Genomic DNA, 48193 nt, shown 5'->3' with positions numbered 1-48193 from the left:
TGTTAGCTCCAAACTTAAAAAGTGACTAACCCCTGTAAAATAAGCAAAAGAAAGTATTCTGTCAAAATCTGTGTCCTCGGATTTGATAAAAGGCAATTCTCTCTCCAAACAAAAGAAAATCTAATTTTCGTCAGCCCTAAATCAACGAAATCCATTGTCCGCGGAAATTGATAGCCTAAGTAAATAAAGCTTCGCAAAATCGGGAAAGAGAGCATTCACTTTTCGTAGAAATACATCCATCAACTTTGTGTCGGCTAACGAGCGTAAAACTTCCTTTGTGAGTCGGAGTGAGAAATATGGCAATCGAAGAAACTGGAAAATCAAATCCCTTTCACGGGGCTATTATTCATTTTGCTAAAATTAAATGACCATCCGCGGTGCTCTAGTTTATTCTCGTGCAATGTAATCTTTGTTGCGCGGCAATTAATACTTCTTTTTCTAGATAAATCCATCGTTAAAAGAAGAATCTACTCTCTCTCTTTGGATAATTTCTGGATATTTCGACACAATTTGGCATCGTGACGGAGTAGACGCTTACCCTATGAAGTTTCCCGAACAAGACAATATCTTCTTTTGTCGTCAATAAATGCATCGGACACCTTACCATCGTCAAGAGACTAACTCCAATACATTCACTAATAGCAGGACTACGGTTAAAAATTTCCAAAGGTAGAGTCCAGTCGTTGATACCCTATAGCTTGGTTTCTTGACCCCGCAATGAGAGAAAAGCATCTTTGTCTTTGCGAGCATCTTTTTTACTATTTATTTCTTCCTGAAATTCTTTGCTCTTCTGCATCGGAAGAATTTTCCAAACCAAACAAATCTCTCTGCATTTGACTTCGAATCCAACTTTGTTTGTTCTGATTATACCGGGATTGGATTTCTTGTTCTGTGAAGGCTTTATACTCACTCGAACTTAAGTAGCTGTCCCCGTTTAATTTGATAGGGCAAATCGTTTATCCAGATTTCGAACGGTAAACCGGTCTTTCCGCTATCAGCTTCTCAGTCCGCACGCGCTGATATCTGCTGAAACTTCATTAGTCGGTCTACTTCTGTTCAATGTTTTTCTCACCTGCTTGAATAGATTCTTGAAGTCGGCAGTAATATCTATGATGGCGCAGCAATTAGAAAATCAGGGACTTGTGTCTTAGATGAACCTTTTGAGGCTTTGCTTGTTTTTTTGTTTTTGCAGAGCTTTGTAGATTTCTTCCTCGTTCAAAGTCCAACTGAGAAATAGAAATCTTCCCACGATAACCATGATTCGATTGATTGACTCAGGTGCTGGTTCGAGTTTATTTGCACTCAATGGAACTGCTAGAACTACTAAGAGAGCATAAGAAGCTTGTTTTTAAAAGTTCATTTCAGTTTTATTTAGTCAAGGGTTGTTTTTTCTTAATTGTTTTTTACCGCTGCTGAGATTATCAAAGCGGCTGTATTCTGGGGTGAATGCTAGTTGAAAGCTTTTCGTTTGACCCGCGCGGTTTTTTGCGATAATGATTTCTGCCTTGTTCTTTTGGTCTTCTGGAATTTCATCTGGATCTTTGACTTTGTCTTCTCGATAAATAAACGCAACGATATCCGCATCTTGCTCAATGGCACCGGACTCTCGTAAATCAGACAATTGCGGTTTTGTTCTTGGATCTTTGCTCTACAGCTCGCGACATCTGAGAGAGTGCAATGATTGGACAGTTGACTTCTTTCGCCATTTGTTTTAAATTTCTAGAAATAGAGGCTACTTCTGTTGTCTGCCTTCTTTACTCCTGGATCATTCATGAGTTGCTAGTAATCGACTACTAGGAGAGAGGGGGTAGAGATTAACAACTGTCTAACTCTACTTTTAAATTCCCAAATCGAAAGTGCGCCTGCATCATCAATCCAAATAGGAGCCGATGTAACTTTTATAATTGAGTCGAGTAATTTCTTTGATCACTCGGATGTATGGCACCTGTTTTAATATTGAATTGATTCGCTTCTGCGCAAATCATTTTGATGGAGTAATTCCATGCGACTCATCTCAAGGAGAAAATAGCTACAATCTTTTTTCTTTGATTGCGACGTTAGACGCAATATTTAGGCAAATGTTGTTTTACCCAAACCGGGACGCTGCAATGATAATTAATTCGTGAGGCTTGAGTCCAGTGGTTACTTCATCTAAGCCGTCAAAATGAGTGCGAAGTCCACTCTCGTTGCTCCTTGGTTTCGCCATCAATTGAACATAGTCAATTAAATCAGCCTTGTCGTCTTTGACAAGCTTAAGCCCACGGGACTGGACTGCACGGGAAATCTTTGCAGCTCGCCTTCGATACGAGCAGAATAATCCTCGTTATCCTCTTGCTCTGCATTTATGTTTTCAATGGAGTCGCGAAGAACTTTGATATACTTTCCTGCGATCTGAATATTTCTTAATTCGCTTTGCATAATAGCTAAGAGGCTGAATGACAACAGCATCCTGATAGAGTGCAAAACATATTCCTGGTCTTTTGCTTCGTCGCGGAAACGAGAGTTTCTCGCAAGTGGTTGGTGAGTGAGATTGGGTCTATGGTGACTGACGCATCTACGAGTTCTCTCATAGATGCGAACATTCTTTGTGAAGATCGTTGATAAAATCTTCAGGCTCGATCTGTAGATCGTTTACGCTCGGCGACCCCTTTAAAGTATAGAAGCTAAAAGGACTTTTCAGACTCTAACTCATAAAGAGGATCGGAGTTCATACGACTACTCTGATTTTTCTACTTTGATTTTGATGCTAGATGTTACTCCATCAGCAAGTTTAACTTTTAGCCCTGGTAACTACCAAGTGCTTTGATGTGTTCAGGAATTTCAATCTTACGTTTGTCGAGTTCGATTCCTTCTTTCTTGAGCGCATTTGCAATATCGAGGGAAGTAACAGATCCAAATAGTTTGTCGTTTTCACCGACTTTTACAAGGATTACTAGTTCTTTGCTTTCGATTGCCTTTGCAATTTCTTGCATAGATTTAACGCGTTTGTCTTTTGACAGCGGCTAATTTGCGTTGGTGCTCAATAACTCTTTATAAACCTTCGTTTTATCGAATAGCAAGTCTATTTGGAAGAAGAAAATTTCTTGCATAACCATCAGCAACTTCTTTTGATCGCCAGCATCGCCTAAGTTGGAAACGTCTTTTGTAAAATAACTTTCGTGTGGTTACCTTATATTACTCTAAATGGTAAGAGAGAAATAGATCTTGCTTTTTGATTTCTCTTACTAATTGTCTTTGGTGTTTCCGCACAAGTGCCTGTGATTCTTCTTGGAAGAATTTTACCACGGTTAGTGATAAATCTTTCTAGCATATCAACTCGTTTGTAGTCAAGTGTAGCTGCAAGAGTTTTATCAGCGCAGAATTTACAAACTTTGCGTTTGTATTTTGCGTTTTTCTTTGGGTATTTTCCTTCGCCATCTTTTCCGGGGAAGTTTTTATCATCATCTTCATCATCTTCGTCGCGTTTATTATAGATCTTTTCTTTGATTGGGTAGTCTTGTTGAATGTCTTTGTTGTCTAGTTCTGACATAGTATTAGTCCTTTTATTCTTGGTATTAAGTTGTTAAAAAACGGAATCGTCTTCGTTGATATCTGAGGCATAACCGGGATCATAGGCTTCCATAGGAACTTCTTGTTGGGAGTAAGAGCTATTAGCCCCTCCACCACTACCACCGCCAGTGTTGCCACCGAGGAGTTGGAAGTTTTCGACTCTGATTCTGACTTTGCTATTTTTCTTTCCATCGGGAGCATCCCAAACAGATTGTTGCAGTCTGCCTTCTATGGCAAGTTGTTTGCCCTTAGTCGCATATTGCTTTTAGCACGTCAGCTAACTTTCCCCATACATCGCAATCGAAGAAATGAGTTTCCTCTTTTTTTCTCCGTTTGAAACATAGGTTCTGTTCGTCGCAAGACTGAAATACAAACCGATGTGCCGCCGACGGTTTTAATTTCTGGATCTCTTGTGAGTCGTCCAATGAGAGTAACCCGATTTAGGTCATTTGCCATAAGATTATGCCTTGATGACGAGTGCTTTTAGGATGTTTTGGTTGAGCAAAAATTCACGCTCAATCTTTTCGATGGACTTTGCATCTGCTTTACACTTAATATGTGTGTAAAATCCAGATTCATGGCCTGCAATTGCATACCAGAGCTTTTTGATTCCCCAGTCTTCTTCGGAAGTGATCTCAGCAGAATATTTTGTTAAAATATCCTGAATGGCTTTTTTAGTTTCGTCTATGAGTGACTGAGAGCCCTCAGCAATGATAGACGTAATTTCATACGCTCGCATAATTGTCTCCTTTGGGTTAACCCTTAGTTCTGTTAAAGTCCACTTTCGCGAGAAATAGACACAGTAAGAGTAGAAGTATTTAGATTTTATGTCAGACTAAATCGACAATGACTAGCGTCAAGAGATTTGTAGCACAATAGTTTATGCATTTCTTTTCGAATCCATGAGTCTAAAGATTAGGGGAGGCGGATATGAAACTTCCAAATAGTTTGCAACCAACTCTAATCGCAATCGGGATTTTAATCCTATTCAATTGTGCAAGTCTCGAAAGAGACTACAACGACAGAGTAGATTACTACCAGAATAGGAATTACTATAATCAATCTTATCCTATAGCCAATATCCTTACGATTCAGGTTATCGAAATTATGGATATGGAGGCTATGGGCAAACCAATGTCCGGGGCAGTAGTCAATCCTCATTTTAATGTTCCAAAATTTCATTCTTTTGGTCCTAGTCACCATCATGGAGGATTCGGTGGCTTCGGTCATGGACACCATCACGGCGGATTTGGTCATGGGCATCATGGGGGAAGAAGGTAGGCTTCTAAATGTTAGTCGCAAAGTAAATAAGTCTCCATGTTTCCTTTGCCTTTGATTTCCATGACTCCTCTTGATTCAAATTGGTATTTGTCTTTCACTAAGTTGTAAGTGCTTTCTGTTACATGGATTCTTCCTGGAACGCCGTGTGATTCCATACGACTGGCAGTGTTTACAGAGTCGCCCCAGAGATCATAAATGAATTTATGGGTTCCGATAACGCCTGCAACTACTTCGCCTGTATTTATTCCAATTCGAATCGCAAGAGTTGTCTGATACATTTTATTAAAATCGTCGATAGCGGATAACATTTGTTTTGCGACTTCGATCATGATGGAAGCATGATCCGTAGTAATTTCTGGTAAGCCAGCAACTACCATATAGCAGTCTCCAATTGTTTTGATTTTTTCTACTTTTAAATCAACTGAGATTTTATCAAAGCGACTGAATAAATCGTTTAACTTAGAGACTAACTCCCAGGGATTTACAGTCTGAGAAAGCTTTGTAAATCCAACAATGTCAGCAAATAATACAGTGACCTGTGCGAATGAGTCTGCGATATTTGATTCTCCATTTTTCAAACGCTCTGCAATGTTTTTCGGGAGGATATTTAGAAGTAGCCGCTCGGATGTTTCTTTCTCTGCAAAGAGTTCCTTGGTTCTGATTTGAACGAGTGCTTCTAGTTTTAGGTTTTCTTGTTTTATCTGATAGACTCGAAGGGTATAGACACCATACATTAAACCAAACGCAAGTAGAGTCAGGAGTCATGAAGCGCCAATCAAAATAAAAGGGTGGGGCGATTCTAATATTAATTTCGTGAAAGGCTTCGTTCTTGAGCTTATCGTTGTTTGCCCCTCTAACTTTAAAAATATGTGTCCCGTGGGGAAGGTTGTAGTAGGTTTTGGTTCCACTACTTTGTATGGAAGAAGGATTCTGTTCTATTCCATTTTGAATGTGAACAAACTCATATTCATTGTTCTCCGGTGCGACTAGACTTAACGAGGCTGCATCAAATTGAATTGTATTCTCGTGGTGCTCTAATTCATTTTTTGGGAAATCATAACTAGGAGTTTCTTTATTGATTTTTATTTTAGTAAAATAAACATTAGGTATTTTATCATTTTTAATTTCAGTATTGTGCGGACAATGGAAAGTCCTTCGCTCGTTCCTATATACGCATAATCTTCATCAGCCGCACTGGAATTAAAATTACAAAAATCTCCAGCTAGTCCATCATTCTTATTGTATAGAACGGCTTTTTTCCCTTCTATGTAGTGAACTAATCCTTTGCTAGTTCCAATCCAATAACCTTCGGGTTCTTTCTTATCTTTTGTATTCCTATAAGGAAGGATACTCACAATTTGCCCGTCCGGTAGTTCATTTTCTTTGGTTAGCACAAATGTAATAACATCGTCTTTGTCGATTACAAGTTTATCATCTCCAATGAGGAAATGCTTTTCGGAAATGGGAAGAAATACCTGAATCTTGTTTAATTTATTATTATCTTTTATGTATCTATCTTTCTTAAACACAGTAATAAATTTATTGTTATCCTTATTTAGTTTTAAGATTCGCTCTGAGCTTTGTAGATAAAGATTTTTTTGATCTAGGCTTTGAACGATTCTCCAGAATACTTCTCTCGTTTTTTCGTCATTGTAATCAATCCTGGTTTGTTCATTTATATTGAGTAAATTGATTCTTCTAATTTTTTTCCCTTCCGAAACATACAGCGCGTCTTTAAATTTATCCATTGAATATACGGCTTTAATTGGCTTTTCGAGTTCTTTCGTAAAAATTTCGTATTGATAGATTGAATTCCCCTGTAAATAAAATAAACCACTTTCCGATCCAAACCAAATTCTTCCGTAGTCATCTTCTACAATAGCTCTGATTTTAATGAGCGACTTATGGTTAGTAGCCTCCAGTATAGATGTAAATTTACCATTTTCAAATTTTGTAACATTTGTTTGAGTTCCAAGCCAAATTCTATTTTTAGAGTCCTTTATAATAAAGCGTATATTCGGATCATTTAAGCCCTGCTTTATCTCGGAAAACTTTGTGATTTTATTATGATAGTATTTTTTTAAGCCGGAGCCATAGGTTCCAACCCAAATCGTATTTTCTTTATCAATAAAACAGGAATTTACATTTTTGATATTCCCCTGAGTATAATGCTTGTCTTCTTTAAGAATGGATTTTTCTAATTGGGAAAGAAAGGATAATTCTTTTGCGCCACTATTCCTATTCTCGCAAATTAAATATCGATGTGCAGGATTGAGTTTATCATAAGGACGATAAATTTCTCCTTCTTCCTTTTCTCCAATAGGGGAATAATGGTATAATCCGCGATTTCTATACGAAACAATAATTCTATTTTCGTTTGATTCGGATTCAATTTCTTCATTGATTCCAATTATATCTTCTTTTTCAGAAATTAATTTATATTTCTCTTCTTTTAGCAAAACGATAAATAGACCTTCTTTCTTAGTTCCAACCCAGATAGATTCATTGCTTGCCTTGTATATGGATTGGATTGACTTGTTGTCTTTTTTTGTTATTTCAATTCCTCTTATTTCTTTTTCTTTGATTCGGAAGAGTCCATCTGTGGTTCCGATTAGAAAATTATTCTTATCAATTTTGGCAATAGCTCTTATGTCTTTATTTTCAAGATCTTTTAAGAATGGGAATTCATTTTGATCGGAAGAAATTTTTCCATTTCTTATAATGGTAAGTCCGAGTTCTGTTCCCACCCAGACATCATCGTTGTCTTTGTCTGCAAAAACAGTGCGGACAGCGTCAAAGGATAATCCATCTTTCATAGTATAGGTTCTGAATTCACGACCATCATAGCGACTGATTCCGCCGTAGGTTCCAATCCATAAGAATCCATTCTTGTCTTGATCTATGGAACTAACGATATTATTAGCCAGTCCGTCTGTAGACGAATAGGTTTTAGAAATATATCCTTTTTTAATTGGATCTGCGAATAAGGAAAGAGTGAATAGAAAGAATAAAAATAAATAGTGCATGAATCCAATTCACAAGAGTTCAAATTTTAGGATAGCAAAAATCGAACTTTTAAGAGAGTTCACAAAGATCACTGCGAAAAAACCCAATAAATTCAAGGTTATTTATGAAGCCTGCACCATTTAGAGTAATTTTTAATATTTAATTTTACTCCAGTCTATGTCTCCCATCTTACTATAAAGAATTTCATTCTTGGAATTTAGAATGTAAGTAGTGGGGATGGCTTGGATTTCGTATTCGTCAAACGATTTGGGAAGAGTGTAGAAATGGAACGGATACTTGTATTTATCCTTAAATGGTTTTCTTTGGCAGTTCTGCCAAATCGCAATTCGCCGCAGTTTCTTTTGATGGCGAGTTCGATATAATCGTAACGCATTCTCTGGTAGATCGCATACTCTTGATTTAACTCATAGTGAATCCCTACATAGTTGGCGTCTAGAATAGAATTAAAAATAAATGAAGAGCTAAATCCAACTGGCTCAGAACCTAGAAAAAATCCTTTAATGATAAAGTCACTGCCTAGATTTCGTTTTAAATTTACAAAGGATTCTGCATTGAGGGAGCCGAATTGGAAAGAAGAGTTATGATAATTAGACTCAACGAAAGGATTAAAATTGTTTGTATCTTTGTCTAGCTTAGTTTTCTGTCAAAAATCTTTTTGTAATTTTTTTTAAGTGCTATTTATTAATAGTTTTGCTTGACATCGATTTTTTAAAGCGTTTAACCTATAAGGAAGAAAAGATATCTTTTAATTTGGAAGTCTGATATACTATGAAAGTCTTTCTTTCTTTATTACTACTAGCGTTCGGGTTGGCATGTTTGGATAAAAGTCCAAAGTTAAAAACGATTTTTTCTTTGCCTAACAACGCCTCTACCGTTTCGCCAACACCAATCCCAACTCCTGTGCTTTCTAGTTCGAAAGATCTAAAGAGTTTTCAGTTTCTTAAAATTTCTCCACCTGTTACTGCTACGATTTCTGGATCGAGTATAACGGCTGTTTTACCTTCCAGTGTATCTCTCACTAATTTAGTAGCAACTTTAGACACGACGGCTAATTCTATTTATGCGAATGGAGTTTTACAAAGCAATGGAAATACGACTAATGATTTTACAAGTCCAGTTACCTATTCTCTTGTTGCAGAAGATGGGTCTAAGGCGGAATACACTGTGACTTTGACAAATTTGGGTTATAGTATTTTAGGAAGTGCGGGAGTTGTCAATGTAACCGGTCTAACTGCTTCTGATACTCCACTGGAGATGTATTATGATACGAGTGGAAATTCCTTTAAGACATTCGACAATAATACAAAAATCGGCGCAATATTACCGAATAATACAAATTTTGCGCTGAGCTTCAAATCTCAACCTACGGGTAAAGTCTGTGCTCTTTACGGAGGAACCCTTTCGGGAACATTAACAGCGGATGTAAGTTTTACAGTGAATTGTGTTGGCGGGTATCTAGTAGGTGGAAAAGTCCTTTCTACTCTTTCCACCTTTACGATTGCGGCTAACGCAGCCAGTGTTACAACAGTAGCTGGTTCGCTTCCGACAACTTCGAATTCCGGCTATGTAGATGGTGTTGGTGGAACTGCGCGGTTTAATATTCCTCTCGGCGTGACTTCGAATGGAAAAGATTTATTCATTGCAGACTCTGGCAATCACTGCATTCGAAAGTATGAAATTGCGACAGGAAGTGTAACCACTGTAGCAGGACTGTGCGGGACTTCGGGAACGTTAGACGGAACAGGAAGTGCGGCAAGATTTAATTTTCCGATTCAAATTTCAACTGATGGAACCAGTTTATTTGTATGCGATAGAGCAAACAATATGATTCGCAAAGTCGATATTAGCTCCACGGCGGTAACTACATTAATTGGACTAGGAGGAGCCTCAGGAGATGCAATTGGAGTTGGAAGTGTTGCTAGAATTAATTTCCCAAATGGAATTACTACAGATGGAAATTATCTTTATATTAGTGATAGAAATAATAATAAGATTAAAAGGTATCTCATTTCTTCTGGAGTTGTAACTTTAATGGCGGGAGACGGAACTACCGCTGCTGTAGATAGCACTAACGGTATAACGGCAAGTCTCAATAGACCCTGTGATTCTGTATCCGTTGGAAATTATTTATATGTTGTAGAATGTGGAAGCAATATATTGCGTAAGATTAATATGAGCGCTCCTTTGCAGTGACAACAATCGCAGGAAGTGGAGTAGCAGCCTCAACAGATGGAATTGGACTTGTGGCAGAATTCAATGAACCGCACGGAATCGAAACAGACGGAGTGAATCTATTCATAACAGAATACACAGGACAAAAAATTCGCAGAGTAAAAATTTCTAGTTTCGATGTAGTTACCATTGCAGGGGCTAATGGCTACCAGGACGGAACAGGAGCATCTGCACTTCTTGGAAATCTAGGTGGAATAACATCAGACGGAACTCGTTTGTATTTTGTTGATGCTTCAAACCATGCGCTACGAAGAATTGATAACGCTGCAGATTGAAAGTAAAAAAATGTTTACTTTTTGAAATGACCACTTATAATAGACATATGGAAGATTATACGATTACTGAATTCAAACAAAACTGTTTACGTTTACTTGATGACAAGAGAGGATTTTCTAAACCAATACTTGTTCATAAGCGAAATAAACCAATTGCTTATTTAGTTCCAGTTTCTCTTTGGAAAAAGACAAAACAATTAAGCCTTAAGGGCAGTGTCAAGATTCATAGTAATAAATTGGAAGAAATCTCTTTTTCTGATCAATGGGAAAACCTTTGAAACTAATACTTAATACTCATATTTTTATTTATTATATGAACGGTAGTAAAATGCCTACGCGTATTAAAGTCGCTATCGAAAATGCAAAAGAAGTTTTGTTATCCACCATCACCTCTTGGGAAATATTTATGCTTGCTAAACACGGGCATATTACTCTTAGCCTCCCGCCGATTCAATGGTATGATAGCGCAATTGCTGAATCAGGATTTAAGGAAATTCCTATCTCTTCTAAGATTTCGAATATCGCAGTAAACCTAAAATGGGATCACAAAGACCCTGCTGATAGATGGATTGTAGCCACTGCAATTTCCGAAGGGGCAACGCTTGTTACCCTCGATAGGAAAATTCTGGCGTTTAAGAAAGTAAAGGCTCTTAGTTTAAAAAAAGATAAGTGAAATTATGGAAAAGATCAGTGATATTTCAGAAATGATCAGTGATGTTTTAAAAAAGATCAATGATGTTTTTGCAATGCAAAGGGGATTCTTGAAAGTTTAGTTAGATATTATTTATTCGTAGACTTTAGATTTTATTGAACAAATCGAGTGATGAATAAGGATTGTTTTGGTTTGGTTGATTGGTTGTTCCACCTAAGTCTCCGGTGGTTGTTCCGGCTCCATACATTGTATTGTTAGAATCAAATGTGACTCCTTGACCAACCGTTGCAGCACCAGCAGCACCAATTAGCTTTGTCCATTTTACTGTATCAGAAAGTAAATCGTATTTCATAATAAACATATCTTGTGTGCCATTCAAGGTTTCTCCATTTAAATTGCCACTTGTTTCACCCGTAATATAAATATTGGATCCTGAAAGTGTGATTGCATACGCTTTAGTATTCGTTGCACCAGCTACTCCATAGACTTTAGTCCATTGCCTGATTCCAGAAGAATTGAATTTAATTAAGTAGGCATCATTGTTTGAACCAGAGGAATTTTTGGAGATTCCGTCAAATGTAGTCGAAGTAAAATAACCAGCTACATAAATATTGTTAGATGAATCAATTGCTATTCCAAACCCAAAGCTTCCTGTACCGTTTACACTTCCACAAGTTGAATAAGACATGCTTGAATTAAAAATAAAAATGGCTGAACTTGCTATAGCATTTGTTGTTCCACATCTAGTTGTAGTCTTAGTCATTCCTGCTACGATAATATTACCGTTAGGCGAGATAGCTATTCCATAACCTTCTATACCATCACCTCCGGGGCTTGTTGCTAATCCATCTGTTCCCTGCCAGATTCCATTTGTATTATGCTTGACAATGAATAAAGAATTACCGCCGTTCGGATGGCTAAATGAATCTAGACTAGATCCATTCTTATAACCCGTTACATAAGAGTTTGCTGATCCATCAACAGCTATTGCATTGCCAAACGTAGATGCATTTCCTCTTAGCTTAGTCCATTGCTTTGTGCCATTTGTATTGTATTTACTCACAAATAAATTTGCAGAGCCTACGAGAGTATTTCCATCTAGATTACCCTGTGTATAGCCTGATAAATAAACATTGCCACTAGCATCCATTCTAGTTCCTTGCGGAATCGTGTCCGCACCTGCAACTCCTAACATTTGAGTCCATGATCGAGTTCCATCCAAACTATACTTACTAATAAACAAAGCCTGATTTGCAGGAGCAGGACTTGTAACTCCGTCCATATTACCCATTACATTTCCGGATAGGAAAAGACTTGTGCTAATGGAAGTATTATCTACTACTAAGCTTCCTGCATTTACGCCCACATCTTGTCCACTTACCCCACTAATCACCGTCCAAACATTTTCCCCCGTCCCCAAAACTTGCAGAGGAACGGTAAACGTAGTGTTGCCGCCAGGATTAATGGCAGTCACTGTAAAGTTCGTAAGTGGAAAGGGAGCACTTCCGACTGGCGGTGAACAGGTAATTACCCCCGTTGTTGCATCGAAGGTTACTCCCGGTGGTAGAGTAGAAGGAGAAATAGTCCAAGAGGAAACGGTGCCTGTGATAGTGGGGCTAATGACTGTTGTGTTTCCGGGAATGAGCTTTGATTGAAGGGCTGTTACTGTGTAGGCAAGATTACTCGGGGGAGCAGGAATTGTGGCCGTTGTGGGAGTGTTTGTTGTGGGCGTTGTGGTTGAAGTGGAATTAGTTCCACTTGCAACGGTTGAAATTCTTACTCCACTGACTAATGCGGTTGTTGCACTGCCGCTTTGTGAGCTTACGTCAAAAGGAGACTTTTTTGCTTTTAAACAGAAAGAGAAAATAAGTAAGATTAGAACTGTAATTCTATTTGAGCCCATGTAGGGTATAACAATTCGGAAATAACTTTTTGCAATTAATTTTCTGTTTTATTCTAAATCTCACAACTAAAAATAGCGAGTCCCTATTTATCTTATATTTTCTTGTATTCTAACTTGAGTTCTTTCAAAGAATACACGCGCTTAGCCGGAGGTAGAGCGTCTAAGACTTGTTTCCCGTAATTTTTTGTTTGCAGTCGTGGGTCTAGAATCGATACAATTCCCGTATCTGTCTTAGACCGAATCAATCTACCAAAGCCCTGTTTAAGTGTGAGGATTGCTTGAGGTAGTTGCATTTCCCCAAAAGGATTTCCGTTTTTCTTTTTGATTTCTTCCATGCGTGCCTCAAGGACAGGCTCGTTCGGGGGTTGGAAGGGAAGCTTGGTTATGATGACTGATTTGAGTTTTTCACCTTTGATATCAATGCCCTGCCAGAAAGTAGAAACTCCGAATAATACCGAGTTGTCGGTGGCTAGAAATTCTGCCTTTGCTTTTTCGGCTCCCATTTCTTTTTGAGAGAAGATGGGATAATCAGAAGTATCCACAATTGCATCGTAGACAGTCTGTAAAGATTTAAAAGAAGTAAATAATACAAATGCATTTCCCTCGGTTAAAGCAAGTAGCATAGGGATAAGCTTTGAAATATCATCGTGGTATTCGTCGGGCTCAGTTGCAGGGTCACGGACATTTTTAGGAAGATAGATTAGACAATTCTTTGCATAATCAAAGGGAGAGGCTAATATCAATTCGTTTGCTTCTAAGTTGCCAATTTTACTTTTGAAAAACTTAAAGTCTTTTTTCCCACTCGATAGAGTAGCCGAAGTCAAGATCATATTTTCTAATTTAGGACGTAGTTTTTCTTCGATGATTTTTTCTGGATACATCGGTTGCATGAAGATTTTTAAGAACTGCTCTTTTTTTCTTTCTTCGGGCGGCTCTACCCAGACAACCATTTCCTTGTCTTTGTTGTTTCTAAACTGCTCTAGAACTTCGCCTGTCTCATTTAATTTTTTTACAGACATTTCCAAATCAAGAATCATTTCTTTGTCGGTCATATCATCTGATTCTTTGTTGTAGGACTTCTTCACAATATCAAGCTTATCCGCTAGAATATAAAGTAGACCTTCTAAGACCCCATCATCTAAAGTGAATTTCTTTTGAATTCTTTGAGCGTTAAACGACATAGGAACTTCAGAGTAGAGCTTGTTAAAAAACACAATGATCGACTTATTGATATTACCCACTATTTCTAGGCATTTTTCTCGTAAAGCTGTGTCCTGGATTTTATGAATTAATCCCTGTCTTCTTTCGGTTCCACCTACAAAACTAATTAGCTTAGAAATATCTTCGTAGCTTGCTTTAAGCCCAAAGGATTTTCCCAATACATCGGGAAAGCTATGAGCCTCATCTATGATTAGATTGGAAAAATCAGGTAGTAATTTAAAGTCTCCCGCAATGTGAGCGGCTAATAGATAATGATTGACGATGAGTATATTTGCCTTATTCCATTTTTCTTTTTCTAAAAAATAAAAGGATTCGTTAAAATTAGGACATCTTCTACCGAGACAATTATCCGAGTCCCGCGTAACCTGTGACCAGAATTCATTTGAGGCAAATCCGCCGTATTCGGACTTGATGCCTGATATAGTTTCGCTTTCCCATTCGTAAAATGGCTTTAAGTGGTCTGTCATTTCGATAGGAAACGTTCCACTCGATATTACATTGCCCAATTTGCGTTTGCAAACATAATTGTTTGCGCCTAACGCTACTTCTGCAATGACTTTCTTTCCTAATATTTTAGAGACCAAAGGAACATCTTTAGCGATGAGCTGATTTTGTAGTGCGATTGTCTCTGTGGAGATAACAACGGGTATCCCGTTCTCCAAAGAAAACACAGCAGCGGGTAATAGATAGGCAAGACTCTTTCCAACTCCTGTTCCTGCTTCTACAAGCAAATTCTCAGTGGTCTGAAATGCCATCTCGACTGCTTCTGACATTGCAATCTGTTCTTTTCTGAATTCGAACTCATTCCATTTCTTTCCAATCTTATTTGCGAAAATGGATTTTATATCATGGTCTTCTTGCAATTTTTTATCCTTCGAGTCATTTCATTATATCAGCATTGGCATTCAATTAAAATATTTCAATATCCATTGATGCCTGTCTGGACTTGCATCATAACTTAATAAGAAACTGATTACCACCGATTACACCGATAAAAGAACGATATGGATGATTTATAAAAAGTTGTGAATATTTCAGAACTATTGTATCTTTCATCGGTGATCAAGGAAGTAATTTTTGCGAGAAGGTGGTATTCCAGAATGCACTTGACATTTACATACAAATGATTACATTTGCATACATGACACATACAGTATCTATACGAATGGATAAGAGTCTTTACCAATCTCTAAGCAAGGTTGCCAAAGCAAACAAAAGAAGTATTTCTAATTACATAGAATATGCAATGGAGCGTTTTCTTTTGGAAGAATCTTTTGTAAGCGATGAAGAAATAACAGAAATTCTAAGTCATAAGGAATTCGCTTCGAATGCCAAGGCTACGAGAAAGCAAATTAAATCCAAGGAAGTTCGATTTGTCTGAATTTTGCATCGGCAAATTTCGATTATTCTTTACTGTTGATTGAAATGAGAAAATTATCTATATCACAGATTTACAACTTCATAAAGATGCTTATTAGTAAAACTATGAATTAGATTTATGGGTATTCTCCCTAATGGCGGATAATACCTATTGACTTCCCAAAATTTTTTAGCGATATTGGAAGGATGAAATTAATCACTCTACCGCTGACATTTTTATTATTCGTAATTTTAAATTGTCGTTCGATGCCGCCTACTTCCAATCTAAGAATTCCAGAAAAACAAAAGAAGAAAATTGCAAAAACAATTATTATTGACCGAACTACTATTCCTGTATTAGAAGGCGAGGAACGAAAAGATATAGAAGATGAATTAACAATGAATATTAGAGATTTTTTAGAAGAGGGAAATTTCTTCGACCGAGTTTTGTTGTTTACTGAAAAGGATTCGAGTTTGAAAAAATATGAAAGTTTCCAATTTCATTTCTTAAAGTATTCGCATGAGCATAGGTTTCCAGAAGCAGGAAGTAAGAAAGCAAAAGAGTATTTCCATTATGATTGTATTCTTACAGTGACAAATGAAAAGAATAAAATACTCTACCGAATTCAGAAAAACTTGGAGCAAGAAAAAACAGTTCGATACTCAAATGGTATGCCCATTCCACATTTGGGGGACACTCGAACAGATTTAGTTACTGAAATTCTCAATGAATACAAAATAGAGCGTGTAAGTAAATGAAACAAAAATACTTCTTACTCCTATTTGTGAATTTACTTTTTGTGAAATGTGTAGTGTTTCATAATTATAATCCGAAGCCTACTGACGTAGAATTTACTGATAATGTAGGATCATCTAAGTCCATTCTTGTCAATATAAAGCAAAAACTTTTTTATAATGGGGATGCTCGAGATTTGTATCCTGGATCTGAGAAAAAACTAAGAAAGAAATTTGCCAAAACTTTGAAAGAAAGTTTTTTATTTAGCGAAGTGAAAACAGGTCTCGATGTCGCAGAAATAAATCTACGTATCGAAATCGAAGATAAGGTAGAAATAGACGATTTTTCTTCGCTATCCTATGTAACTTTTTATTTTTTCCCGGCATATACTACGGATAATATTACTCTTACTTTTCAATTTAGGAATAATAAGACAATGCTTGTTCATGAGTATAAAAGGCAGATTGTGCAAAAAATATTTATTCATCTATTTTTAATTCCAGTCACACCATTTTATTTTTTGAGTAGAGATACTTACGAACTGGTTACTAAATCCGTTTTATTCGAAGCTGATCGAGATGGAGTTTTTAGATGAATATTTTTCGTCTGCGGATAATTTCAATTATCTTCCTGATTTTAAATTTCTTCTTTCTTTCAAACTGTGCCAGTCTTCAAAACTATTTTATCAATCGGGGCAATGATTTAAAGGATATAGTTCATATTGGAGTAGAATGGGGCCCATTGATCAATTGCTGACAACTGCGCAATGGGGGGGTGGATTAAAAGCTAAAAACATCAATTCGATTATAGTAAAGAAAATCATCCCTGTGAAATAAAAATTTGTTTGGCAATGGAATGCTTGGGAGAAAGGAAATTTCCATATATGGCAATTCATTTTTAATAATAAACACTAATTTTCATGAACCTATTACAATTACTAATAGAACTAAATTTAAATCAGTATATATGAAAATGTATATAAATCCGGGAGTCGGTAAGCAATACACATTAATTTATGAATTTAACCCTAAAGAAGACAATCGAGGGGATTATATCATTTTGCCGGTAGAAATTTCTATTGGAATGTATCTTGGTATTCGACTTGGTTTTAATTTTTCAGAACTTGCTGATTTTATAGTCGGGTGCCCTTAGGTGATGTATAGCTGAATACCTCAACCCGCCAGCTAGATAAGATTGAGAACAACGACACACCAGCAGATAAATGAAATAAAACGCCAATCTGAAAAATTTTTTAAGACGTGATAAGAATCACACGAACAATTAAGAAAAGAAACAGTAGCTTGAGAAGCAAAAAAGGACGGAAAATGGAAATTCCAAAAAGCCAACCGATTGAAAAATCTACCTTTGAAGAGGACGTAGAGTGAGGAGGCTTAAAGGTGAGTTAAGACCCCCGTAGGGAACGGTTTGAAACCGTTCCGTAAATCTTTGCACAAACCAAAAATAATAAAAAGACATTTCTTACATTTTCAAATAAAAATCGTTAAAGAGAATAATTCCAATTACTCGTTATTTGTAATCCATTGTCGTTAAACGGAACGGTTTCAAACCGTTCCCTACGTTGTGGGAAGGATTAATTGATCGTTCCAGTTTCGGGGATTGTTTAGTATGTATGTTCGAATGAGAGAATATTCTCTTTCGTTTCTTATGATTCGGTCGTAATAGGATTTTTGCCATTGGAATTTTTCTTTAGGATTTGTTTCATTGATTCTTCGAGAGGAAAATGTTTTAAACCCACGAATAACTTCTGATAATGGTTTAGCAGGTGTTATTTTGTTTTCTATAATATGAATAATTCCATGCACATGATTTGGCATAATAACAAATTCACTTAGCTCGATATTCTTATAATGATTTGGTAAATCTACCCAGGTATGATTTACAATTTTTCCAAGTTCATTGAGTTCCATTGAATCCTTAATAATTTCTCCAAATGTGCAGACCATATTCTTTACACATATTGTGATAAAATAAGCTCCAGCGGCAGAATAATCGTAACCGGAAAGACGATTTAGTTTTCTCTCTTGCATAGGTTCTGGGTATTTCCTGTTACGTTATTTCCAATCCATTAACGCCGTAGGGAACGGTTTGAAACCGTTCCGTAAATCTTTGCACAAATCAAAAGAACAAAAAGACTCTTTTAGCATTTTGAAAAAGTCCCCCGTAAAAAAAGCATCATTGAAGAGGATAAATTCTATTACCTGTTATTTGTAATCCATTGTCGTTAAACGGAACGGTTTGAAACCGTTCCCTACGTTTTGGGTGTGGTTATTCTTCCTTAGCCGTCTGCATTGGAAATGTATACTCCAAATTAGAAAGTGCAGCAAGCTCTTTCATTTTTTCGTGGAGGTAGGCTTCTGGCGAATCGTCTTTTGTGAAGTAGGCGACTTTACCGATGCGAATCGTTACGCTTGTTCTCCATTTCTCGTGACCGTATTCGAAACCGACACAGATGATTTGCAGAGGCTTCTCAGGCTTACCCGCTAAAACTCTAAAGCCTGGCACTTTTCCTTTTCCCATTTTCCATGGGAAGAAAGTTTGTTCTGGAAAAATACACATGACTTGGTCGTGGTGTAATACGTGTTTGGCAAAGGTGAAGCTTTCTTTTGTCTTCTCTGGATTTTTTCTATCAATTGGAATTCCACCGCACTTCAATAGATAACCAAATAAATAAGGAATATTGAGCGTATCTTTCATGATACACCAAGCCCTTCTTCTTGACTTGGCGTAGATGGCAGCGCACCCGAGGGGAATATCATTTAGCCGCTGGTGCTTGGCTAATACAATTAAAGATCCTGTCTTTGGGATATTCTCTCCGCCTTCTACTTTTATCTTGTAGAATAAACGCAGCAGGATACTGCCGAAGAAATAAATGCTGAGTGTTGCAAACCAGGTTTGTCCGGGGTGTTTTTTTGATCTAAGTTTCAATTGGGTATACTCATCCTATAAATTTGGTCTTTGTAGATTAGGTTTAAATCAGGGGTAAATTTGCTATTACCTTTTGTGAATAATTCTGTGAAGGCTTTTTTCTTTTTGCGGTGAAAGAATGTATCGCAAGTAGCTGTCTTTTTCATTTCTTTTTCTTCGATTAATAGAGAAAAGAATTCTGTGCTCTTGGGAGTAATTTTTTTAATCGGCAATTCGTATTTCTTTTGTAGACATTCTTCTTTTTCTTCTGTTGTAAGAGTCAATACAACTCGCATATCTGCTTTCGGAAATGCGTTATCCGCCGTGGTAGTGTTTTTTACAAATAGAAAATAGCTAGTTGATTCAGGGCTTGATTCGTTGGAACGAGTAAAGTAGGCTTCTAGTTCTTCAACCTGGATTTTATTGGACGGTTTAAAAGTAGAGCTCAAATTTTGATCTTGAAAGATTACAAACAATACAAACATTATTCCGATGATGTTCGCCAGGATGATATATTGCATCAAAGGCTTTTTTTTAGATTTTAGATTGAAGCTATCTAAGTATTGTCTTAGCTCTTCCGGTGATCTTGAGTGGTATCCGCTTCCCATTTTATCTATCCTTTAATTCCAAGAGTATAATTCCAAATACCCGGCACTTGTCTTAACAGAGTATACATTGTCGTTTTCATCCATATAAGTCTCTCGCCAATTGAGCCGCGGAGAAGGAAATTGCAGGCGTTTATTGTTGATATGATTTCCATCTTTATCGTGGACTTGTAGTTTAACGCTTTCTCCCTTGTTCTCTGTTTCCCAGATAAAAAATTCTTTGCTCGTATTGACAGAAAAAAGAATTTCGGAAGGGTATTGCAATTCTTTTAAGAGAGCTTCAGGCTCGATTGCGTTTAGTGCATATTTATAAATTCTTCTAAACTTAAAACGAGAGTCTTTTTTCCCAATGAAGCTAAAAGAGACTAACGCGTATTCGCCGTCTTTATGAGGAATGATAGTGTCTAGTTTTATTTTGTAGTCTACGGAATCAGGTCCTGTAAAGATGGAAAGATTTCCTTCTTTGATCGTTCCTACAAGTTCATCGTTTACATAGTAATTAAGTTGCATCTGCTCTGCAAATTTGTGATATACGGCTAATCGGTTTTTGTCGAAGGCGTAGAGACTTTCAATATAGCGAAACGGCTCTGAGTTTTTTCCAGAGACTCCGATGATAGAAACCATTTTTCCTTTGCTATCCATATGGAGTAGGTAAGAGGCGATGCTTTCTTTTTCTTTTGTGTCGAAATAACCTGAATTTTTTGCAAAGCTATTTTCTTTTGCAATCTCTCCCGCGGACACGTTAGACGAAATGCGATTTTGAATGAATAGATCATCTTCACTGCTAACAGCGAGTAGCCCGATATTGCCCAGTTTTTGATTTAGAACTTTTATTTTTAAATTATTCTTAGAAGGCACATTTCCAATGATAAAATCTAAGTCTCCGTCATTTCCGTATACTTTTACATAGGAGTTGTTATAGTCTGTGATATATAGTCTGTTTGCGTTGATTGGAATTCGAAAGGGAATGTTAATCAATGCGTTGTTTACTATTTGTCCATCGACTTCTGTTAGGTCGGTGCCGATTTTAATTTTTCCGAGTAGGGTTGGTTTTAGATTGTCAATCTTGAATCGGACACAGTTGGTGAGAAGTAGGATTAACAGAATTGTCATTCCCGAAATCTTTAATCGGGAATCTCTTGTGAAAAAATGGCAACGGTTTTGATTCGGGGAAGTTTGGTATTTATTGAATGAAAACATTTTACTGGTTATCTATTTATTATCAGAGTGCGTTGTTGTTAAGATTTTGCCAACGATTTATTGACTGCGACTGGTTTGATAAATATCAAGTAACACAGATCCCCGATAGAAAATTTCGGGGATGACAGCTATAAAACTCACAATATTATTAGTAAGAAGAATCGACTTTGGTTGTCAAACATCTTTTCATCTTGACAAACGACTCGAAAAATCAATTCTTAACTTGTGAAGAAACTTCCAATCGGGATTCAGACATTTTCCGAAATCATTCAGGAAAAATACTATTATGTAGATAAAACAAAAGTTCTCTCTAATCTTGTGGAGGCTGGAAAATACTATTTTCTGTCTCGCCCACGGAGGTTTGGAAAGAGTCTTTTTTTGGATACTCTAAGGGAAGCTTTCTTAGGGAATAAAGAATTATTCAAAGGGCTCTATTTAGAAGAAAACTGGAATTGGAATAAAAAATATCCCGTGATTCGTATCGACTTCGGTAGTGGAGTTCTTCGAGACAAAAATATTTTAGATATTGTGATTGGTGAAATACTCAGAGAGCACTGCGAAAAAGAATCTATCGAATTAAAAAATGAAACTATCTCTGGAAGATTTAGAGAACTCATTATGGGACTCGAACAAAAATATTCCGAGAAAGTGGTGATCCTTGTAGATGAATATGATAAACCAATTCTAGATAATATTGCAAATAAAGAAGTAGCAAGAGAGATGCGCGATGGTCTTCGAAATATTTACTCCGTGATTAAGGGAGCCGATGCATTTATCAAATTTGTTTTTATTACAGGAGTTTCCAAGTTTTCGAAGGTGAATCTTTTTAGTGGACTGAATAATCTTCAAGATATTACTCTAGATGAACGTTATGCGACAATCTGCGGCTATACAGAAAAAGAATTATCTGTCTTTGATGAAATGCTTTTAGATGTAAACAGAGAAGATTTGAAGCAATGGTACAATGGTTACAATTTTCTAGGAGATAAAGTTTATAATCCTTTTGATATCCTTTTGTATTTAGACAGTAAAGAATTTAAAAATTACTGGTTTGAAACGGGTAATCCCTCTTTTCTCCTCGAATTAATTAAAGAGAATCAATACAATGCAATTAATATGGAGCATATTCAGGTTACTCAGGAAGAAATGGGAGCTTTTGATGTAGATAGCATTGAGCTAGAAGTGTTACTCTTTCAGACTGGCTATTTAACAATTGTAAAAAAAGAAAGAGTCTTAGAAGAAATTATTTATACATTGGGATTTCCGAATATGGAAGTCAAGATGAGTTTAACATCTATTATCCTAAGCTCTATTTCAAATATTGGGAAGAAAACAAACAAAATCAAATTTGCCTTTTACGAAGCTCTAAAGAAAAATGATTTAGCAGAGTTAAAGAATATTTTCTATTCCTTCTATGCTTCTATTCCACATGATTGGTATAGAAATAATACAATTGCTAATTACGAAGGGTATTATGCATCTATTTTCTATTGCTATTTTACTGCAATCGGTCTTGATGTAAGAACAGAAGATGTGACAAACAACGGGCAAGTGGATATGACTGTATTCTATGCTGGAAAAGTTTATGTGATAGAATTCAAAGTCATCGAACTAACACAAACAGGCTCCGCCCTTGCGCAAATCAAAGAAAAAAAATACTACGAAAAATACATTTTACCAAATCAAAAAGAAATCTATTTAATCGGCGTAGAATTTTCTCGCGACACACGTAACATCACAAACTTTGAATATGAAAAGTTGTAAAAGCATTACTATAATTCAATAAATACTGGAAATAACTATGAAAATGAAAACTCTTCTTTCGTTCTCTCTTCTCGCTTTTTTACTTACTGCCTGTGCAGAGCCGCAAAGAAAAACCGTTCCAATTCCAAATTCGATTCCGTCTAACGTTCCTGTTGAGCCTCCTAAAAGCGAAACTGAAGGAATAGAAGATCAGCTACTCGAAAAACACTACGAAGGTTTTACTCTTTGGCTCGATTGCAAAGAAAGAGCGGCGGTAAAATTTCGCTACAATGCACAGAGAGATAATGGGAATGAACCTCGCGAGGAAAAATTTACACTAGACCCCGATGTTCCGAAAGATTGCCAACAAAAAAATGGAAAGACCTATGGGAAAAAATACGATCGTGGTCACCAAGTTCCTGCGAATCATATGGATTTCTCCGCTGTCGCAATTAAACAAAGCAATTATATGACCAATATCCTACCACAAGCAGCGGGAATGAATCGAGGAGCCTGGCTATTGACTGAGGAGATAACAGAGTGTTACCGCGATATTGATGAATTGCTTATCCTGGGCGGTGTGATTTGGGGAGACAATACAGAAGACGATTATTTTGTAGAATCCCATGGAGTCAGAACACCCGACGCATTCTGGAAAGTAATCATCCGCGGTAAAGACGAAGTAATCGCGTGGATAATCCCCAATAGCCAGGAAGCAAAACGTAAGAATCTAGACGAATACCTCACCACAGTCGCCAATATCGAAGAAATCACCGGCATGAAAATCCCGGTCACAGGAGACGCTCGCACTAGAAAGCTCAAATCCTCCTGGCTTATCCCTCGCGGTTGTAAGAAGGGGTAGGAAAACCCATCCTTTTACCCGTCCATAACTCACCTCCGGTCTAGCTCCGCTTATATCTTCGGTGGTTGTGCGGGTCAAATTGCCCTAGCAACCTATACTTGAACCGGAGAAGAAACCGTTCCTAGACCGGAGAGGAGTGAGAGGATTCTAAAAGGAAACTGAACAAAAATATTTTTTACTTTACAGCCTAGCCTACCTTTTTAATGTGAAATTTTAACCTGCCTTAGTTCATTATTTTTGAATCAGGTTAAAAGTTGTCTGGAGAAAAGGTTTATTATTGGCATTAACAGAGTCTGAGATTAAGGAAGTATTATCTACTATAATTGAACATCCAATTCAATTGTATTCCTTAGAAGTACAAGCAGCCAATGACCATTTTCTAATTGAGATTAATCTGGATAATCTCCAAGACCCAAGGGGTTCGGTTTCTATAACGGACTGCGAAAAAGTTTCAAGACGACTTGGCGATTTTCTTGAGACTGCACATGGGCAAGAAAATTATACAATTCAGGTTTCATCAGCAGGGGCAGAGAGGGAACTTAGACTACCAGAAGATCTGGGTAGGTTTCTAAATGTGCCTGTGAAGATTTTTTATTTGGAAAAAGGTAAGAAAGTGAATAATGTCTTTCAAATCTTAGCATTTGACGGCACTGTTGTAACTCTAGAGCCTTTGAACCATAAAAGTAAAAGGTTGTTAGGTGAAAAAATTAGTTTGGATAAGAACGATATTTTAAAAGGTAATTTATACATTAAATTTTAATATGGCAACGAAACAAGTAAACAACGAAACGAATCTATTTGAAGCAATTCAACAATTTTGTTCTGACAAAGGTCTTTCTAAAGACTCTGTCTTGAATATAATTAAAGACTCTCTAGTGGGAGCTTATAAAAAGAAGTTAGGTCTTGAAGTAAGCAGTGATGCAGATGTAAATGTTGAGTTCAGTGAAAAAAATGAAGTTGTCATTGTAGTTCCTAAGAAGGTTGTAGAAGCTACTAGTGATTCTCCTTTTGAAATTTCTCTTGCTAAGGCAAAAGCAATAGATGCAAATGCTGAAATTGGTGGAACAGTCCAATTCAAAGAAAAACCAATAGAACTATCGCGTATCGTTTCTAATCAAGCTCGCCAGATGGTCTTTCAAAAATTGAAAGAAATGGAGCGAGAGCTATTATTCAATGAATACAAAGTCAAAGAAGGGGAATTGACTCATGGTTATTTCCAGAGATGGATTAACAAAGACACTATGAGTATTGATCTTGGTAAAGTAGAAGGCGTTATGCCCAAGAAAGAGCAAAACCCCGGCGAAAAATACAAAGCAGGTGATAGACTAAAAGCTATTATCTCCCGTGTAGAGCTTCGCAAAGATAAATTTAGAGACACCGGTCTTGTAATCACACTTTCCCGTGCTTCCGGTGACTTTGTTAAGAAATTATTTGAGATGGAAATTCCTGAAATCTATGATGGACTTGTCCAGATTGTGGATATTGCTCGTTTGCCGTCAGTAAGAACTAAGATCGTAGTTCGCGGAACACGAAGCGATATTGATCCTGTTGGTGCTTGTGTTGGTATGAAAGGTGTTCGAATTCAATCTATCGTTCGTGAACTTGGCAATGAGCGAATCGACATTATCCAATACTCCGACAACCCTTCCGAATTTATTACAAATGCAATTTCTCCTGCTAAGCCGGTAGAAGTAAGAGTCGATCATGATAACCGCGAAGCTTTGGTTATTGTTCCTGACGATTCTCTTTCTCTTGCCATTGGTTCTAGTGGGTCTAATGTTAAATTAGCCGTTCAGCTTTGCCAATTTAAAATTGATATCAAATCTGTTTCGCAATACAACGAAGACATGACTTCTCCAGAAGCTCGTGATAGATTGGATAAACTATTTAATAATCATGTAGCAACCCATTCAAAAGCGGTTGAATCGGAAGACGACTCAAAGGGAACTCCTTTAAGTGAAATTCCTGGTTTAACTTCTCGTGTAATTAGTCTCTTACAAAGTGGTGGAGTAAATGATGTAGAAACACTTATCGAAATGCAGTCGGAAGATCTTGCCAAGATTCCGGGTGTTGGATTGACAACTTCGGAGCAAATTCTAAGACTTCTTTCTGAGTCAGTAGAATTTGTAGAGGAGGGCTAAGCAGGCTAAACCGCTGGCACTCTATTTATGAGTGGCAAAGAAATTATGGAAGAAAAAAAAGATAACAAATCAATCAAAGATAAGCTTCTGCAAGGACAAGATTCTTCTCACAAAAAAATTGTGATTAAGAGAAAACCTTCTCCTATTGCTGATACAACTACATCGAACGTATCGGCTTCGCCAAAACCTAAGAAGGATTTGGACGTTCTAGTAAAAGAAGAAAATGAAAGGCAGCAACTTGCTCCAAAGCCATTTGTTCGACCCACCGATGAATCAAATGCCAGAATCATTGTAAATAGAAATGTTCCTGAGTCTGTTAATAAGGAAAAAGAGAAAGAGAAAGAAAAAGAGCACACCGAATCTCATTCCACTCAAACGACTCATCATGAACAGAAGAAACAACCTTCTTATCATCAAAATCAGCAGCAAAATTTTAATCAAGGTTCTAATCAAGGTAACCAGGGCAATCAGAGACAGTCTGTTAATCCCGTTTATCCAGTAAGAACAGGCGATAGAAACCCAATCGTTTCCAGACCACAAAAACCAGTCGGGGGTCAACAGACAAATCGTGACTCTTCACAAGGTGGTGGGGGCAATCGCCCTTATCCTCCAAGACCCGGTGGACAGGGACAGCAAGGTGGTGGGGGCAATCGTCCTTATCCTCCAAGACCGTATCCTCCGAGACCCGGTGGACCAGGACAACAAGGTAGTGGGGGCAATCGTCCTTATCCTCCAAGACCGGGACAGGGAAGTGGTGGAAGTGGACAGGGCGGATTTGGGCAAAGTTCTTTAGATATCACAAAAGATGCAGCAACTTCAGGAATATCTGCTAGTCGCAAAAGAAATATTCCAGGTAGCACATTCGATAGAAATCGTGACAAAGCGAATGACCGCTCTCAAGAGAATAGCAAATTCTTTAAGCAAATGTATAAAAAGCAACAAGGTATTCCAATGTCAGGAACTACCGTCCCAAAAGAAATTTCCATTATGGAAAATGTTCAAGTTGGTGAGCTTGCTAAAAAATTAAACCTAAAACCAGGGGATGTAATCGCTAAGCTCATGAAAATGGGTATGATGGTTACAATCAATAACGTAATTGATAGCGATACAGCTATTCTACTCGCAGACGAGTATGGTTGTGCAGTTAAGATTGTTTCTTTATATGAAGAAACAGTCATCCAGGAAGAAAAAGATTCTCCAGAGGATTATATCAATCGTCCGCCTGTTGTTACTATCATGGGTCACGTCGATCACGGTAAAACAAAGTTACTCGATACCATTCGTAAGAGTGCTGTCATTGATACAGAATCCGGTGGAATTACACAGCACATTGGTGCTTACCAAGTGGCAACTCCTCGCGGTGTGATTACTTTCTTAGATACTCCAGGTCACGAAGCATTTACCTCTATGCGGGCTCGTGGTGCTTCGATTACTGATATTGTAGTGTTAGTTGTTGCTGCGGATGACGGTGTTAAGCCGCAAACCGTAGAAGCGGTGAATCACGCTAAGGCAGCCGATGTTCCTATTATTGTTGCTATTAACAAAATTGATTTACCTGCGGCTAACGTGGATAAAGTGCTTCAAGAACTCACAAACTTGGATTTACTTCCAGAAGAGTGGGGTGGTAAAACTATCATTTGTAAAATCTCTGCTCGTGAAAATATCGGAATTGATAAACTTCTCGAAATGATTCTCATTCAGTCTGAGATGTTAACCTTAAAAGCAAATCCAAATAGAATTGCCAAGGGAACTATCATCGAAGCAAAACTAGATCCGGGTCGTGGCGCTGTGGCTACTGTTCTTATTCAAAATGGAACTCTAAGAATTGGAGATCCATTCTTAGCAGGTGTTCATTCCGGTCGCGTGCGTGCTATGTATAACGATCATGGTCATCAAATGCAATTTGCAGATCCTTCTTCTCCTGTTCTTGTGACAGGTCTTGAAGCCGTGCCTGATGCAGGAGATCCGTTTGACGTTATCCGTGATGAGAAAGAAGCTAGAAATATTTCTCAACACAGAAAAGAATACCAACGTATCGGACAGGCTTCCACAGTTATCAAAGTAACTTTAGACAACATGAACGAAATTATTTCTCAGGGTGGACTCAAAGAACTCAAGATTATTATCAAGACTGACGTTCGTGGTTCTGCTGAGGCAATCAAAGAGTCTCTCGAGAAACTCTCTACCGGTGATGTGAAACTAAACGTGATTCATGCTGGAACTGGTGCGATTGTGGATACTGACGTTATGCTTGCATCTGCGTCTAACGCTCTCGTGGTAGGTTTCCATGTTCGTGCGAATCCAAGAACTTTGGCGCTCGCCGATAAAGAAGGCGTTCAGATTAAATACTACAGTATCATTTACGATGTAGTAAATGAAATCAAGGCTGCAATGGAAGGACTTCTTGAACCTGAAAAAGTTGAGAAGAACGTTGGTAAGCTTGAAATCAGAGATATATTCAAAATCTCTAAAGTTGGAAACATTGCTGGTTGTATGGTTACATCCGGTAAGATTCAAAAGAACAACCTCATTCGAGTTGTGCGGGATAACGTTGTTATCTTCGACGGCAAGTTAAAATCACTCAAACGTGTGAAAGACGATGTCTCCGAAGTATTAACAGGATTTGAATGCGGTATCTTAGTAGATGGATTCAACGACTTTGTAGTCGGCGACGAAATCGAAGTATACGAGATCAACTCAATCGCAAGAAAACTCTAAACAATTACCCAAGGGCGGGGCTTAAGCCCCGCCCTTGGGTAACGTTAAAGCAAAAAAATCATGAACGAAACGCGTAAGAAAAAAATTGAATCGGAAATTATCAAGTCAATCGCTAAACTGATTGTCTCTGGTAAAATGAAAGATACTAGAATTGGAATCGTTTCCGTTCATAGGGCAGAGCTTTCGAATGATATGGCGGCAGTCAAAGTCTGGGTAACCTCTTACGTAGACGAGAAAGGCAAGAAGTCTTTATTAAATGCACTTCGCACTGCTAAGGGTTTTTTTCAGCATATCATTGCTAAAGACTTACAGCTTCGTTTAACACCAAAGATTACTTTTTTATGGGATGATGATTATATCAAGTCCCTCGAAGTGAATGACTTCATAGATAACCTACCTCCAATTCGAAATTACCAGGCTGAGACAGAAGGTTTAGTGCATAAGGAAGATTTGCCCCCTGAAAATAAGGAATTGCTGAATAACAACGACTTGCCTCAAGTAGAAGAGGAATCAAAGGATTAATTCAGGATTTTTTCTAATTTTAAAACCGGCAGGAATTACTTCCTCTGACCTGGTTTTAAAAATCAAAAAGCATAAAAAGCCTATCAAGATCGGGCACACGGGCACTTTAGATAAAGCCGCTGAAGGATTACTCATTTTACCATTTGGAGATTATACTTCCTTTTCGAGTGTGTTTTTAGAAGAGGATAAGGGTTATTTTGCGAAAGTTCGTTTTGGGAAAAGCACAGACTCCGGTGATCGTGACGGAAACACAATTGACGAAAGAACTCCCGAAGAGATAAAAGCATTTTTCTCAGACAATATTACTCGTATTGAAGAAGAAATTTCTAAAATCATAGACACTACATCACAAATTCCTCCTGTAATATCTGCCTTGAAAGTAGGTGGGATGCGACAATCTTCTCTTTTTCGCGGTGGAATAGAATTTGAATCCGTTAGTCGCAAGATGAAAATCTATGAATTCCAATCCCAAAATTTAACCGAATTTGGATTTGAAATGAAACTTAGAGTTAGCTCTGGGACTTATATTCGAAAAATTGTCATAGATTTAGGCGAAGCTCTTTCCTTTCCCATGTATATGGAAAGCCTAGTTCGCACTTCTATTGGAAAAATTTCACTCGATCATGCTCTATCCGTAGAGGAAGTTCTCTTACCGGACTGTAAATTTTCCAAGTTAGAAGAATTGATATTATTTCCCTGGATTGATTTAAATGAAAAAGAAACTAAATCAGTTCGACACGGTGGATACGTTGACCGGAAAGGATTAGAAGGGGATTTCTTACTCAGAGACAACTCCGGCAATCTCCTCGCATGGTGCAGCACCGTTGATAAGAAATCCCATTTGCCTTATCGCTACTTGAAAGTTTTTTACAATCCTGATGAAAATTAGTTTATCAATAGTCGCACCTAAATAACTTGGTCTAAAATAGAAGAATACTAACGTAATATGATAACAACAGAAATTAAGAAAACAATCATCACTGACTACCAGCAAAAAGCTGGAGATACTGGATCCCCTGAAGTGCAAATCGCGCTTTTAAACAGCCGAATCAATGATTTAAACATTCATTTTGGAACGCACAAAAAAGACCATCTCTCTCGTAGAGGTCTCTTAAGACTTGTTAGCCAGAGAAAGAAGATGCTGGACTACTTAAAATCTAAAAATCTTGAAAGATATAGAAATCTTATCAAGAGACTTGGATTAAGAAAGTAATTCAGGATCTACTATGACATATAAACACAATCTAAATTTCGATAGGGAAGCTATATCCATTGAGTCTGGCAATTGGGCGAAACAAGCCGATGGTAGTGTAGTCTACAGAGTCGGCAACCTTGTTATGCTTGCAACTGTATGCGCGGTTGACGAATCTAAAGAAGGACAGGATTTTTTCCCTCTCACTTGTGAATACACTGAAAAGATGTATTCTGTTGGAAGAATTCCTGGCGGATACATCAAGCGAGAAAGCAAACCTTCCGAATACGAAGTATTACTCTCTCGCATCATAGACAGACCGATTCGTCCTATGTTTCCAGAAGGTTACTTCTGTGAAGTGCAGCTAATCGTAACTGTCCTCTCAGCTGATAAAAATATTTCTACACAAGGTCATGCGATTAATGCGGCTAGTGCAGCGTTAATGGTTTCTAATATTCCATTTCACGGACCTTTAGCTGGTGTGCGTGTAGGAAGAATTGACGGCAAATTGATATATAACCCTGAGAATGACCAGATTGCGAAATCAGATATGGACATTATCGTTGCTGGAACCATTGACTCAATCGTAATGATTGAAGGCGAATGCAAAGAACTAAGTAACCACGACTTACTAGATGCTTTAAAATTTGCACATGAATACATCAAAGCAAATGTTACCTTTCAATCTGAATTTGCGAAGATTGTAAATAATCCAAAAAAAGAAATCAAGCTCAAAGTAAAAGACGAAGCTCTATTTAAAAAAGTAAGAGATTATTCTATTGAAAAAATCTCTACTGCTAATCGCAATTCGGATAAGCAAGCAAGATCAAAAGGAATTTCTGATGCAAACGCAGAAACCGTTGCTTACTTCAAAGAACAAAATCTAACTGATTTAGAATTAAAAGAAGTTAAAAATTTCCTTCACGAAGTAGAAGCAGAAGTCGTTCGTGATTTAATTTTCAAAGAAGGCTTACGAGCTGATGGAAGAAAATTAGAAGAAGTCAGAGACATCTCTTGCGAATTAAACGTATTACCCGGTGCTCACGGTTCTGCCGTATTTACACGCGGTCAAACTCAATCTCTAGGAGTAGTAACTCTTGGAACTGTTGCGGATAATCAGCGTTATGAGACAATCGAAGGTCAAAAAGAAAAGAACTTCATGCTGCATTATAACTTTCCAGCATTCTCTGTTGGAGAGGTAAAACGTTCCGGTAGTCCTGGACGTCGTGAAATTGGACATGGAAATTTAGCAGAGCGAGCTTTAAAAGCTGTTCTTCCTAAGTTTACAGAATTTCCATACGTTATACGACTTGTCTCTGAAATCTTAGAATCAAATGGTTCTAGCTCAATGGCATCTGTTTGTAGTGGGTCTCTTGCGATGATGTCCGGTGGTGTTCCTATTAAAGCAGCGGTTTCTGGTGTTGCAATGGGACTTATCACTTCGCCTAATAAAGAGTTTGCGATACTAACTGATATTGCTGGTATTGAAGATCATTTTGGCGATATGGATTTTAAATTGGCAGGAACTCGTAAAGGTATTACTGCTTTCCAAATGGATTTGAAGATAACAGGCGTTGGCCTCGATGTTTTGGAAAAAGCAATTGCACAAGCAGAGCGCGGTAGAACTCACATCCTAAACGAAATGGAAAAATCCATTACACAGTCGGCTGCTGAACTATCTAAGACCGCCCCTCGTATTACGATCAAGATGATTCCAAAAGATAGAATTGGAGAACTTATCGGTCCCGGTGGAAAAAATATCCGCTCTATCATTGAACAAAGTAAAGCTGATATCAACATTGACGACGATGGAAAAGTTACTATTTCTAGTCCTGACGCTGAGTCTTCTAAGAAAGCTCTCGATATTATCGAAGGTATGTTCGCAGAAGTGGAAGTGGGAAAAATCTATGAGGGTAAAGTCAAACGCATCACTGACTTCGGAGCTTTCGTAGAAATTCTTCCCGGTAAAGAAGGTCTCTGCCATATTTCTAAACTAGATTCTAAACGTGTGAACGCTGTAAGAGATGTAGTCTCCGAAGGCGAAATCATTCGTGTAAAAGTTCTAGGTGTAGACAGACAGGGGAAAATGGATCTTTCCCGCAAAGATGCAATGCAGCAGGAACATCACTCCTGATAAATGAACTTAAGGCTAAATAAGAGTAAACTCTCTAACGGTCTAACAGTTTTATTTCAACCTGTGCCCAATGCGACAAGCGTTGCCATTGGGCTCTGGGTAAAGATTGGCTCAAGATATGAAGATGAATCCGAAAAGGGTTACACTCATTTTCTTGAGCATATGCTTTTCAAAGGCACCGACAAAAGAACAGCCAAAAAACAAGCAGAAGATATTGAGCGAGTAGGTGGCTTTTTTAATGCTGTCACTTCTCGTGAGTATACTTACTATTATGTGACAGTTGCTTCCTCTGAGCTAGAACTTGGACTTGATATTCTTTCGGATATGGTTTTTCATCCACTTCTAAAACAAGAAGATATTAAAAATGAATCGAATGTAATCCTAGAAGAATTAAAAAGCTATGAAGACAGTCCCGATGATTATGTGTATGATCAATATTTTAAAAATATTTTTAAAAATCATCCTCTCGGTCAAGATATCATTGGCTCCCGCGAATCAGTAGCCGCTGCGACTTCAGAATCAATCCAGGCTTATTATAAAAAGCATTATATCCCCGGTAGAATGGTATTATCCGTTGCGGGAGATTTTCCTGACGACCAAGTGCAAAAGCTTTCAGAAAAATTCTTTAGTATGAGAGTAGACAGACCATTAGCCGCACTTAAGAATGAGCCTGTAGAAAAATCTTTCAGTGTTCATTTTATCAAAAGAAATTTAGAGCAGGTAAACTTTCTACTTGGGGCAGAAGGCTTTGCCCGCGATTTTAAAACTGCTGTTCGGCTCAATGTTATTTCTAATATCTTCGGTGGAGGAATGTCTTCCCGTTTATTTCAAAAAATTAGAGAGGACAAAGGACTCTGTTATAGCATCAGCTCTTTTCCTTCTTCTTACTTGGATACGGGGATAATGAATATTAACTGCGGGACTTCTAAGGATAAGCTTTTACTAGCTGTTGATTCTATCTTAGAAGAAATTCGTCTTTTGAAAAAAGATGGATTCACCCAGGACGAGCTTGTATTTTCGAAAGGAAATCAAAAAGGCGGACTCGCCATTGGATATGAAATTCCTGAAAATAGAATGACAGACATTGCTATGCAAGAACTTTACTTTGGAAATTTTTACGGTTACCAGGACAGACTCGATGAGCTATTCTCAGTTACTCTCGATGAAATCAATGAACTCGTGCAAAAAATATTTGCCGTAGATCAAATGCATTTTACAGGAATTGGAAATATATCTAAAGCTGATATTAAGAAGATACATACTAAGATATAGGATGTGATTGAAGTATATGAAGATTTACCCCTGTCACCTCGAACTAGCTTTTCGGTGAGAGGTCTATCTGACAAAAAAAAGAAATGGTTTTTCTCTCATTAAGAACTAAGGTAGATTTCTCACGGCGCATTCTCGGATGCCGCTAGTTCGAAATGACTGTTGCAATGGCTTTTTAATTTACTATGTCAAACTTAAATTCAATTGGAGTCCTAAATGAATAATATTCAAATCAAAATACAAAAATTTTATCCCGATGTAAAGCTCCCAGAGAAAAAAACAACGGGTGCGGCGGCGATGGATATTGCGGCTTATTGTCCAAAGGCTAATATTATTTTGCCGGTTGGAGAGACGGTTTTAATTCCGACAGGTTTTTGTTTGGAAATTCCTAATGGTTATTTTGTAGAAATTCGTCCACGTTCTGGTTTTTCTTCCAAGGAAAATATTCTAATTCCAAATTCTCCCGGCACTATTGATTCTGATTACCGGGGACAGGTTTTTGTTCCCTTATTAAATCTGAGTCAATCTCCCTTTGCCATTACCAATGGACTTCGTATCGCGCAAATGCTTGTTAGCCGCTCAATGGATATAGAATGGAAATTGGTGACCGAGATTTCTCTCAATACCGAGCGCGGAGCAGGCGGATTTGGTTCAACCGGAAAGGCTTAATTTAAAAAGGTAGATTGAATCGGTTCTTTCAATTTATTTTCTTTAATACATTGACATTAAAAGAATATTTGTCTTTTTTGGAAGGCAAGTTTATACAGGAGTAGATTTAAAAATGAAAAAAACTTCTTTTTTAACGTTAGTTGTCTTATTAGCTTTTACATTTTGCAAGAAGGAAGAGAATTCTAAAATAGTAGCCGAACCTACTAAAAATTATTTTTCCAAACAATGGGTTAATTATTGGAACGCCAAATTAGAATATGCCGCTGAACATGAGAAAAGACTTGCAGAAGCCAAAAAGCTTAACTCGCAGGCATTTGTTTTATACAAAGCCAAGAAGGACAAAGAAGCAGTCGAGCTTTATGAAAAGTCAATTGACTCTTATCCGCTTGGTGAAACTTATTATAATTATGGAAATTCTCTTTCTAATATCAATCGCTTAGAAGATTCAATTCTTGCTTATGATGTTGCCTTATACCTAAGCACACCTCGCCCTGAATTGGCTCTTTATAATACTGCTTGTTCTCATAGTCGATTGAATCAAGTAAATGAGGCTTATGAGTATTTGGCGAAAGCAATCGATAGAGGCTACAACGCAATAGCCTACATTGAAAAAGACCCTGATATGGAAAATCTACGCAAAGACCCAGAGTGGGAAACTAAGATTCAAAAACTTTTGAATCCAAAAGAATACTCTCAAAGCGATTTGGTCGGTAAGCTTAGTATCGGATATGTTCCTCGTGGTGGAAAAGATTATATACTTTGTGATAGTGGTGTCGCCATTGCTCCATTTGATCCTCCATGGTCTGGTCAGGGAGGTAGTGGAGCTTATAGATATGGTGCCGAAGAAAATGTTTCGTTAATGTATTCAATCGGAAAATGGAAAATGGAAAAGGGAGACTTAGTTATTAATTTCGAAAAAGGATGTGGTCCAAATATTATTGAACTGAGTCACGCCGAGCGTAGCAAAGAGTTTGATGGCAAAGGTCGGAGACCGGAAGAATACATCACAGGATTATCAGGTACTCCAAAGTTTAGTCCATGTAAGTCCATATCAAATCAAGACTCTGTTGTTTTTACAAAGGACAAGGTTCGAAACATCTTCGGAGAAAAAAAAGACGAAGACGTTTCTTATAATCTAACAAAAAATTCTAATGAGCCCAAACAATGCGATCCAAACTTTGTTCCCAAAACATTAGAAGATTTGAAATTAGAGTAGGGTAATAGAAATTTGGCGTAAATAAGTATATTGTATTATTTTACTTATTTTTTCGGTGGTGGTGGTGGACCTCCTTTTTTATCGCCACCTCCTTGTGCTGGTTTTTTATCTCCGCCACCTTGGGCTGGCTTCTTGTCGCCACCACCTTGTGGAGGTTTTGCACTTTGCGGATTTTCCTTATTTGTAGCGGCTCTTTCTTCTTTGTATTTACCTATAAAATATTTAATAAAAAAATTGAGAATAAAATATCCTACAATTAAGACATACCACATCGGATCTATTTTTACATTTTCCATTGTTATTCCTTGTTCCTGTTATTTTTGAAAATGGCTTAAGATTATAAATCCATCTGTGTTCATCTGTGGTAATCTGCGGTAATCTTTAAAATCTTCTCTCGAATAACAAACATTTTCTGTTCTAATGACAAATCATTTCTTCCACCGAGTTCTTCGTCATGAAAATAATAGACTAACCTAGCATAGAGATTTTTTTTTGAAGTAGGTGCATCAATTGTTAATGAGATATTATCCTCATCGGGGCTAATGCCTGTATTGCGGATGAGTGTGCGATTCCAGAATGTATTTCCGCCAATGTTTCCAATGCCGTAAGTCCGTGCCCATTTCTTGCGATAGTGCATATGCTTGTAATTAGGGTCCGTTGCGATTTCCAATTGAATCGAATGAAACAAATCTCCTGTAGGAAGAATATGAGCGCGGTTCTTATTCAGTTTCAGGCTAATATGAAGTAGCCCTTTTTCCGAAAATTCATAGTCTATTTCGGAAAAATCTTTTCTTAGTCTTTCCGGGTTATGATTTCCTAGAAGCTTATGTCCATCGTAATGACAATCCTGACAGGTGCGAGTAATTCCTGAGCTTTTCCATTCTGTAAATGTATTTTGCATCGGCTCAGTCGAATAATGAATCTTATCCTTTTGAAAACGGGGAAAATTGAACTGATGACAGTTTTCGCAAAATTCAGAGGAGGAAAGATATTCGAACTGGATGACTTCATGGTATTCATCTTTGAAATTCTTAGAGCCCAATACTTTTCCATTTCGAACATGACAGGCTACGCAATTAATTCCTTCGGCTAATAAGGATTTATCTGAATTATCTTTGTCTAGAAATTCTCTTTTCTGTTCTGAAAGGGGAGCGTGGCAATTGACACACCACTCCTGTGGTTCAATTCTAAACGCATTTTGGAATAGGGGATCTATCCATGCTTTGCCATGCATTCCATCTTTCCATTGGGAATGTGTTTCGCTATGGCATTTTTTACATTCCTCTGCAGATAAACTACGTTTGCCTTCCCAGCCTGTTGTGATGGAAGAAACGCCTTTAGGAAATAGGGGTAGTGCTGTTTTATTACAAGAAACTAGAAATAGTAGAATTAGAAGAATAGGCATTGAAGTTTAGAAAACTTATTAATCTAAAGCTGGTGAAATGGATTGGTTACTGATAATTAGCATTTAATTCATTTTTTTAATCTTAATTTCCTTGTCAAAAAAATAAAACTCAAAGAACACCAAGAGAGCATCCACTTTGTGTGCTTTGTGAAAACCATAGTGTCTATATGTTGCAAACAGCACTTCCAAAGCATTAGCGAGAGATACTTTAATCTATTCGTGTGCATTCCTGGTAATCTTCCATCGTTGGCTCGATTTATTGGGAAAAAACTGTCTCAATTTTCTCAGGTTGCCGATATTAAAGGAGTAAAACTATGTCTGGCATCAAACCACCATCAACTTCTAAGAAAAAAATGGATTTAAGTCCAAAGACGAGGGCGTTTAGTCCTTATGGATTTTTGTTTTTTAGTATATTTTGCTTTTTTTCGCTACTTTCATTTCAAGATGTAGATGTGGCTCAGTCTGCAAATCTATTTGGAAGACTCGGACATTATTTTGGCTACATCGCTTTTTATTTATTTGGGCGCGCTGCCTATATGTTAGGTGTATTAAGTTTTATTTTTGGACTATTGAGTTTTCAAAAGAAAGAGCCAGATATGGGTAATTTGCTATTATCCGTTCCAATTATACTTTTAGCATTTTCCATTTTTTGTAGTATATTTGAAACAAATATCGCAAGTCTCAAAGACGGCGGTGGTTACGTTGGTCTTAAATTTTCAACTGCGATGGAATATGTTTTCGGGCAGTCGGGAAGAATTATTTTGAATGTAGTCATATTTCTTTACGGAGCCTTGATTATTTTTAAAGAGTCTCCCAGAGAGTTAAACAAAGAGTATGTGCTCAAGAAGTGGAATGAGTTTCTAGTAAAATACCCAATCAAAGAAAAGCTAGATTCTTATGTTAGTTTAGTTCGCAAAAAAGAAGAAGAGGAAGTAGAAGAAGAACTCTCGGGACAAATTCCCTGGTTTGAAGTAAGAAGAAGAGAGCAGGGATTGGACGAAGAAATGGAAGCTCCTATCAGTGAATTGGAAGAAGAGATTACCAATGAAGAGCCTTCCATTCGAGAGATAAAAAATTCTCCTACAATAAGACCTTCTAAGCCTGAAATCATTGAAAAATTTGAATACAAGTCTGTAATTACAACGCAAAAGCCAAGAGTTCCACAACCAATTTATAAAGAAGAAATCAAAGTGGATCCGGTTCCAAAGTTTAGATCGACTCCAACGCAAATCATAAGTAAAATTACTCAGTCAAATCCTTTAGAAGAGGAGATAACAGCGAATAACCTGCAAGCATTTATTTCAACAAGTGCAGAGCGTAGAGTTGTTGATCCAAATGATTTTCAAGATGAGGTAATGGATGCCGAGCCGATTACTGCTATCGTTTCTAATTCAGATGAGCTTGATTCCTTACCGGGACTCATGTCTGACGAAGAAGAAGTGTTAGCCGATGATTTGCAGGATATAAGTATACAAACCGAAGAAGTAGATCTCTTTGGTAATAAAGTTGAATCTCCTAACTCTAAACCAAAACCAATTCGTAAACAATCCACCGTTCCCGATATTGTTCCAAAACGAAATACGGAATATTATTTATCGCATAGAATTCTATCAAAGAAAGCCGAGAAAAAATCAGATCCTCTTTTTAAACTAGAAGCAGAAAAGCTTGGTCTTCATATTCAAGAAATTATCAAGCAATATGGATATGATTCAAAGGTCGTCTCCTATCAGCGCGGACCAATCATTACCCGCTATGAATTAACTCCACCGCAGGGTGTTAAGCTAGGGCGCATAACGTCTCTTACCGACGAATTAAAATTAAACTTAGCTGTTAAGAGTATTCGTATGGTTGCTCCAATTCCAGGTAAGTCTACCATCGGTATTGAAGTTCCGAATAAACATAGAGACGATGTGTTTCTCGGCGATATGCTTAAGGAATACAGCGCGTTAAACGCTACTCGTGATTTAAACATCGTTATAGGTAAAGATAGTATAACGGGAGACAGCGTATCTATTGATTTAAATAAGCTTCCTCATTTGCTAGTCGCAGGAACGACTGGTTCTGGAAAATCTGTTTCCATGAACTCAATGATTTGTTCTCTTATTTTTACGAAGTCACCAGAAGATGTTCGCTTTGTTATGATTGATCCCAAGATGGTAGAGTTAGCGTTATATGAGGATATACCGCATCTACTCATGCCGGTGATTACAGATCCGCGTAAGGCAACGAAAGCACTTTCCTGGGCTGTGCAAGAAATGGAAGTTCGATACAATTTAGTTTCTGAATTGAAATGTAGAGATTTAAAAACATATAACGAAAAAGTTGCCAATTCATTGAAGTTTTCTAAAGGGCGTTATCATCATATGCCTTATATTGTGATTTTTATAGATGAGCTTTCTGACTTAATGATGGTATCCGGAAAAGAATTGGAAGACTACATAACACGTATTAGCCAGAAGTCTAGAGCAGTGGGAATTCACCTTGTAATGGCAACGCAACGTCCATCGGTAGATGTTATCACGGGGCTAATCAAGGCTAACTGCCCGGCGCGTATGGCATTTCACGTAGCACAAAAGACTGACTCGAAAATTATTTTAGATTACAGTGGAGCAGATGCACTTCTTGGTAAGGGGGACTTCTTGTATAAGTCCCCGACTTCTCCTGATCTACAAAGAATCCAGGCGCCTTATGTTTCGGAAGATGAAATTGAACAAATCGTAATTGAGTCTCGTAAATATGCTGATCCTGATTTTGTTGATATCAACTTAGATGAAGAATCTTTCCAGGAAGAATCATCAGAAGAAGATGAAGCTTCCTTCGATGAAGCCTGGATGATTGTTAAAACAGATCGAAAGGCTAGTGCTAGTTATCTGCAACGACGACTTCGAATTGGTTATAATAAAGCAGCCCGTCTTATGGAACTGATGGAAGAGAGGGGATATGTTGGTCCTCAGATTGGCTCTAAACCTAGAGAGATTTTGAGATAATCTAAAAACTCCCTCTTTCTAATTCTAATTTATACTTTTGTCTTTCGCTTAAATATTTGGAAGTGAAGGGAATTTCAATGCGAGTGCGGGTAATACCGTTTTTACATCCGATACGAAAATCACCTGTCGGAATTCCTGCTTCTTTTAACATGAGGATACTCACGACTAGCCCAAGACCTTCTCCTTCTGAGGTATCTGAATTATCTTGATGAAATTCTACTATGCTCATGTATTTTTGCCCGAGAGCAAGCTTTGCGCGGATTCGGTTTTCTTCTTCTTTGTAAAGTTGACTGTTATTTAATAATTCAATCTTAACTCCGTCGAAGGAATGAAAAAAGTTAATCGTAATATCAAGTCCCTGTTTCTTAGCTAATTGACAATAGACAGGTAAATTATTGTTATTCACTTGTTTTTTGAATAGTTTAGTGCCGCTTCGATAATCGAACTCATCATAGATCGGCATTCCTTTTTCTTGGAAGAAAGCTTTTTTTGCATTTGCTTTCACTGCATTCATGGTGGATTCAAAGAGAGCAGTGTAGATAGCCGTGAAAAGTCCTTCTCGATTGTAAAAGGTTAAAATTTCGAGAACAGTCGAATAAATAAGCTTTTGAGTAATATCATCAAGAGAGTGCAATGTGATTGTAATCTGTATACCCTCAAGGAGGTTTTTCTTTAATGTTTCTGAATTCACTAGGGATTAAATAATATATAGAAATAAACAATCAATTAAAAAAAGTTAAGGAAAGAAAAAATGTTCCTAATAGGTTTCGGTTTTAAGAAAAGATTATCAAGTAAATTTATTATTTACTTGATAATCAAATAAATACAGGGTAAAATCTATCATCATGAAAAAAAATATTTTAGATTATAGGGTTCGATTTCTGAAAAGACTGAAACTGTTTCAGGGTGTAAGGCTTAGCACTTTGCAAAAAATAGCGACTGGCTTAGTTGAGAAGAAAGTTCATAATAAGGATATAATATATTTAACCGGAGAAATTTCAGACAGTCTATTCATCATTCGATACGGCGAAGTATTAGTCCGAGTGAATAACACTAAGTCTATTTACTTGGGACCGGAAGAAGTTTTGGGGGAAGTTAGCGTGATTACAAGAATGCAGCATTCAAGCACTGCATCAGCATCTATGGATTGTCTTTTATATGAAATTAATGGAAAACTTTTCTTAGAACTCGCAGAAAATGATATTGCTTTGTCTAAAAATTTAATCTCCTTTGTCTCCGAACGATTTAGGGATAATCTCATTATACCTAAGCGAGCCCTTATGCCGAGAAGACTCATCGCTCATGTGCAAATGGGAATTGGAAATGGATTTCAAGAAGAGGTAAAAAAATTTGCTTATGCCTGTGAAGAAATGATTCCGGGGAAAACAAAGATTATCTCCACAGAGGAATTCAAAAATTTAACCCAAGAGAAAAGATTAATCAAACTCAGTGATTTGCGTTCTAAAGCCCCGGTCTTACATGTTCAATTTAATCATGCAGATCAAATTAAATCATTTGAGAATATTATGATTCAAGCGGATTACATTATTTTCTACGAGAAGAGTATCGAATCTGGATGGTCTGAAAAAACAAATACATTCGAATACTTACAGAATTCTCTGCGTAATTATGAAGGAAGAGTGATTCGCTTTCTTCAAGAAAAAACGAACTCATTTCGAGGAGAGCATAAAAAGGAAAGAGTATTTACGAATAGAGAATTCATGGCTCGCTCTATCATGGGACGAACTCGCGGTTTGACGTTAGGCGGAGGAGGGGCGAGGGCTTTGGCACATGTAGGTCTTTTAAAAGTCCTCGAACGAAATAAAATCCAAGTCGATTTTATTTCGGGCTCTTCTATGGGTGCTGTCATTGGCGCTCTTCATTCTCGCGGTGAGTCAGCGGCTAATATCGAATCTTTCGTTCGAAAATACTTTGGTGGATTGGATACTCCTTTTGATCCAACGATTCCTTTGATTTCTTTTTACAAAGGTCGAAAGATGAAAGCAATGCTAAAAGAAATTTTTGCTGATGAACGAATTGAAGATGCAAAGATTCCATTTGTTACATCCGCGATTGATCTTCATGCAGGCGAAGAATATGTATTTGATAAAGGTCCTTTTTGGGAAGCTCTTCTTTGCACGATGAGTCTACCCGGTGTTTTCCCCCCGGTCTTTATGGGCGAGAGACTTTTAACTGATGGAGGAGTTTTGAACAATGTTCCTGATGATTTGATTCGAAAAAAAGGTGCTGATAAAATTTTGAGTGTCAATGTCTCTCCATTGAAGGACAAAAGTCTTTACTTATTGCTAGACGATAGAGCGAGTTCGGGAAAATCTTTTTTTCGAAGTTTGTGGGAATACATTAAGTATCCGCCCATTCTAAAAATCATGGGTCGTGCTAGTATGCTTGAGGGAAGAGAAATCACAAAAGCGAAAGTATCTCGTATGGATTTGTTTTTGCACTTCCACCTCGAAGATTTTAACCTATTTGACTTTAGCCTCTTTCAGGAAATTATAGATAAGGGCGAATCCGAAGCTGAGAAGAATTTTCCTGAAATTAAGAAACTTTTTCTTCCTGAGTGAATGATTGAAAAAAAGAATACCACGGATAAACAAAGATGGGCATTTTCTTGAATCAGGAGCCTTCTGTTTTAGCTTTCGATGTCCATCAGCGGTAATCTTTAACCCTTCAAAAATTCCTAATTGCCAATAGATTTGTCTTAACAATTTACTTAGCTTTTAAAGTATTGTTTTATTGATAGGTAAACTATGTTTTTAGCGATTCGGAATTCCCCTTTGAAACACTTGACTTTAACAATTCAGCCGATTTTACCGAGAAAGACTCTTTCTTGGCGCAAGATTTTCCTTTTTTGCGTTATCTTTGCTTTTTTTTCTAGCAACTCTCTTTTATCGCAGGCTCATAATTGGAATTCACCTTCGGAAGTCGTTAAGAATGTGAAGAAGAAATTTGCCGAGATGAAATCTTACACAGCTGATTTTAAAATTCAGACTGTGAATAACAAAAAGACTAGTAGCATGAAAGGCAAGGCGACTTATAAGGCGCCTGGCAAAATTCGCTATGAATTTGCAGAGCCTGATGGGGATTTGATTGTTTCCGATGGAAAGACTCTCTGGATTTATATTAAAAAAATCAACGCTGTTGGCAAACAGGACTTAGAAATCAATAAGCAAAATACCTCAGGCGAGCCAATCTTTCAGTCTGCTTCCCCTGCTGGTCTTAATCGACTTTTTAGAAAGTATCATTATAAATTTGATACGATTTCGCAGCCTAGAAATGCGAATAATGACGGTAAGTCGTATTTTGTTTTATCTCTTGAACAACGCGAGAAGATTGGCGGATTCGAGAATATGCTGCTTTATATAGATGCAGAAACATATTTAGTAAAAAAATCCATTGCAACAGATTCTCGTGGGAAACAAACCACAATCGAGTTTGTAAACATGGTTCTAGATCCAGAAGTGGAAGACGGAACTTTTAATTATCATATCAGCGGAAATTCTAAAATTGTAAACAATCCTTTAGTAAGCGATAATCAATAAAATATCTGATTGGAGATGCAAGTGAGCACTAATAAAAGAGTAGGACAAATTCTAAGAGAAGTAAGAGAAGAAAAAAATCTTTCTGTTAAAGATGTTTCTCGAGATACAAATATTGCAATTAAATTTGTAATTGCACTGGAAAATGAAGACTATGCGCAGTTTCCGGCAGAAACATTTACGATTGGATTTTTGAAAAATTATTCCGATTATTTAAAATTGGACACAGCGGGAATGTTAAATCTGTATAGAGGCGAGCAATTAGTAGAGTCTCAACAACCACTAGAAGAATTAACCAAGCCAACCGTAAAAATGATTGCACTTGAGTTAAAGACTAATAAGCTTTTACCGCTAGGAATTATTTTAGGGGTATGCCTTGCCGTATTTCTTGTAATTTTTTTTTCGGAAAGGGATAATAGCGATTCGTCCTCTACGACTACAGAATCTACTACAACCGAAACAAAAGAGACTACGAATCCGACTAGTCATTCTACGATTCCAGAAATCTCTTTTATTTCTCAATCGGTTCCAGAAAATTCTAGCGTTCCCTTTACCCTTACCCCAGAGCAAGGCTTTACATTCAGTGTAAACAATCAACAGTGTAAAATCTTTATAAAAGGGGTTAAGAAAGTAGACGGAGAAAATTTTGCTACCATTGGATTTAATATTTTCCCTGAAAAGAAAGTTTACACTTTTGATTCTAAAGTAGGAACCGAATCAGTTTTAAGTTATAACAACCCGGAGCTAACGTCTCTTCGTCGCGAAATCAAAATTGTTACGCAAGCGGTTACTGACAGTTCTGCGAAGATACTTGTTCGTCTGAGTGGAGAAGCAAAACCGGATAGCAATAACAAACCAATAGGCGATGTCCCGATTCAAGTTACACTTTATTTTATTCGCTCTAGTTATGTAGAATTCATTATCGATGGACAGACCGGCGAACGCGGATTAGTCTCTTCTGGAGAAACAAAACAACTCGAAGCACGTGATAGACTTGAAATCAAAGTAGGGGATGGTGGTGCTGTAGATATGATTCAAAATGGCAAAGAAAAAGTAAAACTAGGGCGCCCGGGAAGACTTGCTAAAAAGATTTTCTTAAAAGCTCCGAGTCCTTATGACAATACGCAATTCATTATTAGAGAGCTCGGAGAATAAGCTTGAAGTCTAGCTTAAAGGAAAAAAAAGAATCAGTTACAAAATCTTTTTACATCACTACATTAGGATGTCCTAAGAACACAGCAGATTCTTTGCACATGGAAAAGTCTCTCTTAGAAGAGGGGCTAAAACCTTCGAAAACTCCTGAAGAGAGCGATTTTCACTTAATCAATACCTGCACATTTATTCAATCTGCAACAGAAGAAACAATCGATACAATCCTAACTGCTGGAAAAATAAAACGTCAAGCAGATCAGAAGCTAGTCGTTGTTGGTTGCTTCGCAGAACGTTATCCGAAAGAGATCAGGGGCGATATGCCGGAAGTCGATTTAGTTTTCGGAACCGGTAGATACAGTCAGGCGGGAAAAATTATAAAAGAGCAATTTCCTCAGGACTTTGTGAACTTTGCCGATGTAAATGTCTCTTTACTGGATCGCGACAACTTTATTTCTTCTTTTAATTCTCCAAAGCCTTATGCATTTATCAAAGTATCTGATGGTTGTAATCGGGGTTGTCATTTTTGTATAATACCAAAACTACGCGGTGAGTTTAGAGACCAGCCAGAAGACAAAATCTACGAAGACAGTTTACTCGCTGTTAAGCGTGGCTCCAAAGAAATTTGCATTGTATCTCAGGACACAGTCTTTTATGGAAGAGATACGGACAAATTAAAAGATTTATTAAATAGAATTACCGAAATTGATGGCTTAGAGATATTGCGGTTACTCTATCTTTACCCCGATAAAAAAACAGAAAAGCTCATAGATCTTTTTGCTACAAATGCAAAGATTGCACCCTATTTAGAATCACCTATTCAACATGTTTCCGAAAGAGTATTAAAGTCTATGAATCGCACTGGCTCTTATTCTTTCTTTAGAGATTTATTTGGTAAAGCTCGTCAGGTAAAAGATTTGGAAATTAGAACCTCCCTTATCATGGGCTATCCGGGAGAAACCGCTGCTGATGTAGATGAAGTATTGCGATTCATCGAAGAAGTGAAACCAGAAAAGCTTGCACTCTTTGCTTTTTCTCCGCAGGAGGGAACCAAAGCAGGTGAGTTAAAAATGGATGTAAATAAAAAAGAAGCAGCTCGCAGAGTGAACTTAGTTCGAAATGCACATCTAAAAGTTCTAAAAGACATTCATCTTTCTAGAATTGGAAAAGTATATCCCGCGATTGTTGATAGCATTGAAAATGGAATTGCAGAAGTGAGACGATTCCAAGATGCTCCTGAAATAGACGAGACAGTTTACGTTCCGACTACAAGTTTGCAAGTAGGACAAATTGGAAGAGTGAAGATTAATTCTTTTTCTGAATATGATATGGACGGAACCTGGGAATCTTAATTATGTTTAAGGCTAATTTTAATTTACCGAATGCATTGACTGTTCTTCGAGTTTTACTTGTGCCTTTCTTTATTTATTTTTTATTTCAAGACGATTTTTTTTTTAGACTGTATGCACTTATTATTTTTGTGCTCGCTTCTTTTACTGATTTGATTGATGGATATCTGGCTCGCAAGTGGAAGCAGGAAACTGAGTTTGGAAAATTTCTTGATCCTCTAGCGGACAAGATACTCGTTGTTAGCTCCTTTCTTACTTTTATTTTACTCGATGAGCAAATTGAACTATGGATGGTTTTACTCATTATCTTTCGAGATATGTTGATTACTTCTCTTCGATGGCTTGCGATTCGGTCAGGCACTTCTCTTCATACTACTATGATGGGAAAAATAAAGACAGCTTTCCAAATGGGGGCAATCTTTGTTATCCTCGTGTTGTTTATGGCTGTATCTACCAAACAACGAAATGCAATCAATGAGATGTATGAGCAGGGGCAACTCGTTGGTAAATCCGGCTATCAAATTGCTTACGAGAATTATTCAACGTTTATGAAAACGCCACAAGAGTTTACCATGCATAATTTTAATTGGTTAGATTCCGCCGCTACTTTCTTGCCGTATTATGTGATGTTGATTACAACTTTCGTAACCGTATTATCCGGTGTTCGCTATATATTTACAAATTATGAACTTTTAAATCCATTCACTATTTTAAAACTAATCAGGAGAAAAAATTGAATCTCAACTCGTTACTCCAAAAATCTGTTGCTGGAAAATCTCTTACGGAAGAGGAAGCTTATTTTTTTATGATTTCAATTATGAAAGGGGAGGTAAGTGATATATTACTTTCTTCTTTCTTGACTTCTATTCGAATGAGAGTAGAGAGTGCAGATGAATTAGTTGGATTTGTTCGCGCAATGAGAGAGTCCTGTGTTAAAGCAAATGGAAAATTTGACTTTGATTATTTGGATACCTGTGGGACAGGCGGCGATGAGAAGCGATCTATCAACATATCAACATTATCCGCTCTTACTCTTGGATCTATGGGAATTAAAATTGCGAAGCACGGCAATCGTTCGGTATCCTCACTTTGTGGATCGAGTGATTTACTTTCTGCACTGGAATACAATGTTACTGTGACTCATGCTGAGGCAGAAAAAAGACTACTTGAGAAAGGGTTTACATTTCTATTTGCTCCCCATTGGCATCCTTCTATGAAATTTGCTGTAGAGACTCGTAAACAATTGGGTTTTAGAACTGTGTTCAATATTTTAGGACCGATGAGTAATCCTTTTAGTCCGCCATTTCAAATTCTTGGAGTGTATGCGCCTGATCTATTACCAAAGGTAATGCATGTGTTGACTCGATTGGGAACGCAAGCGGCTATTGTCTGTAATTCGCTAGATGGATTTGACGAATTTTCCATTTTTGCGGATACTAAGTATTTGCTGTATATGAATGGAGAAGTTTCGGAGCATTTATTTAGTTCCGATGCGCTTAGGCTAGAAAACCTAAGAGATGATGAAATATTTTGCCACACAAAAGAAGAGACAGTGAGTCTTTCTAAAAGAATTCTTTCTGGAGAAATAATTACGGGTAGTCATGCGGTGGCTTTAAATGCCGGCGCAGGTCTTTTCTTGATGGGAAAAGCAGGGAATATTAAAGAAGGCTATCAAAACGCCCTCGCTCATTTGAAAACGGGAAAAGTATTAGAATACTTTCAGAATTTAAAAAATTAATGACTGACATTTAGGAAAAATGAAAGTGGTTATACCTGAGAGTATCTTTGAAATTTTAAAAGGAATTTAGTATGTATTTAATAGCAACAATGCAAGTTTTTTTATTTTTAGCGCAAGAAGGTGCAGATACAAAATCTTCTTTATCTGCCCTGATTTTGTTTCCGATAATGTTAGTGATCATGTATTTCCTTGTGATCCAACCACAAAGAAAGGAAGAGAAAAACAAAAAAGCAATGATAGCGGCATTAGTAAAAGGCGATTCTGTAATTACCACGAGTGGAATTCACGGGAAAGTAGTAGAGTTTAAAGACAACAACGAATCTGTAGTTTTGAATGTAGCGAAAGATACGAACATTACATTTAGCGCAAGCACCATCTTAAAGAAAAAACCTTAATATGAGAATTCCTCTTCCAAAATTAAAATCGAATATGCCTAAAAAAGAAAGGCAAAATCTATTTCTAATCAGAAAAACCATTCGATTTGCTTTTATCTTTTTTGTAAGTTTAGCCATCACCTTTAATAATTATGCACAGGATGATGACTCAGATTTTTTAGATAAAGTATTGGAAGAGAAGA

The 48193-nt window shown here is 37.3% G+C and carries 46 protein-coding genes and 4 pseudogenes (1 of these 50 cut by a window edge); 30 read left to right on the top strand and 20 right to left on the bottom strand.

What is annotated here, in order from left to right:
- Positions 1-691: 691 nt before the first annotated feature.
- The 8 genes and pseudogenes from IPH52_13170 to IPH52_13135 all read right to left on the bottom strand — a co-directional run bounded on the left by IPH52_13170 (position 692) and on the right by IPH52_13135 (position 4288).
- Positions 692-910 carry a hypothetical protein gene (locus IPH52_13170; protein MBK7055976.1) on the bottom strand — a complete coding sequence of 73 codons (219 nt, stop codon included), beginning with the start codon at positions 908-910 and terminating at the stop codon, positions 692-694.
- A gap of 237 nt (positions 911-1147) precedes the next feature.
- On the bottom strand, positions 1148-1306 hold the full coding sequence (locus IPH52_13165) for a hypothetical protein (protein ID MBK7055975.1): 159 nt from the start codon (positions 1304-1306) through the stop codon (positions 1148-1150).
- Positions 1307-1375: 69 nt separating this feature from the next.
- Positions 1376-2711: pseudogene (locus IPH52_13160) on the bottom strand (replicative DNA helicase).
- Between the two features lie 66 nt (positions 2712-2777).
- Entirely contained in the window at positions 2778-2972 is a 195-nt protein-coding gene (locus tag IPH52_13155) for a hypothetical protein (GenBank protein MBK7055974.1), read from the bottom strand.
- Between the two features lie 58 nt (positions 2973-3030).
- Positions 3031-3143: pseudogene (locus IPH52_13150) on the bottom strand (50S ribosomal protein L9 domain-containing protein).
- Between the two features lie 26 nt (positions 3144-3169).
- A complete protein-coding gene (locus IPH52_13145) occupies positions 3170-3529 on the bottom strand; it encodes a 30S ribosomal protein S18 (protein ID MBK7055973.1) in 360 nt (119 codons plus the stop codon).
- 33 nt (positions 3530-3562) lie between these two features.
- Positions 3563-4005, bottom strand: a pseudogene (ssb, locus tag IPH52_13140) (single-stranded DNA-binding protein).
- 4 nt (positions 4006-4009) lie between these two features.
- The gene (locus IPH52_13135; protein MBK7055972.1) at positions 4010-4288 is read right to left on the bottom strand and encodes a 30S ribosomal protein S6; all 279 of its coding nucleotides are present in this window, start codon (positions 4286-4288) and stop codon (positions 4010-4012) included.
- Positions 4289-4479: 191 nt separating this feature from the next.
- Here IPH52_13135 and IPH52_13130 point away from each other — a divergent pair, with 191 nt between their 5' ends.
- The gene (locus tag IPH52_13130) at positions 4480-4830 is read left to right on the top strand and encodes a hypothetical protein (protein MBK7055971.1); all 351 of its coding nucleotides are present in this window, start codon (positions 4480-4482) and stop codon (positions 4828-4830) included.
- Between the two features lie 11 nt (positions 4831-4841).
- On the opposite strand, the gene IPH52_13125 is transcribed toward IPH52_13130, so the two are convergent.
- The 3 genes and pseudogenes from IPH52_13125 to IPH52_13115 all read right to left on the bottom strand — a co-directional run bounded on the left by IPH52_13125 (position 4842) and on the right by IPH52_13115 (position 7856).
- Positions 4842-5564: an adenylate/guanylate cyclase domain-containing protein gene (locus IPH52_13125; protein ID MBK7055970.1), complete on the bottom strand. Its 723-nt coding sequence runs from the start codon at positions 5562-5564 to the stop codon at positions 4842-4844.
- Between the two features lie 61 nt (positions 5565-5625).
- A pseudogene (locus IPH52_13120) lies at positions 5626-5955 on the bottom strand (hypothetical protein).
- Complete coding sequence (locus IPH52_13115) at positions 5913-7856, bottom strand: hypothetical protein (protein ID MBK7055969.1); 1944 nt, start codon at positions 7854-7856, stop codon at positions 5913-5915. Before IPH52_13115 ends, IPH52_13120 begins: the two are co-directional and overlap by 43 nt.
- An 853-nt stretch (positions 7857-8709) precedes the next feature.
- Between IPH52_13115 and IPH52_13110 the strand changes: the two genes are divergently transcribed.
- Genes IPH52_13110 through IPH52_13095 form a run of 4 tightly spaced genes read left to right on the top strand, consistent with a single transcriptional unit; the run spans position 8710 to position 11037 of the window.
- Positions 8710-10050, top strand: coding sequence for a hypothetical protein (locus IPH52_13110; GenBank protein MBK7055968.1), 1341 nt, complete (start codon positions 8710-8712; stop codon positions 10048-10050).
- Positions 10047-10364, top strand: coding sequence for a hypothetical protein (locus IPH52_13105; GenBank protein MBK7055967.1), 318 nt, complete (start codon positions 10047-10049; stop codon positions 10362-10364). The genes IPH52_13110 and IPH52_13105 overlap by 4 nt, the downstream gene beginning before the upstream one ends.
- A gap of 26 nt (positions 10365-10390) precedes the next feature.
- Positions 10391-10642, top strand: coding sequence for a type II toxin-antitoxin system Phd/YefM family antitoxin (locus tag IPH52_13100; protein MBK7055966.1), 252 nt, complete (start codon positions 10391-10393; stop codon positions 10640-10642).
- Entirely contained in the window at positions 10639-11037 is a 399-nt protein-coding gene (locus IPH52_13095) for a type II toxin-antitoxin system VapC family toxin (GenBank protein MBK7055965.1), read from the top strand. Before IPH52_13100 ends, IPH52_13095 begins: the two co-directional genes overlap by 4 nt.
- A 124-nt stretch (positions 11038-11161) precedes the next feature.
- Here IPH52_13095 and IPH52_13090 read toward each other — a convergent pair whose 3' ends face one another.
- On the bottom strand, positions 11162-12919 hold the full coding sequence (locus tag IPH52_13090; protein MBK7055964.1) for an SBBP repeat-containing protein: 1758 nt from the start codon (positions 12917-12919) through the stop codon (positions 11162-11164).
- A 92-nt stretch (positions 12920-13011) separates the two neighbouring features.
- Positions 13012-14913, bottom strand: a complete 1902-nt coding sequence (locus tag IPH52_13085) for a helicase (protein MBK7055963.1) — start codon at positions 14911-14913, stop codon at positions 13012-13014.
- A gap of 368 nt (positions 14914-15281) precedes the next feature.
- Between IPH52_13085 and IPH52_13080 the strand changes: the two genes are divergently transcribed.
- The 4 genes from IPH52_13080 (at position 15282) to IPH52_13065 (ending at position 17387) form a co-directional block, all read left to right on the top strand.
- Positions 15282-15521, top strand: coding sequence for a CopG family transcriptional regulator (locus IPH52_13080; protein MBK7055962.1), 240 nt, complete (start codon positions 15282-15284; stop codon positions 15519-15521).
- Between the two features lie 185 nt (positions 15522-15706).
- Positions 15707-16258 carry a hypothetical protein gene (locus IPH52_13075; GenBank protein ID MBK7055961.1) on the top strand — a complete coding sequence of 184 codons (552 nt, stop codon included), beginning with the start codon at positions 15707-15709 and terminating at the stop codon, positions 16256-16258.
- Positions 16255-16830, top strand: coding sequence for a hypothetical protein (locus IPH52_13070; protein MBK7055960.1), 576 nt, complete (start codon positions 16255-16257; stop codon positions 16828-16830). The genes IPH52_13075 and IPH52_13070 overlap by 4 nt, the downstream gene beginning before the upstream one ends.
- 371 nt (positions 16831-17201) lie before the next feature.
- Positions 17202-17387 (top strand): hypothetical protein, encoded by a 186-nt coding sequence (locus IPH52_13065; GenBank protein ID MBK7055959.1) that lies wholly within the window; start codon positions 17202-17204, stop codon positions 17385-17387.
- A 422-nt stretch (positions 17388-17809) separates the two neighbouring features.
- Here IPH52_13065 and IPH52_13060 read toward each other — a convergent pair whose 3' ends face one another.
- The 4 genes from IPH52_13060 to IPH52_13045 all read right to left on the bottom strand — a co-directional run bounded on the left by IPH52_13060 (position 17810) and on the right by IPH52_13045 (position 20878).
- A complete protein-coding gene (locus IPH52_13060; GenBank protein MBK7055958.1) occupies positions 17810-18283 on the bottom strand; it encodes a transposase in 474 nt (157 codons plus the stop codon).
- Between the two features lie 238 nt (positions 18284-18521).
- Positions 18522-19181: a 1-acyl-sn-glycerol-3-phosphate acyltransferase gene (locus IPH52_13055; GenBank protein ID MBK7055957.1), complete on the bottom strand. Its 660-nt coding sequence runs from the start codon at positions 19179-19181 to the stop codon at positions 18522-18524.
- Entirely contained in the window at positions 19178-19768 is a 591-nt protein-coding gene (locus tag IPH52_13050; protein MBK7055956.1) for a hypothetical protein, read from the bottom strand. Before IPH52_13050 ends, IPH52_13055 begins: the two co-directional genes overlap by 4 nt.
- Positions 19769-19780: 12 nt before the next feature.
- Entirely contained in the window at positions 19781-20878 is a 1098-nt protein-coding gene (locus IPH52_13045) for a hypothetical protein (GenBank protein MBK7055955.1), read from the bottom strand.
- 312 nt (positions 20879-21190) lie between these two features.
- On the opposite strand from IPH52_13045, the gene IPH52_13040 reads away from it, so the two are divergent.
- The 12 genes from IPH52_13040 (at position 21191) to IPH52_12985 (ending at position 35431) form a co-directional block, all read left to right on the top strand.
- Positions 21191-22729: an ATP-binding protein gene (locus IPH52_13040; GenBank protein ID MBK7055954.1), complete on the top strand. Its 1539-nt coding sequence runs from the start codon at positions 21191-21193 to the stop codon at positions 22727-22729.
- A gap of 43 nt (positions 22730-22772) precedes the next feature.
- Positions 22773-23570 (top strand): DNA/RNA non-specific endonuclease, encoded by a 798-nt coding sequence (locus IPH52_13035; GenBank protein MBK7055953.1) that lies wholly within the window; start codon positions 22773-22775, stop codon positions 23568-23570.
- 277 nt (positions 23571-23847) lie between these two features.
- Positions 23848-24330 (top strand): ribosome maturation factor RimP, encoded by a 483-nt coding sequence (gene rimP / locus IPH52_13030; protein ID MBK7055952.1) that lies wholly within the window; start codon positions 23848-23850, stop codon positions 24328-24330.
- Between the two features lies 1 nt (position 24331).
- On the top strand, positions 24332-25711 hold the full coding sequence (gene nusA, locus IPH52_13025) for a transcription termination/antitermination protein NusA (protein MBK7055951.1): 1380 nt from the start codon (positions 24332-24334) through the stop codon (positions 25709-25711).
- A gap of 45 nt (positions 25712-25756) precedes the next feature.
- A complete protein-coding gene (infB, locus tag IPH52_13020; GenBank protein ID MBK7055950.1) occupies positions 25757-28429 on the top strand; it encodes a translation initiation factor IF-2 in 2673 nt (890 codons plus the stop codon).
- A gap of 60 nt (positions 28430-28489) precedes the next feature.
- Positions 28490-28951 carry a 30S ribosome-binding factor RbfA gene (gene rbfA / locus IPH52_13015; GenBank protein MBK7055949.1) on the top strand — a complete coding sequence of 154 codons (462 nt, stop codon included), beginning with the start codon at positions 28490-28492 and terminating at the stop codon, positions 28949-28951.
- Entirely contained in the window at positions 28947-29840 is an 894-nt protein-coding gene (gene truB, locus IPH52_13010; GenBank protein MBK7055948.1) for a tRNA pseudouridine(55) synthase TruB, read from the top strand. Before rbfA ends, truB begins: the two co-directional genes overlap by 5 nt.
- Before the next feature lie 57 nt (positions 29841-29897).
- On the top strand, positions 29898-30164 hold the full coding sequence (rpsO, locus tag IPH52_13005) for a 30S ribosomal protein S15 (protein ID MBK7055947.1): 267 nt from the start codon (positions 29898-29900) through the stop codon (positions 30162-30164).
- A gap of 13 nt (positions 30165-30177) precedes the next feature.
- A complete protein-coding gene (gene pnp / locus IPH52_13000) occupies positions 30178-32277 on the top strand; it encodes a polyribonucleotide nucleotidyltransferase (protein MBK7055946.1) in 2100 nt (699 codons plus the stop codon).
- 3 nt (positions 32278-32280) lie between these two features.
- Entirely contained in the window at positions 32281-33549 is a 1269-nt protein-coding gene (locus IPH52_12995) for an insulinase family protein (protein ID MBK7055945.1), read from the top strand.
- A 222-nt stretch (positions 33550-33771) separates the two neighbouring features.
- Positions 33772-34215 (top strand): dUTP diphosphatase, encoded by a 444-nt coding sequence (gene dut / locus IPH52_12990; GenBank protein MBK7055944.1) that lies wholly within the window; start codon positions 33772-33774, stop codon positions 34213-34215.
- A gap of 112 nt (positions 34216-34327) precedes the next feature.
- Positions 34328-35431 (top strand): hypothetical protein, encoded by a 1104-nt coding sequence (locus tag IPH52_12985; protein MBK7055943.1) that lies wholly within the window; start codon positions 34328-34330, stop codon positions 35429-35431.
- Between the two features lie 44 nt (positions 35432-35475).
- Here IPH52_12985 and IPH52_12980 read toward each other — a convergent pair whose 3' ends face one another.
- Together IPH52_12980 and IPH52_12975 are read right to left on the bottom strand one after the other, a co-directional pair.
- Positions 35476-35727: a hypothetical protein gene (locus IPH52_12980; GenBank protein MBK7055942.1), complete on the bottom strand. Its 252-nt coding sequence runs from the start codon at positions 35725-35727 to the stop codon at positions 35476-35478.
- A 59-nt stretch (positions 35728-35786) separates the two neighbouring features.
- Positions 35787-36836, bottom strand: coding sequence for a hypothetical protein (locus IPH52_12975; protein ID MBK7055941.1), 1050 nt, complete (start codon positions 36834-36836; stop codon positions 35787-35789).
- Between the two features lie 314 nt (positions 36837-37150).
- Between IPH52_12975 and IPH52_12970 the strand changes: the two genes are divergently transcribed.
- Positions 37151-39823: a DNA translocase FtsK 4TM domain-containing protein gene (locus IPH52_12970; protein ID MBK7055940.1), complete on the top strand. Its 2673-nt coding sequence runs from the start codon at positions 37151-37153 to the stop codon at positions 39821-39823.
- Between the two features lies 1 nt (position 39824).
- Here IPH52_12970 and IPH52_12965 read toward each other — a convergent pair whose 3' ends face one another.
- Positions 39825-40514 (bottom strand): hypothetical protein, encoded by a 690-nt coding sequence (locus IPH52_12965; GenBank protein MBK7055939.1) that lies wholly within the window; start codon positions 40512-40514, stop codon positions 39825-39827.
- A gap of 154 nt (positions 40515-40668) precedes the next feature.
- Between IPH52_12965 and IPH52_12960 the strand changes: the two genes are divergently transcribed.
- The 8 genes from IPH52_12960 to IPH52_12925 all read left to right on the top strand — a co-directional run.
- Positions 40669-42405: a patatin-like phospholipase family protein gene (locus tag IPH52_12960; protein MBK7055938.1), complete on the top strand. Its 1737-nt coding sequence runs from the start codon at positions 40669-40671 to the stop codon at positions 42403-42405.
- A 186-nt stretch (positions 42406-42591) separates the two neighbouring features.
- The gene (locus tag IPH52_12955; GenBank protein MBK7055937.1) at positions 42592-43383 is read left to right on the top strand and encodes an outer membrane lipoprotein carrier protein LolA; all 792 of its coding nucleotides are present in this window, start codon (positions 42592-42594) and stop codon (positions 43381-43383) included.
- Positions 43384-43398: 15 nt separating this feature from the next.
- On the top strand, positions 43399-44535 hold the full coding sequence (locus IPH52_12950) for a DUF4115 domain-containing protein (GenBank protein ID MBK7055936.1): 1137 nt from the start codon (positions 43399-43401) through the stop codon (positions 44533-44535).
- A gap of 2 nt (positions 44536-44537) precedes the next feature.
- Complete coding sequence (locus IPH52_12945; protein ID MBK7055935.1) at positions 44538-45881, top strand: MiaB/RimO family radical SAM methylthiotransferase; 1344 nt, start codon at positions 44538-44540, stop codon at positions 45879-45881.
- Between the two features lie 2 nt (positions 45882-45883).
- On the top strand, positions 45884-46615 hold the full coding sequence (gene pgsA, locus IPH52_12940; GenBank protein ID MBK7055934.1) for a CDP-diacylglycerol--glycerol-3-phosphate 3-phosphatidyltransferase: 732 nt from the start codon (positions 45884-45886) through the stop codon (positions 46613-46615).
- Complete coding sequence (trpD, locus tag IPH52_12935) at positions 46612-47616, top strand: anthranilate phosphoribosyltransferase (GenBank protein MBK7055933.1); 1005 nt, start codon at positions 46612-46614, stop codon at positions 47614-47616. Before pgsA ends, trpD begins: the two co-directional genes overlap by 4 nt.
- A gap of 89 nt (positions 47617-47705) precedes the next feature.
- Complete coding sequence (yajC, locus tag IPH52_12930; protein MBK7055932.1) at positions 47706-48011, top strand: preprotein translocase subunit YajC; 306 nt, start codon at positions 47706-47708, stop codon at positions 48009-48011.
- Between the two features lie 34 nt (positions 48012-48045).
- Positions 48046-48193, top strand: the 5' end (the start) of a protein-coding gene (locus IPH52_12925; GenBank protein MBK7055931.1) for a hypothetical protein. The gene runs 560 nt beyond the window's last position; only the first 148 of its 708 coding nucleotides appear in the window; the start codon lies at positions 48046-48048; its stop codon lies beyond the right edge, outside the window.

This window comes from Leptospiraceae bacterium (assembly GCA_016708435.1).
GTDB lineage: Bacteria > Spirochaetota > Leptospiria > Leptospirales > Leptospiraceae > UBA2033.
The sequence above is the reverse complement of the archived record's forward strand: the minus strand, read 5'-3'. Positions and strand labels throughout refer to the sequence as shown.

Excerpts from the sequence above, each read along its gene's own strand:
- infB (MBK7055950.1), top strand. The coding sequence starts at position 25,757 with ATGGAAGAAAAAAAAGATAACAAATCAATCAAAGATAAGCTTCTGCAA.
- IPH52_13090 (MBK7055964.1), bottom strand. The coding sequence starts at position 12,919 with ATGGGCTCAAATAGAATTACAGTTCTAATCTTACTTATTTTCTCTTTC.
- IPH52_12980 (MBK7055942.1), bottom strand. The coding sequence starts at position 35,727 with ATGGAAAATGTAAAAATAGATCCGATGTGGTATGTCTTAATTGTAGGA.
- nusA (MBK7055951.1), top strand. The coding sequence starts at position 24,332 with ATGGCAACGAAACAAGTAAACAACGAAACGAATCTATTTGAAGCAATT.
- IPH52_12995 (MBK7055945.1), top strand. The coding sequence starts at position 32,281 with ATGAACTTAAGGCTAAATAAGAGTAAACTCTCTAACGGTCTAACAGTT.
- rpsO (MBK7055947.1), top strand. The coding sequence starts at position 29,898 with ATGATAACAACAGAAATTAAGAAAACAATCATCACTGACTACCAGCAA.
- IPH52_12985 (MBK7055943.1), top strand. The coding sequence starts at position 34,328 with ATGAAAAAAACTTCTTTTTTAACGTTAGTTGTCTTATTAGCTTTTACA.
- IPH52_12950 (MBK7055936.1), top strand. The coding sequence starts at position 43,399 with ATGCAAGTGAGCACTAATAAAAGAGTAGGACAAATTCTAAGAGAAGTA.
- IPH52_12955 (MBK7055937.1), top strand. The coding sequence starts at position 42,592 with ATGTTTTTAGCGATTCGGAATTCCCCTTTGAAACACTTGACTTTAACA.
- IPH52_13145 (MBK7055973.1), bottom strand. The coding sequence starts at position 3,529 with ATGTCAGAACTAGACAACAAAGACATTCAACAAGACTACCCAATCAAA.
- IPH52_13075 (MBK7055961.1), top strand. The coding sequence starts at position 15,707 with ATGAAATTAATCACTCTACCGCTGACATTTTTATTATTCGTAATTTTA.
- IPH52_13060 (MBK7055958.1), bottom strand. The coding sequence starts at position 18,283 with ATGCAAGAGAGAAAACTAAATCGTCTTTCCGGTTACGATTATTCTGCC.
- IPH52_13155 (MBK7055974.1), bottom strand. The coding sequence starts at position 2,972 with ATGCAAGAAATTGCAAAGGCAATCGAAAGCAAAGAACTAGTAATCCTT.
- pgsA (MBK7055934.1), top strand. The coding sequence starts at position 45,884 with ATGTTTAAGGCTAATTTTAATTTACCGAATGCATTGACTGTTCTTCGA.
- IPH52_13125 (MBK7055970.1), bottom strand. The coding sequence starts at position 5,564 with ATGTATGGTGTCTATACCCTTCGAGTCTATCAGATAAAACAAGAAAAC.
- IPH52_13065 (MBK7055959.1), top strand. The coding sequence starts at position 17,202 with ATGAAAATGTATATAAATCCGGGAGTCGGTAAGCAATACACATTAATT.
- rbfA (MBK7055949.1), top strand. The coding sequence starts at position 28,490 with ATGAACGAAACGCGTAAGAAAAAAATTGAATCGGAAATTATCAAGTCA.
- IPH52_13080 (MBK7055962.1), top strand. The coding sequence starts at position 15,282 with ATGACACATACAGTATCTATACGAATGGATAAGAGTCTTTACCAATCT.
- IPH52_12975 (MBK7055941.1), bottom strand. The coding sequence starts at position 36,836 with ATGCCTATTCTTCTAATTCTACTATTTCTAGTTTCTTGTAATAAAACA.
- IPH52_12960 (MBK7055938.1), top strand. The coding sequence starts at position 40,669 with ATGAAAAAAAATATTTTAGATTATAGGGTTCGATTTCTGAAAAGACTG.
- yajC (MBK7055932.1), top strand. The coding sequence starts at position 47,706 with ATGCAAGTTTTTTTATTTTTAGCGCAAGAAGGTGCAGATACAAAATCT.
- IPH52_13050 (MBK7055956.1), bottom strand. The coding sequence starts at position 19,768 with ATGGGAAGCGGATACCACTCAAGATCACCGGAAGAGCTAAGACAATAC.
- IPH52_13085 (MBK7055963.1), bottom strand. The coding sequence starts at position 14,913 with ATGTCAGAAGCAGTCGAGATGGCATTTCAGACCACTGAGAATTTGCTT.
- IPH52_13135 (MBK7055972.1), bottom strand. The coding sequence starts at position 4,288 with ATGCGAGCGTATGAAATTACGTCTATCATTGCTGAGGGCTCTCAGTCA.
- IPH52_12970 (MBK7055940.1), top strand. The coding sequence starts at position 37,151 with ATGTCTGGCATCAAACCACCATCAACTTCTAAGAAAAAAATGGATTTA.
- pnp (MBK7055946.1), top strand. The coding sequence starts at position 30,178 with ATGACATATAAACACAATCTAAATTTCGATAGGGAAGCTATATCCATT.
- IPH52_13045 (MBK7055955.1), bottom strand. The coding sequence starts at position 20,878 with ATGACAATTCTGTTAATCCTACTTCTCACCAACTGTGTCCGATTCAAG.
- IPH52_13115 (MBK7055969.1), bottom strand. The coding sequence starts at position 7,856 with ATGCACTATTTATTTTTATTCTTTCTATTCACTCTTTCCTTATTCGCA.
- IPH52_13130 (MBK7055971.1), top strand. The coding sequence starts at position 4,480 with ATGAAACTTCCAAATAGTTTGCAACCAACTCTAATCGCAATCGGGATT.
- IPH52_13100 (MBK7055966.1), top strand. The coding sequence starts at position 10,391 with ATGACCACTTATAATAGACATATGGAAGATTATACGATTACTGAATTC.
- IPH52_13035 (MBK7055953.1), top strand. The coding sequence starts at position 22,773 with ATGAAAACTCTTCTTTCGTTCTCTCTTCTCGCTTTTTTACTTACTGCC.
- IPH52_13070 (MBK7055960.1), top strand. The coding sequence starts at position 16,255 with ATGAAACAAAAATACTTCTTACTCCTATTTGTGAATTTACTTTTTGTG.